This is a genomic window from Nocardiopsis sp. NPDC006198, assembly GCF_040613895.1.
Lineage (GTDB): Bacteria > Actinomycetota > Actinomycetes > Streptosporangiales > Streptosporangiaceae > Nocardiopsis > Nocardiopsis tropica.
Window position 1 is genome coordinate 1 of record NZ_JBEXSY010000045.1, and the last position, 56198, is coordinate 56198.

Sequence of the window (56198 nt, forward strand, 5' to 3'; positions counted from 1 at the left end):
CCGAAGGCTTCGCTTGTCTGTGGAGGCGGCACGCCTGGTGTTACCGGATCGGTGTTTTTGCCCCTGATCACACCGGTTACCAAACAGGCCCTAGCCGACTCCGCACGACGACGGCCTCCGCTCCCCCCGGGGAACGGGGGCCGTTCTGCGTTCAACACCCCAAGAGACCCATTCGCCACTTTCGCGAGAAATGCTCTTTCACCCACCCCACCTGGAATAACAGTCCCCCCGCCAACTTCCCCCACCTTTCTTCCCCGAAAAGCCCCCACCCCCACCCCGCCCCCCTCTAATCTGACCTCGAACACACAACTCAACAGCCAAATGGCCCCGCGACGGATAGAACCGCCCGGGGCCGTGGCCAGCAACTTCCACCCTTTTCAAGACAAGGATTGCCAGCATGCGCCAGTTTAGCGCCGCCCTTCTGAGCCGTGCCCTCGGCCCGCTCACGGCCCTCCTCACACCCCCGCGCGGACGCCACTCCGCTGCCGCCGCGCGCCGTCGCCGCCGCTCCACCCGCGTCCGCCGCTACGCGCCCGTCCCCGCGACGGTCGGGGCCGCCGCACCTCCGCAGGCCCTCCCGGCCGCCGGACCCTCGGAGCCGCTCCTCCCCGCACCCCGCCTGACGCCTCCGCCCGAGCGGCTCCCCGCCGACGAGCTCGCCCCCGTCCGGACCTACTTCGAGGCCCACGAGCGCGAACTCGACCGTGTCCAGGAGGAGGCCGCCGCGCGTCTGCGCCGCTGGACCGCCGGGGCCGTGCCCCCGCCCGGTGACCTGCTCGCCACGGCCCCCTTCACGACCCCGCCGGTCCCGGTCGCGGTCCCCGCACCGCGCGCACCCATGGCCGCCTGCGAGGACCCCGACGACTGGCGCGCCTTCGCCCGCCTGACCCGCGTCTGGCTCGCCCAGCAGGCCCGCAAGGACGTGGCCGCATGAGGCCCCTCGTCCACTGGGAGCACCGCATGTACTCCGGCGACTTCCGCGAACTCCCCCTGGTCCGGGCGCACCTCGCCCACGACCTCGCCGGGTTCGACCCGGACCTGGTCGCGACCCTCCAGCTGTGCCTGTCGGAGCTGTTCGCGAACACCCTCAAGTACACCGACTCCGGCACCGCGCACGGGGAGGTCCTGCGCGCCCTGTCCATGCCCGACCGCGCCACGCTGCGCCTCTCCGTCAGCGACTCGGGCGGCGGTGGCGGCGTCCCGCGTATCCCGGCCGGGCGCAGCGACGACGAGTGGGGCCAGGCCGAGGGGCAGCGGGGCCTGCTGCTCGTGGAGAACCTGTCGCGGAGGTGGGGACACCACCCGCTCGGGCCGTGGGGCGACCTGGGCACCGGCGTGTGGGCCGAGTTCGACGCGGACCCGGACGCCGTCCCGTCCGGCCTGCGCCCCTACGTCTTCACCCGCGACTGACGTGCCCCGGGCCGGGCGGGAGCGCGCCCCCGCCCGGCCCGGTCGCGGTCAGCGGCCCGCGCTAGAAGGGGCTCTCGGCCCCGGTGAGCTCCAGGCTCGCCTTCCACAGGTCCCGGACGGCCTGCTCGTCGTACGCCTGGCCGTTGGCGCGCATCTCCTCGGTCCCGTTGAAGAAGAGTCCCGTGGTCCCGGACAGCTCCGGGTCGGTGACGAGCCGGCGGGTGGCGGCCACCCCCTGCTCCAGGGTGTCGACGCTGTGGTCGGTCATGTCCCGGACGATCTTGGTCGGCATGAAGGTCGCGGGGTGCAGGCTGTTGACCGTGACCTCGTCGGCGGGCAGCCCCGCGGCCAGCGCGAAGCCGGACATGATCTGGGCGAGCTTGCTCTGGCGGTACGCCCGGGTGCCGGAGTAGTCGTGCTCCAGCATCAGGTCGTCGAAGTCGAGCGGGGTCTGGCCGAGGGAGGCGACGTTGACGACGCGGGCCGGGGCCGAGTCGCGCAGCAGCGGCAGGAGTTCGAGCGTGAGCAGGAAACCGGAGAGGTAGTTGACGGCGAAGCGCAGTTCGTGGCCGTCGGCGCTGGTGCGGCGGTCGCGCCCGTCCGGCTCCCCGGACCCGATACCGGCGTTGCTCACCAGGACGTCGAGGCGGCTCTCGGAGGCGCGGATCTCGGCGGCCATGGCGCGGACCTGGCCGAGGTCGGCCATGTCCGCGACCACCGTGCGCGGCCTGGCCGCGCCGCCCTCCTCGATCCGGTCCGCGATCCGGTCGAGTTTCTCCCGGCTGCGCCCGTGGAGGACGAGGTCGACGCCGTCGGCCGCCAGGTCTTCGGCCAGGCCGAGGCCGAGGCCGTCGGTGGCGCCGGTGATGAGGACGGTGCTGGAACGGGTCACTGCGGACCTCCTGGGTCGCTGGCTGTGCCGACTGGGGTCACGGCGTCTGCACGGGGCGGCCGTGCGTTCGTCGACCGGGGCCGTCTCCCGGGCCGCCGTGTGCCCACCACGCGCCACCATAAGGCATCGAACCCGACATCGAGAGCTGTCGCCCCCGCGCGGGGCCTCCGCACTTCTCCGCCCGGCCCGTACCTCCCTGCACCTTCAACCGCAAAAGAGGTGGCTCCTCCCGAAACAGAAAGTCCCTGTTCCACCGAGGTGGAACAGGGACCGCGATCACTTCCCGTAATGGTACCGACAGGCGGCGATGCGAACCTCGTCACCGCTGATCTTGTACACAAGACGGTGCTCGTCGGTGATGCGGCGCGACCAGTAGCCCTGGAAGCCGTGCCTCAGGGGCTCCGGCTTACCCATGCCGTCGTTCCCGTTGCGTTCGACGTCCTTGAGCAGAGCATTGATGCGTTTCAGAATCTTGCGGTCCTGCCCCTGCCACCAGACGTAGTCCTCCCACGCGCTCTGGGCCCAGACCAGCGTCACTCGGCCAGCTCCCTCTCTATGCCCCTGTCGGACTCCAGCTCCTCGATCGCATCGACCAGGCGACGCGCGTTCTCCGGGCTGCGAAGCAGGTAGGCGGTCTCCCTGAGGGTTTCGTACTCCGACAGCGCCATCATCACCACAGGCTCGTGCCCCGCACGGGTGATGACCACCTCTTCACGGTCGTCCACGACGGAGTCGAGCGTTGCCGCGTAGTTGGCACGGGACTCCGAATAGCTCATCGTTCTCATCGTTTGAACCTCCCGGCGCTGCAACGTACTCGAAAGCTCATTGTACAGAATCACGTACGCAATGGCGGGGAGACGGAGAACCTCTCCTGGAGCTCAGCGCATGCGTGGGGGCGGGGCGCGTGTGCGCCCCGCCCCTCACATGCGCTCGGATACGCGCCCGGCCGCCTACATCGCCAGCGGGGACTCCACCGGCAGGGACGTGTCCGTGGCCAGGTCGAGCGCCGACGGCGGCAGCCCGGCGGCCACCACCTCCGCGCCCAGTGCGGCGATCATCGCGCCGTTGTCCGTGCACAGGCGGGGGCGCGGGACGCGCAGCTCGATCCCGGCGTCCCGGCAGCGCTGCTCCGCGAGCGTGCGCAGGGCCGAGTTGGCCGCCACGCCGCCGCTGATGACCAGGGTGCTCACCCCGTGCTCGACGCAGGCGTCCACGGCCTTGCGGGTCAGCACGTCCACCACCGACTCCTGGAAGGCCGCGGCGATGTCCGCGACCACCAGGGGCAGGCCCTGGCGGTCGGCGTCCTCGACGTGGCGGGCCACGGCGGTCTTGAGGCCGGAGAACGAGAAGTCGTAGGTGCCGTCGCCCCACTTGCCGCGCGGGAACCGCATGGCCTTCGCGTTGCCCTTCTGGGCGGCCTTGTCGATGGGCGGGCCGCCGGGGTAGGGCAGTTCGAGGAGCCGCGCGACCTTGTCGTAGGCCTCGCCCGCGGCGTCGTCGACGGTGTCCCCGAGGGACACCACGTCGGTGGCCAGGTCGTTGACCAGCAGCAGCGAGGTGTGGCCGCCGGAGACGAGCAGGGCGATGGCGGGCTTGGGCAGCGGCCCGTGCTCCAGCTGGTCCACGGCCACGTGGCCCACCAGGTGGTTGACGCCGTAGAGCGGCTTGCCGAGCGCCATCGAGTAGGCCTTGGCGGCGGACACGCCCACGAGCAGGGCTCCGGCCAGGCCGGGGCCCGCGGTGACCGCGATCGCGTCCACGTCGGAGAGCTTGGCCCCGGCGCTGTCCAGCGCCCGCCGGACGGTCGGGGTCATCGCCTCCAGGTGCGCGCGGCTGGCCACCTCGGGCACGACCCCGCCGAAGCGGACGTGCTGGTCCACGCTGGAGGCGACCGAGTCGCCGAGCAGTTCGCAGCCGCGGACGAGGGCCACGCCCGTCTCGTCGCAGGACGACTCGATCCCCAGGATCAGCGGCAGGTCACTCATGGGTCCCCTTCTCCGCGACGCGTCGCATGACGAACGCGTCGGCCCCGTTGTAGTAGCCCCGGCGGACACCGATCTGCACGAAGCCGAACCTCTTGTACAGGTCCTGGGCGCGCGGGTTGTCCGAGCGGACCTCCAGGAACATGTGGGTGACGCCGCGGGCGGCGGCCCGGTCGAGGAGTTCGGTGAGCAGAGCGCTCCCGATCCCCCGGCCCCAGACCTGCTCGGACACGGCCATGGTCTGCACGTCGCCCTCGGGCGGGACGAACCTCAGCCCCGCGTAGCCCACCACGGTGTCGCCGCTCTCGGCGACCACGTAGTGGCGGGTGGGCTCGGCCAGCTCGTCGCGGAGCATGTCCTCGCTCCAGGCGTCGAGCGGGAACAGGGCGCGCTCCAGCGTGATGACCGCCGGGACGTCGTCGGCGGTCATGGCGCGCAGGCGCACGGCGGACGGGCCCACGGCGTCCGGGGCCCGGCCGGCGGCGTCGTTCACTTCACCCACTGGCGCACCTTCTTCGGGGCTCCGGGCACGACCGCGTCCGGACGGCGCAGGTAGAGGGGGTTGGGCGCGGGGAGCTCGACGCCCCGGGACAGGCGCAGCAGGGCCAGTTCGGCCATGGCGGCGGCGTCCGGGTGGAGCGGCGCGGGGTCGGCCGTGCCCGCGCCGAGGACCTCCGCGTACATCCGGGCCCCGTCGCCGACCAGCGGGAGGCCGCCGGTGTCCAGTTCGGCGGGCCTGGCGACCCCGACCTCTCCCACGCGGGTGAGGCGGTCGTCGTAGCGCGCCCAGAACACCTCCTTGCGGCGGGCGTCGGTCATCGCGAGGAACGGCTCGGTGCGCCCGGTCGCGAACGCGAGCGCGTCCAGCGTGGTGACGCCGTGGCAGGGGACGCCGAGGGCGTCGGCCAGGGCGTGCGCGGTGGCCAGCCCGACCCGCAACCCCGTGTAGGGGCCGGGGCCGATGCCGACCGCGATGGCGTCGAGGTCGGCCAGGGTGATCCCGGCCTCCTCGGTCAGCCGCTGGACGGTGGGGCTGAGGAGTTCGCCGTGGCGGCGGGCGTCCACGGAGGAGGCGCCGGCGCGCAGGGTGAACGCCCCGTCGGGGGCGCTCTCCCCGATCGCGGCGGTGACCGCCGGGGTGGCGGTGTCGAAGGCCAGGAGCAGCACGGGTTTTTCCGCCTATCCGAGCCCGGCGTCGGAGCCGGGCAGGTCGATGGGAGCGTCGGCCGGGGTGTCCTCCCCGGAGCCGGCGCCGTCGGCAGCCGCGGCTCCGGGGGACCCGTCGTGGGCGGGGGTCGGACCGGAGCCCTCCCCGCGGGGCAGTTCGACCCCGGCCCACCGGTGGCCGACGGCGCGCAGGTGCACGGTGCGGGAGTCGTCGCGGTGCCGCTCGATCCGGATCTCCAGCCGGTCCTCGGACAGCTCCTCGGCGACGCCCTCGCCCCACTCGACCACGGTGACGGAGTCGGGCAGGGTCATGTCGAGGTCGATGTCGTCGATCTCGTCCGGCCCGCCGAGCCGGTAGGCGTCCACGTGCACGAGGGCGGGACCGCCGACCAGGGACGGGTGGACGCGGGAGATGACGAAGGTCGGGGAGGTGACCGACCCGCGCACGCCGAGGCCCGCGCCGAGGCCCTGGGTGAGGGTGGTCTTCCCCGCTCCGAGCGGCCCGGACAGGATCAGCAGGTCGCCGGGGCGTGTGAGGGCCGCGAGGTCGCGGCCCAGGGCGCGCATGGCGTCGTCCGTGGCGGCGGTGACCTCGCGGACGGTGGACACGGTGGTTGCTGTCACGTCTGTCATCGGGCTCGCTGCTCGTCGTGGGATGTGGTCGGTCGGTGGCCGGGCGCGCCGGGCCGGGGCGTCCGCCGGGGACGTGTCGGCCCGCGGGCGCCGCCCGCACGGGTTCGGGACCGCCGGGGCGCCCCTGCGTCGGGGCGTGCCGGAAGTGACCTCTTCACCCAGGTTAGGCGGGGTGGGGGGCGTCTGTGACCGGTTCTCGGCGACCGGTCAGGATCCCGCGCCGACGTACTCGCGCGGAACCCGGGCGCCCACCCTGGTGACGATCTCGTACGGGATCGTGTCCAGGACCGCGGCCCAGTCCTGGGCCGTCGGGACCCCCGGGGTCTCCCCCGGGTCGCCGAACAGTACCGCGTACTCGCCGGCCTCCACCCTGTCGTCCCCCACATCGAGAACGAACTGGTCCATGCAGACTGTTCCCGCGATGGTGCGGACGCGGTCCCCGAGGAGCACGGGGCCCTTGTTGGTGGCGGCCCGGGGGACCCCGTCGGCGTAGCCGAGCGGCACCAGGGCCAGGGTGGTCTCGCGGTCGGTGACGTAGCGGTGGCCGTAGGAGACCCCGCTCCCCGCCCCCACGCGCTTGGTGAGGGCGACGCGGGAGCGCAGGGTCATGGCGGGCCGCAATCCGGGCAAGGAGAAATCGGGGATTGGGGACAGGCCGTAACTCGCGATCCCGCCGCGCACGAGATCGAAGCGCGTCTCGGGCAGGGTGAGCAGCGCGGCCGAGTTCGCGATGTGCCGGACCTCGGGGGCCAGGCCGACCTTGTCGGCGATCTCCAGCGCCTCGTGGAAGTTGGAGAGCTGGAGGCCGATCGACGGGTGGCCGGGCTCGTCCGCGCAGGCGAAGTGCGACCAGATCCCGGAGACGCGCAGGTGTCCGTCGTCCTCGGCGCGGGCCGCGGCCTCGGTCAGCTCCGCCCAGTCCGCCGCGCTCACGCCGCCCCGGTTGAGACCGGTGTCGATCTTGAGCTGGACGCGGGCGGTGCGGCCGAGGCGGCGGGCCTCGGAGACGATCTCGTCCAGGACCGCGCGGTCGCTCACCCCGAGGTCGATGTCGGCACCGACGGCCTCTCCGACGGGTTCGCCCGGGGGGATGATCCAGGCCAGGACCGGGACGGTGATCCCGGCCCGACGGAGCTGGAGGGCCTCGCCGATGAGGGCCGTGCCCAGCCAGGACGCGCCGCCCGCGATCAGGGCCCGCGCGGCGGGGAGCATCCCGTGCCCGTAGCCGTCGGCCTTGACCACACCCATCAACGGGGTGCCGCCCGCGTGCTCGCGGAGCAGGCGGGCGTTGGAGGTGAGCGCGTCCAGGTCGACGCGAGCGTGCGCGAAGTGAGCCATGTCCCCAGTGTTCCACGTGTGGGAGACCCGTGTGGAGCTGCGGGTATGTGGTCCGCGCCCGGGGCCGGGCGCCTCGGCCGCAGGCTGATTCATGCCGGTTGACCAGGTAACTTGCCGTTTTTCATGGTCACTCGTAGTAAACGGGGGAATGCGGGGTATGACCGGCCTCGAAGCCGTATCAGGGGGTACCGGCATGACCGAGTTCGGAAGAGAACGACCCGTCAACACCACGCGTCTCTGGTCGGGTGGCCTCGCCACCGCGGTCGTCGCGGCTCTGGTGATCTTCGCGGGCGCCTTGGTTTTCCGCGGGGTGTTCGACGTACCGGTGCTCGCACCGGAGGAGGCGGGGAACCTGGGCGACGCGAGCACCGTCGCATACGCGCTCATGGCCGCTGTCGCGGCCCTGCTCGCCACCGCTCTGATGCACCTGCTGCTGCTCTCGGCCCCGAAGGCGGGGACCTTCTTCGGCTGGATCGTCGGTCTGGCGACCGCGATCGCGGCCGTGGCCCCGTTCAGCCAGGGCGACGAGACCGCCAGCCAGGGCGGGACGGCGGTGATCAACCTGGTCACCGGCGTCGTGATCATCACCCTGCTGCGGAGCGTGGGGCGCACCTCCACGCTCAACAGGCGGCGGCCCGGCGCGCCCACGACGGCCCAGAGCATGCAGGCCGCGCAGACGCCCGGGGCGACCGTCAGCCCCATCGGGGAGACCCCGCCGCGACCCCGCGAGGACCAGGAACACGTGGTTCCCGCCCACCCCGAGGAGCCTGCCCTGAAGCACGAGGGCATCCTGCCCTCCGTGAGCCAGGAGGAGTACCACCGCACCCAGGTGCGTGCTCAGGACCAGGACGCGGAGGAGGAGCAGGCCAGGGTGGAGCAGATCAGGGAGGAACGGGCCCGCCAGGACCCGAGGACCCTGTAGGCGCCTCCTCCCGAGAGGGACGTGTGGCACGCAGGTGACGAGCAGTGCGCGAGGGGCGGAGCCGACCGGCTCCGCCCCTTCCGCGTGGCCGCTCCCGGCCACACCGGCGTGGCCCGGGACACAGTCCCAGGAGGGTCTCGGGCCGGTTCTTGCCGGTCGGCCCCCGCCTGACCTGAGCCGATGCCGGTCGGGTTCCCTCAACCCCGTACCCATGGGCGAATCGTCCCCTCCCGTCCGCTCCCCCGGGTGTCGGTGGAGCACGCTAAAAAGGAACTATGCCTACATTCCGTACGTCGCATCTGTCGAACGGTGAAGGCTCACCGCAGTGGCCGGACCGGTCCGCGAGGAGGCTGTCCCACACCTGGAGAGAGGCGACCGCCCCGTGAGACGCACGACGTTCCCGACGCCCCGGACCCCGCGCACCCCGCCCGTGTCCGTCGTCGCGGCGCCTCCGGGAGGGGGACTCCGGTGAAGTTCGCCCATGTGTCCCCCGACCACGACGGCGGGACGCCGTCCCCGGGCGCACGGGGACGGGAAGGGGACGAGGATCCGGCCGCGGAACCCTCCGCACCGCTCCACGTCCTCGGGCTCCAACGGACCTCCGAGTACATGCGCCTGCGCGCCCGCACCGACCTCGCGCGGACCCGCCCGGCGCTGAACCGGCTGCTCCACGCCGTCGAGGCCGCCCGGGCCCAGGCCGCCCCTCCGCCCGGCCCCGGCGACGCCGCCGACGCGGAGGTGTTCCGTCCCGAGAGCTTCCGTCCCCGCCCGCAGACCCCGCCCCCGTGACCAGTGACCGGAGGACACCGTGACCGCTTGGAACATTCAGCCGGCAGAGGTCGGCGCCGTGCTCACCACCACCATGTCCTACCTCGGCGAGGAGGGAGGGGGCGAGGGCCTGTTCGGTGACATGGAGACGATCGAGCAGCGCGTCACCTCCCTCAGCACACACATCAACAGCGCCCCCATCGGGATCGCCCTGGGCGAGTTCGCCGGACACTACTTCGGCCTCATGGGCGACATGCTCGCCCTGACCTCCAACGCCGTCCGGCAGACCAGCGAAGCCACCACCGCCTACGTCGAGGGGAACCGGACGATGGCGCTGGAGGCCCAGCAGAACGCGGGCGTCGTCCCCGACCCGCCGCCGCCCCCGCCCGGCCCGGGGAACGCCCAGCTCGTCTGACCCCGCCCCGCCCTCCCCCGGAACCCCCTCCCCCGGAGTACACCTGTGCCCCCAGCACCAGACGTGCCGACCTCGACCACGCCCCTGACCACCGATGAGCAGGTCAACATGCTCACGGACGGGGACGACAAGATCAGCCCCGCGACCTTCCCCGTCCCCACCGCCTCCCCCGGCTACATCGAGACCCTCGCCGCCGCCCTCCGCACCGCCGGCCAGTCGGTGGCCGACACCGGGAACGACATCGACTCGTCCTGGGGCGCGCTCACCTCCAGCTACAAGGCCCCCGAGGCGGACGAGCTCTACACGGTCCTGGGCCCCGTGGCCCGTGACGGCGACGATGTCCTGACCGGTCTGAACAACGCCGCGAACGCGCTGGAGAACTTCGCCGAGGACCTGCGCGGCATCAAGAGGCGCTGGAACTCCCTGCGCACCGAGGCCTACACGTTCCGGGCCCGCATCGACGCCAAGGGCGACGACTGGCGCGACGCCGAGGGCGTGGCCGGTTTCTTCGGCATCGGCGAGAGCCCCGACGTGGAGGAGAACAGCCGCCTCATCAGCGAGGGCACCGGCATCATCGAGGACTACGAGGCGGCCGAGCGCGACTGCGCCAACCAGATCAACCACTACGTCCCCGACCGCACCGGGTTCGAGGCGATGCCCTCCGGCGGGGGCGAGCTGGACCCCGACGTGTTCTACCACGGGTACGAGGACAGCCTGTCGGACCTGGCCACCGAGTGGGACATGGGCGGGGCCACCACCGACGAGCACTGGTGGGTCGACGCCGGGGCAGCGGTGTGGGACTTCGGGGTCGGAGCGGTCGAGGGCACCGGGGCGATGCTGGGCATGCACAGCTCCGAGGGGTGGTTCCAGGCGTCCTGGGGCGACGCCCTGTGGGAGTACCACGAGGGCAACGTCCAGTCCGTGGCCTCCCTGGTGGGCATGTACGACGGCGAGTCCGACAGCTGGGGCTGGGCCGGCGGGGACGCGCTCGGCTCGGCGTGGAAGGACCTGGCCCACTCGGTGGTGCCCTGGGAGGAGTGGGGCGAGCGCCCCGGGTACGTCATCGGCACCGCCGCGCTCAACATCGTCGCGATGGTCGGCGGCGCCGCCCTGACCGCGACGGGCGTGGGCGCGGTCGTGGGCGTGCCGCTGATGGCCTGGCGCGGGATGGCCATCGTCGACGGGATGGGCGGACGCGGCGGCGGCTCGGGCTCCGGTTCGGGCACGAACGTGGACGTGGACCTGCCCGCCGGGATCCCGAACTACGGAGGACTGAACTCCCCGATCGCGAGCCTGGACGCGAGCTCCTTCGACCGGGGCGACTACAGTCCGGCGCAGTGGACGGAGCTCCAGACCCACCTGGACCGGTGGGCGTCCGCCTCCGACAGCGGCGGGGGGTCCTCGGACCCCGGCGGCCGTCCCGGGGCGCCGGGCCGTCCCGCGCAGCCGCGGAACGACCGCGACGAGCAGGACCCCGCCCGGCAGGTCGACCCCACCGCCCAGCAGCTGGCCGACGGCGAGGCGTTCTGGGACATCGTGGAGCAGCCGGACCTCGCCGAGGTCGATCGCGCGGCCGATCGGGACAACCAGCCGCGGATCCAGGAGGTCGCGCGGGAGTCCCAGACCGACCCGAACGGTCCCAGGGGCTCCGCGGAGGGCCGCTGGACCGCGGCCGAGCTCCTCGACGGCCCCGAGGGCGCCGGCGACCGGGTCCCCGCCGGTGTGGGCGGACGGGGCGACGACACCCTGACCGCCGAGCGCGACGTCCCCGTGTCGCCCCCCGACCGGACGGTGAATCTCACCGACGGCACCGGACGCGGATCCGACGGTGACCGGGTGGGGGAACGGGACCCGCGTACCGACACGGATGCGCGGAACCGGCCCGGGGACGGCCCCGAGAACCGGCGCGACGTGCCGAACGACCGGCACGGGGCCGACATGCGGGACCGGAACCCGGACGTCCGCAACAGCGCCGACGGCGGCGACCCGCCCAAGCGCACCCCTTCCGGCGAGGACCGTGTCGACGCCCGTATCGATGCCCGGACGTCCCCCCTGGACCCGAGCGGCAGGAGCGACACGGACGGGGCGTCCTCGGGTTCCAGGACGCACAACGACGGGCACGACGGTGTGTCCGCCCGCCCGGCCTCCGGTCCCGACTCTCCCGATCTCCAACGCGACGGCAGCGACGGCAGCGGTGATGCCGATTCACGCTCGTCCTCCGCTGATAATGGGCCGGATGGTCGGCAGGAAGAGCCGCTTCCCGTACCCAAGACACGGGAGGAGGCACAGGCGAGGGCCCGCGACATCCTCGGCACCATGGACCTCGGCACCGGTACCGACTTCAGGGACAACTTCGTCGACCTCGTCAACGACAAGAAGTACGGAGCGCTTCTGGAAAGGGCCTTCTACAACACCCTCGGCCACAGGTACAGGGAGGGTCTCAGCATCAATGGGCAGCCCATCCCCAGTCTCACAAGGGCCGACACAGGTGATCCATGGATCGCCAGGGACGCCCTTCCTCCGCCCGAGGCTCCCTTCTATCTCCCTGGAGAGATTAAGGGCACCCGAGCAGGAATAACGATCCAAGTCCTTCGAAATCTGGACAGGTTTGCCAATCTCCGTCAAATTTCCCTGGATGCTTACAACCCTCTGAACAGGATCGTCCAGGGACTCAAGGCGAAGTATGCGAACACCCCTTCAAGTTCCGTCAACCAGGACCTCGCAAGGGCTCGTGAAATCCGGAAGCCCATGGGGAGGATGAGAACCCGCCTCACTGAGAGGTTCGGCGACAAGTCCGCCGAACAGGCGGTGAGAGACACCTTCAACGGATCCGAGGTAACTTTTGAAGAACCCTTGAGGAACCCAGACGGGAAACCTGTCAAGGACTCCGAGGGCAAGGTGGTCACCACCACGTGGCGGGGCACTCTTCCGGAACTAGCAGAAAGCGAGCCCGGAAGGCCGAACCCCATTCCGGTCAGCGATAACGCCCCCAAGAACGGCAACCACCAGTTCGACCAGATCTGGCGAACCGCCGACGGCGGGCTTGTTATCGTGGAGGCCAAGAGCAGCCTCGACACCGGTCTCAACGAACGAACCATCAAAACTGCCGACGGACCCAAGCGGGTCCAACAGGGGACGCGGGAGTACTTCAACGATATCCTGAAGAGAATGATCAAACGAGGAGGCGAGGAGCTAGAGCTCGCCCTGGAGATCCAGGACATGATGATCGAGAGCCCGGAAAAACTCCACTATGTAGAAGCGAAGGGCGATCCAGATAAATCCGGGAAATACAGGGGGAACTCTATGAAATTCTTTGACATCCGAGAGGAAGAAGAATGACCGTACACATCCCCAGCCACGATCTCTCCCAGAGAACAGATCCAGGCCATCGGGAAAGAAGCCGGGCAACACGTGAGAAGTATGCTTTGTTCCTCGAGTCGAAACCATCAGGTGTCGACGTCATGGTGGGAACCTTGCACATCGACGTGATGTTCGGTACCGCGGTCGACCCCGAGGTCTCACTCCTGGAGACCTGGGAAGCCTGGACCGCCGACATGCAGATGCACCACGCCCTGTTCGCAGTGCAGACCAACCCTAGAGACACCGAACTCGAGCTGATGGTCAACCACAGGCTTCGGCGGACCAAGGCGACCGGCCCCAAGACCTCTACAAATGCAAGCAATTGGACGACTGCCTTCTTCCTCGCCGTGGTGTGCCGCGACCAGAAGCGCTACCGGGAACTATGCGAGATACCCGTCGACCTGCTTCGTGAAGCAGGCGAGAGAAAGGGCACCCGGTACAACCCCTTCACCTACCACTGGATCTCCGCTCTCCAGAATTTCGTCCTTAACCGGCCCGGCCTGGGAGAAGAACTCCTGGCCGCCATGGAACTGTCCACCCCCGAACGGGTCGACTTCGGCGACACGGAGAGCCTCGACAAACTTGTCTTCCCCCCCATGAACGCCTTCCTCCGCCTGGTGGAGCGTGACAGCGCCAAGTTCAACGAAGCCCTGGCCCAAGGTCTGGCACTGCACGGTGATTACTACACGGCCGACGCAGAACGGGCCGAGGACATCGAGGGCGTGGTCCCCCTCGGCCTCCTGGCCATGGCGTGCCTGGCCTACGACACCGCGGAACAGGACCCCGACTTCCGGCTCGAGGTCGAGTCCGGGTACCTGCCCAAGCACCTCGTCCAGCGCAGCTGGTACGGCGAGTTCCCCACCTGAAAGTCAATTGTTCAAGCGAGCCCTAAATTATGTACGGCATCAAAAAAGGCCACATGGGGCCACTCGAAGAGCAGCATGCGATAAATGATATCGCATCCGCCCTCCCCGCTTTTTTTCCCGAGGAGTGGAGGGCCGCCATCTACCATGTGAGTATCATGGGTCGCTACGCCAACGAGCTCATCGAAGTCGAAAAAGGGAGCGGAGAGATAGTCCGAACAGGACTTCCACTCGACTCGGGAATGAAATGCATGAAACTACGAGCAGGAATGTACAAGGAGAACGAGGGGACATGGTTCTCCTTGAAGTTGAAACTGTGGAACACGGGAAGGTACAGGTCAGAATTAGACTACGACAACCCTCCTGATTTCCTTTTCGATGCAGATCTCCGCGAATACCTCCGAGAGGTGAAACTTTTTCCGCGCAGTGAGGAATTCATGCCGACCTGGCTACGCGAAAAGGTTGACGAGGCAAATTCTGACCGCAGGAACTGAGGGCTTCGGCAAGTCTCTTTCCGCGAACACCGTTCTCAGCTCGGCTCACCCAGCAAGATCGCGCGGCACAGCCGCCCCACCGCTGACCTCCGGCCAGGCTCTTGGCCGGACCTGGACAGATTTCCTCCCGACCGTCCGAACGATCCCCCGTACCGGCTGCGGGCGTCTCCGGACCGACCCCGGTCCCGGAGCCGGGCGCCCCGTCAGCCGTTGACGAGGGTGTCGGCGTGGCGGGGGCTCAGGCAGTGCTCGATGACCATGACGGCCGCGCCGACCACGCCCGCACCCTCCCCTGCGCGGGAGGAGACGATGCTCAGGTGCTCGGTGGCCAGGGGCAGTGAGCGCTGGTAGATGATCTCGCGGACCCCGGCGAGGAGGTGGTCGCCCGCGAGGGCGAGCGCGCCGCCGATCACGATGACCGACGGGTTGAACATGTTGACGGAGGCGGCGAGGACCTCCCCGATGTCGCGCCCGGCCTGGCGCAGGGCGCGCAGTGCGGGGACCGACCCGTTGCGGGAGAGCTCCACGACGTCGCGGGCCCCCGACGCCGGGACGCCCGCCCCGGTGAGCGCGGCGGCCAGGGCCGCGCCGCTGGCGACGGCCTCCAGGCAGCCGGTGTTGCCGCAGCGGCAGGGCTTGTCGCCGCCGCTGGGCACGTGGATGTGCCCCATGTCCCCGGCGGCCCCCTGGGCGCCACGGTAGACGCTGCCCTCGCTGACGATGCCGCAGCCGATGCCGGTGGCGACCTTGACGAACATGAGGTGGCTGGCGTCCGGCCAGGCGGTGTGGTGCTCGCCGATCGCCATGATGTTGACGTCGTTGTCCACCAGGACCGGCACGTCGAGCCGGCCGCGCACGTGGCCGGGCACGTCGAAGTTGTCCCAGCCGGGCATGATCGGCGGGTTGACGGCGCGCCCGGTGGAGTGCTGGACGGGGCCGGGCAGGCCGATCCCCAGGCCGAGGAGTTCGCCGACCCCGCGGCCCGCCCCCTCGAGCAGGTCCCTGCCGTTGCCGACGACCCAGTCCAGGACGGTCTCGGGCCCCAGCGCGATGTCCAGGTCGGCGCGCTCCTCGGCCAGCACGGTCCCCGACATGTCCGTGAGCGCGAGGCGGGCGTGGGTGGCGCCGAGGTCGGCGGCGAGGACGACGCGGGCCCCGGGTCGGAACGAGAAGGTCGTCGGGGGCCGGCCGCCGGTCGAGACGGCCTCGCCCGCGGGGCCGATGAGCCCGCTGGCGAGCAGGGCGTCCACGCGCTGGGTGACGGTCGAGCGGGCCAGGCCGGTCACCGACGCCAGTTCCGAGCGGGTGCGCGGCCGGCCGTCCCGCAGGAGCCGGAGCAGGGTTCCCGCACCGGGTGCGGCGGTCGGGGCGGCAGCGGCGAGCAGGTCCGTCACGCCTCGACTCCCCGGGTCAGTGAGCGCGTCTTCCGTCATGCGAACAGTGAAGCACAGGACTCCGGGCCACCCGGACCGACTCTAATGTTCCCACGTCAGTCAACTTCTGCTTGACGATCGACATAAGTCGGGCGTACTGTTCGCCGCATGTCAGTGAGAAAGGTCACAAGCCTGGGTGAAGTGGTCGGACCCGGTCCGACCACGCCCAACGCCTACCGCGCCGCGGTGATCGGCACCGGCTTCATGGGACGGGTCCACTCCCACGCCGTCCGTGCCGCCGGCGGCGAGGTCGTCGGGGTCGCGGGCTCCTCGCCGGCCAAGGCGGAGGGGTTCCGGCTCGCCAACGGCATCGCCCACGCGCACGCCGACGCCCTCGAACTCATCCACCGCGAGGACGTGGACGTCGTCCACGTCTGCACCCCCAACCACCTCCACGCCCCGCTGAGCCTGGCGGCCCTCGCCGCCGGGAAGCACGTCGTCTGCGAGAAGCCCCTCGCCACCGACGCCGACACCGCGAGGAGCCTCGTGTCCGCCGCGCGGGAGGCCGACCGGGTCGCCGTGGTGCCCTTCACCTACCGCTTCCACCCCATGGCCCGCGAGGCCCGCGCCCTGGTCGCCTCCGGGTCGATCGGCCGCGTCAGCCTCGCCCACGGCGGCTACCTCCAGGACTGGCTCCTCTACCCGGAGGAGGACAACTGGCGGGTCGACCCGGAGATCGGCGGTCCCACCAGGGCCTTCGGCGACATCGGCTCGCACTGGTGCGACATGCTGGAGTTCGTCACCGGCGACCGCATCGCGACCGTGTGCGCCCAGACCTCCCGCGTCAACGACACCCGGGACGGCCGCCCCGTCGCCACCGAGGACCTGGTGTCCTTCCAGTTCTCCACGGCCGGCGGCACCATCGGCAGCGCGGTGATCAGCCAGGTCTCCCCCGGCCGCAAGAACCAGCTGGTGCTGGAGGTCTCCGGCACCGAGGGCTCCCTGGCCTTCGACCAGGAGCGGCCGGAGACCCTCTGGGCGGGCAGCCGCGGCCGCACGGGGACCATCACCCGCGACGACCCGGCGCTGAGCGCCGACGCCGCCCGCCTGGTCACCGTCCCGGTCGGCCACCCCCAGGGCTACCAGGACTGCTTCAACGCGCTCGTCCGCGACACGGGCGCGGCCATCGCGGGGCAGGCCCCGGAGGGCCTTCCCGTGTTCGCCGACGGCCTGCGCGCCGCCGTCATCGCCGAGGCCGTCATGGCCTCCGCGCGGGAGCGCCGCTGGGTCGACGTCCCGGAGGTGGACGCGGTATGACCGCCTCCCCGCCGCCCGGCCCCGCGTCCCCCGCTCCACCTCCCCCGGCCCCCGCGGAACCCCTCCTGCGGATGCGGGGGATCACCAAGTCCTTCCTCGGCGTGCGCGTGCTGCACGGCATCGACCTGGACCTGTACCCGGGGGAGGTGCACGCCCTCGTCGGGGAGAACGGCGCCGGCAAGTCCACCCTGATGAAGGTGCTGGCCGGGGTGCACCGGGCGGACTCGGGCACCGTCGAGCTGGCCGGGTCGCGCGTCTCCTTCGAGCACCCCGTGCAGGCCCAGCGCGCCGGGGTGGCCACGGTCTTCCAGGAGTTCAACCTCCTCCCCGAGCGCACCGTCGCCGAGAACGTGTTCCTCGGCCGCGAGCCGCGCCGCAGGGGCCTCGTGGACGGCCGCGCCATGGAGCGGGCCACCGCCGCGCTGCTCGCCGACCTCGACCTGGAGGGCATCGCCCCCTGGACCAGGGTCCGGTCCCTGTCGGTGGCCGAGCAGCAGATCGTGGAGATCGTCAAGGCGCTGTCGCACGACGCGCGCATCATCTCGATGGACGAGCCGACGGCGGCGCTGGCCGACCACGAGGTGGAGGTCCTGTACCGGATCATCGGCCGCCTGCGCGAGCGCGGCGTGGCGGTCCTCTACGTGTCGCACCGCATGAAGGAGATCTTCGACCTGGCCGCCACCATCACCGTCCTCAAGGACGGCGACCTGGTGGAGACGGTCCCGGCGGAGGGGATCGGGCCCGCGGAGCTGGTGCGCCGGATGGTCGGCCGACCGGTGTCGTCGGTCTTCCCCGAGCGCCTGGAGCCCCGCGGCGACCGCGTCGGCGAGGTCAGGCTCTCGGTCAGGGGCGGGGGCAACAGCCAGCTGGACGGGATCGGGTTCGAGGTGCGCGGCGGGGAGATCCTGGGGCTCGGGGGCCTCCAGGGCAGCGGCCGCACCGAGGTCGCCCACGCCCTGTTCGGCATCGCCCGCTTCACCCGCGGCGAGGTCGCCGTGGACGGCAGGCGGATCGATCCCCGCTCCCCGCGCCGGGCGGTGCGCGCCGGGCTGGTCCTGGTGACCGAGGACCGCAAGGCGCAGGGACTGGCGCTGAACCAGTCCGTCACCGCCAACGGCCGCCTCGTCCTGGACGCGGTCCTGCCGTTCGGGTCGGCCCGCCGGGTCCGGCGGCTGCCCGGCATCCTCTCCTCCCTGGAGCTGGTGACGCGCGGCGGCAACGACCAGGAGGTCCGATACCTGTCGGGGGGCAACCAGCAGAAGGTGGTCCTGGCCAAGTGGCTGGCCACCGAACCCGGCGTGATCGTCCTCGACGAGCCCACCCGCGGCATCGACGTGGGCGCCAAGCAGGCCGTCTACCGGCTGATGCGCGAGCTCGCGGCGTCCGGGGCGGCGATCGTGCTGATCTCCTCCGAACTCCCCGAGCTGATCGGGATGGCCGATCGGCTGGTCGTCCTCGCGGACGGGCGGATCGCGGGCGAGCTCCCCGGGGGGTCGACCGAGGAGGCCGTGATGGCCATGGCCACCGGTTCCCACGGCGACCCGCGGGCGGACGCCCCGGCCGCCGGGGACCCCCGCGCCGCGGCCCCGCTCTCCGGCGGCTCCGCGGCCGATCCCCGCTCCGGCGACGGTGCCGGCCGGGCCGCCAACCCCGGACCCGGCCGCCGCCCCGACAACGACCGCGGCTCCGGCCCTCCCCCCGGCGCCGTGCGCCACACCGACAGCGGCAGCGGTCCCGGCCCCGACAGCGGCGGCGGCTCCCCCGCACGGCACGAGGAGGCCGCACCGTGACACGCGCCACCACCTCCGTCCGGGGCCTGTGGTCCCGGCTCGGCACCACGGGGCCGGTCTACCTGGCCCTGGTGCTGCTGCTCGCGGCGAGCGCCGTCTACGTCGCCACGCGCGGCGGCAACCTGTTCACCACCGCCAACACGGTCGACCTGTTCACCCGCAGCAGCCTGCTCGGGTTCCTGGCCATCGGCCAGACCCTCGTCATCCTGTGCCGGTCCCTCGACCTGTCGGTCGGCTACGTCGCCGCGCTCTCCACGGTGGTCGCGGCGACCACCATGGCGGGCGACCCCTCCCGGATCCTGCTCGGCGTCGGGGCGGCCCTGGGCCTGGCCGCGCTGATCGGCCTGGCCAACGGCCTCGTGGTGACCCGGCTGCGGGTCAACCCGTTCATCACCACGCTGGGGATGGGGTTGATCATCAAGGGCTACCTGGACACCAACTTCCAGGGCCCCGCCGGGGCGATCCCCGCCGCCTTCCAGACCTTCGGCTACACGCGGATCGGCGTCCTGCCGGTCTCCACCCTCGTCATGCTGGGCCTCGCCGCGGCCGCCGTGCTGTTCCTGCACCGCACCCGCACGGGCTACCACATGTACGCGGTCGGCGGCGACGCCGAGGTCGCGCGGCTCTCCGGCGTCCGCGCCGGGATCCCCACCGTCACCGCGCACGTGCTGTGCTCCGTCACCGCCGGGGTGGCGGGCCTGCTGCTGGCCGCCAGGTTCGGCACAGGCAGCGCCACCGTCTACGGCAACGGCTACGAGCTGGAGGCCATCGCCGCCGTCGTCCTGGGCGGCACCTACCTGCTCGGCGGGCGGGGAGGCGTGGCCGGGACGATCGCCGGGGTGTTCATCCTCGCCACGCTCGACACGGTGTTCAACGTCCTGGGCGTCGACCCGTTCGTCAAGGACGTGATGCGCGGCGTGATCGTCATCGCCGCCGTCGCCGTCTACGCCCGGGGCAGGCACTCGCGTGCCGCCGTCCGGGTCCGCTTCCCCTCCGGCGGCGCCCCGCCGCCGCCCGCCCCCGATCCCGGGCCCCGACCCGAGCCGGAACCCCTGGGAGGCCGCCGATGACCTCGCCCACGACCGCTCCCCCCGCACCCCGCGGACGCGTCCCGGGCGCGCTCGCGGCGCTGGGCCGGGGAGGCGCCCCGACCGTCGCCCTGCTGCTGGCGCTGATCTTCGCGGTCATCGCCACCCAGAACCCGTCGTTCTTCGAGGGCCCGCCGCTGATGGCGTTCGCCAAGAAGGCCGCACCGCTGGTGATCCTCGCGATCGGCCAGTACCTCGTGATCGTCTCCGGCGAGTTCGACCTCTCGGTCGGCTCGCTGGTCGGGGCCCAGGTGGTGATCGCGGCCCGCCTCATCGACGGGGAGGAGGCCATGACCCTGCCGGTGATCGGCGTGATGCTGGCCTTCGGCCTGCTGATCGGCCTGGTCAACGGCCTCGTCACGACCCTGCTGAGGGTGCCCTCGATCATCACCACCCTGGGCACGATGCTCATCCTGTTCGGGGCCGTCCGGTACTGGACCGGGGGCGCGCCCACCGGCGCCCTGTCGGAGGCCTTCCGCGTCCCCGGCCGGGGCGGCGTCGAGGACCTGCCCTTCCTCGGCCAGCTCCCGTGGGCGCTGGTGATCGCGGCCGTCATCGCCGTCGCCGGGGTGCTCCTGATGCGCTCGCCCTACGGCCGCTCCCTCATCGCGACCGGCGACAACGACGTCGCCGCGGCGTTCTCCGGGGTGCGGGTGTGGCGGGTGCGCACGCTGGCCTTCGTCGGCTCCTCCCTCCTGGCCACCGTCGCCGCGGTCCTCATCGGCGGATACGCCGGGGTCACGGCGCAGGTCGGGCAGGGCCTGGAGTTCACCGCCATCACCGCCGTCGTCCTGGGCGGGGTGGTCCTGGGCGGAGGACGCGGCACGGTGGTCGCCGCCGTCCTGGGCGCCGTCACCGTGGAGGCGCTGTTCACCCTGTTCAACCAGCTCTACCTGCCCTCGACCATCCAGCCGACGGTGCAGGGAGTCATCATCATCGCCGCGGTGGCCTATGCGTCCCGCCGGGGCGACCTTCGACTGCCGGAGCGCCTGCGACGGCGACCGGACCATCCGACCGAGCGGCCGCTCGGCACTTCCAGGAGGTAACCATGCGCGTCCCCCGCGTGCTGCTCGCCGGCGCCGCCGGCCTGACACTGATGCTCACGGCGTGTACGACCGACGCGCCGGAGGACGGCGCCGCCGGCGAGGAGGGCGGCAGCGAGCTCGCCCCCAGCGAGGAGTGGTTCGACCAGGCCGAGTACGACGCCCAGCTCGCCCAGCGCGAGATCACCCCGGAGGGTCCCGAGGACGAGCCGTGGATGCAGGCGATCGAGCCGGAGTGGATCGACACCTCCGAGTTCGCCCACGACTCCCCCGAGGACGCCACCCTGTGCTTCTCCAACGCCTCGGTGTCCAACCCGTGGCGGGTCACCGGCTTCATCACCATGGAACAGCAGGTGGAGGCCCTCCAGGAGGAGGGCGCCATCGGTGACTTCCGGGTGTCCGACGCCGCGGACGACGACAACCAGCAGATCTCCGACATCCAGGCGTTCGTGGACTCCGGGGACTGCGACGCCATCATCATCTCGCCGTCCACCACCGCCACCCTGACCCCGGCGGTGGAGACCGCGTGCGAGAGCGGTGTCCCGGTAGTGGTCTTCGACCGCGGGGTGAACTCCGACTGCATGGTCACGTTCATCCACCCGATCGGCGGCTACGCCTACGGGGCGGACGCCGCGGAGTTCCTGGTCGACAACCTGGAGCCCGGCTCGAACGTGCTGGCGCTGCGCATCCTGCCCGGCGTCGACGTCCTCGAGCACCGCTGGGCCGCCGCCCAGGAGATCTTCGGCGCCAGCGAGCTCAACGTGGTCGCCGACGAGTTCACCGAGGGCGACGGGGCCAGGATCAAGGACCTGGTCTCCCAGCACCTCCAGCGCGGCGAGATCGACGGCATCTGGATGGACGCGGGCGACGGGGCCGTCGCCGGCCTGGAGGCCTTCGAGGACGCGGGTCAGCCCTACCCGGTGATCGCGGGCGAGGACGAGCTGAGCTTCATGCGCAAGTGGGACGAGGAGGGCCTCACCGCCATCGCCCCGGTCTACTCCAACTTCCAGTGGCGTACGCCGGTCCTCGCCGCGAGCATGATCCTCGCCGGCGAGGAGGTCCCCTCGGAGTGGATCCTCCCGCAGGCGCCCATCACCCAGGACGAGCTGCCCGAGTACCTGGAGCGCAACGCCGACATGCCGTCGCTGCACTACGCGAAGTTCGGCGGCGAGGACCTGCCGGGCTTCCCCGAGGCCTGGACGGACCGGTAGATGCGCGCGCTGGGGGTCAACACCTGGGTGTGGACGTCGCCCCTGACCGACGCCGGGCTGGAGCGGATCGCCCCCCGCGTGGCGGAGTGGGGGTTCGACGTGATCGAGCTCCCGGTCGAACAGGTCGGCGACTGGGACCCCCGGCGCGCACGGGCGCTGCTGGACGGGCTGGGGCTCGGCGCCACCGTCGTGCTGGTCATGGGACCGGGGCGGGAGCTCGTCGCGACCGACCCGGCCACCCGCTCGGCCACGCAGGACTACCTCAAGCGGGTCGTGGACGCGGCGGCGACGGTCGGCTCCCCCGTCGTCGCCGGCCCGGCCTACGCCTCGGTCGGCCGCACGTGGAGGCTGTCCCCGGACGAGCGCAGGCGGGCCGGTGCGGAGCTGGTCGAGGGGCTCGCCCCCGTGGTCGGGCACGCCTCGGCCACGGGGGTCTGTGTGGCGGTCGAGCCGCTCAACCGGTACGAGACGAGCCTGGTCAACACGGTCGACCAGGGCATGGCGATGCTCGCGGACCTGCCGGCCGAGCACTGCGGGCTGGCCCTGGACGTCTACCACATGAACATCGAGGAGCAGGACGTGGCGGCGGCGATCGGCCGGGCCGCCGGGCGGATCAAGCACGTGCAGGTGTGCGCGAACGACCGGGGCGCGCCGGGGGCCGACCACCTGGACTGGCGCGGCATCCTGGCCTCGCTGGACGCGGCGGGTTACGACGGCCCCCTGGTCATCGAATCGTTCACGGCGGACAATGCCAGCATCGCCACGGCGGCCTCCGTCTGGCGACCCCTGGCGGCGTCGCAGGACGCGATCGCCGTCGACGGCCTGGCCCACCTGCGTTCACTGACCTCCTGAAGGGAGACGCCGTGCGTCGGAGCGAACCGCTCGCGGCCGTGACCGCACCACGGACCGCGGCGCCCGGGCCGGGCCGCAAGCCCTCACCCCCGCTCGGTGCCGCGCTCACCGGAAAGCGCCATCTGAAGTCGGGCGGCTCCACTCTTCCCGAGGAGACGTCACGATGTCCACACGCAAACCCCCCTCCGACACGGTGCCCGAGACGCAGGACGGGGCAGCCCCCGCCACGGCCGCCACATGGTGGCTGACGGCCTGCTCGCTCGTCCTGGTCGGCGCGCTCGTCGCCGCCTCCGTGGTCTTCCTCGGCCGTGACGGCGCCGGCTCCGCCGCCGCCCCCGCCGGGGAGGCCGCCGCCTCACCGGTCGACGACCTCGTCGAGCACACCCGCATGGCCGTGGAGGGCCTGACACCGATCGTGGAGGACATGGAGGAGTTCCTGCCCACCGACGGATCGCACCCGCCGCTGGACACGACCGACGCCGCGACCGTCAACTCCTGGCGGACCGGCGTCCAGGAGGCCGCCGGGCACTTCGGCGACCCGCCGTCCGACGCGTCCTCCCACAGCGTCGCCCACACCGGGCTGACCTCGTCCGTCCGCCTCCTGTCCATGGCGGTGGAGACCTACGCCAAGGCGGCGCAGGCCGAGGACGAGGAGCTGCGCATGGACGTGCTGCACATCGCCATGGACCTGCGCAACGAGGCGGTCGTCTCCTGGTCGGCCGCCGCCACCCAGCTCGACCTGCTGAGCCTGGAGGCCGGCGGGGAGCACGTCCACCTGTACCTGCCCGCCGTCCCCGGCGCGCTCCGGCCCGACGGAGCGGAGGAGGGCGGCGGGGACCCCGCGCCCGCGGACGGGCACGGCGACGACCACTGATCCGCAACCCACCGACGACCCCCCGACCACGGAGACAGCGAACATGCCGCGACCAGTCACCCTTTTCACCGGCCAGTGGGCCGACCTGCCCTTCGAGGAGGTGTGCTCCCTGGCCTCCTCGTGGGGCTACGACGGCCTGGAGGTCGCCTGCTGGGGCGACCACCTCGACGTCACGCGGGCCGCCGTGGACGACGACTACGTGCGCGACAGGCTCGACGTCCTCGAGCGCCACGGCCTGGGCCTGTGGGCGATCTCCAACCACCTGCTCGGACAGGCGGTCTGCGACGACCCCATCGACCACCGGCACCGGGACATCCTGCCCTCCCGCGTGTGGGGCGACGGGGACCCGGAGGGCGTGCGGCGAAGGGCCGCCGAGGAGATGAAGACGACCGCCCGCGCCGCCGCGAGGCTCGGCGTGTCCACGGTCGTGGGCTTCACCGGTTCGGCGATCTGGAAGTACGTGGCGATGTTCCCGCCGGTGGGCGAGGACGTCATCGAGGCCGGCTACCGGGACTTCGCCGACCGGTGGAACCCCGTCCTGGACGTGTTCGACGAGGTGGGGGTGCGGTTCGCGCTCGAGGTGCACCCCTCCGAGATCGCCTACGACTACTGGTCCGCCCACAAGGCCCTGGAGGCCGTCGGCCACCGGCCCGCGTTCGGCCTGAACTGGGACCCCAGCCACATGGTGTGGCAGGACATCGACCCGGCCGGGTTCCTCTGGGACTTCCGCGACCGGATCTACCACGTGGACTGCAAGGACACCCGCAGGCGCACGGGCAACGGCCGCAACGGCCGGCTCGGCTCCCACCTGCCGTGGGGCGACCCCCGCCGGGGCTGGGACTTCGTGTCGACCGGGCACGGGGACGTCCCCTGGGAGGACTGCTTCCGCACGCTGAACGCGATCGGCTACGAGGGGCCGATCTCGGTGGAGTGGGAGGACGCGGGCATGGACCGCCTGGTCGGGGCGGCGGAGGCGGTCGACTTCGTCCGCTCCCACGCCTACGACCCGCCGGAGTCGTCCTTCGACTCGGCCTTCGGCTCGGACTGACGGGACCGCCCGGCCGCGCCCGCGCCGGGCCCGGGGCCGTCCCTCCCCGCATCCTCCCGGGGAGGGGCGGCCCCGCCGCCGTAGGGGGACGCGGCGGGCCCGGTCACATCATGGGGGCGATCACCACGCGGAAGCGGTCGCCGTCACCGGTGCGGACGTCGCGCCGGAAGTCGTTGACCCGGTTGACGGAGGTCTGCACCGCGTCGCTGCGCAGGGCCCCGGTGTCGGCGGTGGGCAGGTGCTGCCGTACGGCCAGGACCGCCTCGTCGACGGACATGGCCGTCCTGTGCTGCTCTGGGGTGACGTGCAGTCCGTCGTGGGTGAGGCGGCTGATCACGATCCGGAACATACCGGGCTCCCTGCGGCGTCGGGGGGGTTGACACCGGCATTCTCCCCCATCGCCTCGACCCCTGGGAATGCTCAGACCTCCAGATCCCCCTCGATGCCCTTGAGCCTGTGTCTGGCCAGGGCGAGGTTGCCACGGGCGCGGTCCAGCGCCAGGTACAGGAAGAGGCCCTGCCCCTTGCGGCTGGTGAGCGGCCGGATGACGTGGTACTGGCCGGACAGGGTGATGAGGATGTCCTCGATCGCGTCGTTGAGGCCCAGCTGGTCCATGGTCCGCATCTTCGCGCGGACCACCTCGGTGTTGCCCGCCGCGGCGACGGTGAGGTCGAGGGTGTTCGTGGACGAGAGGGTGCCCAGCGCCATTCCGCTGCTGTAGTCGACGACGGCGGCGCCGATGGCCCCCTCGATCTGCATCATGTCCTTGAGACCGGATTCGATGTTCGGCATGTCCTTCTCTCTCCTGGGTGTAGGTCGGCGCCGGGCCTTCAGGTCGGCCATCCAACGGCGGGGCCCCTGTACGCCCCGCCGGGGCGAGGCTCCCGAGGTCATGCGACCCCCACGTCCGGCCGGGGACGGTCGGCGGACAGGGTGCGGAGCGCGGTGAGGACCCGTTCCAGGACCCGGCGGTCCACGGACGCGGCGGCCCGGGCGGGGGGACGGGCGGGGTCGCCGCCGCGGCGGGGAGGCAGGTCGCCGTCCTGCCGGGGGCGGGGCGGCGAAGGCACCGCGACCGTGCGGGCGAGCCGCCTCAGGCGCCGCAGGGCGTAGCCGAGGTTGCCCTCGTCCCGTGCCATCCACACCTGGAGGCACAGGTCGGGGTCGTCGAGCACGGCGAGCAGCAGGCAGCGGTCGGTCCCGGTGACGACCATGTCCTCCAGGTCCCCGACGGCCCACAGCGGACCGCCGTGGACGGCTTTCAGGATCGCCTCGGCGTCGTCCGAGCGGTCGTCCGCGCCGACGCGTGCCAGGGTGCGGCCGCCCCGCCAGTCGACGAGGCCGACACTGTGCACTCCCGGGGTCTGGAGCATCTCCCGCATCTGCTGGTCGAAGGCGCGCACGGCGGTCCTTTGCGAGAAAGGGGCCGTTCGGCGACCGGCCCGCTGTGAATCAGGCAGTCCTTTGCGGACACCACGAGAATAAGGCTATTCTCGCGAATCTGCAGGTTTTTGCGTCATGTGTTTTGTTTTGCCTGATAGGAGGCCCTGCACGTCATTTACTGCCGAAAATCCCTTGAGGGGAACGTACCTCCCAGACCCGAGAACGACAGTGATCGACCGGAAGAATCCGGTCGATCACCTTTTTTGTCCTGTGCGGCTTTCAGGCCCTACGCCCCGGAACGGACGCCCGCGGCGTCAGAGCCAGGACACCGCCGAGGTCTCCAGGTCGTACCGGGCGGGGACGATGTCCAGGCGGCCCGTGTCGACCAGGTCGCGCAGGTCGGCGTCCTGGCGGAGCAGGCCGGTGATGTGCTCGGCGTTGGCCCGCACGCAGGCGTCAACGAAGTCGCCCCCGTCGTCCGGCGTGGCGTCGACGACCGGCAGGATCTGCTCCACGAGGTAGCCGACGTGGCCGTGCGGGACCTGCCCGGTGCGGTGCGCCTCCACGGCCGCGCCGACCGCTCCGCAGGAGGCGTGGCCGAGGACGACGATGAGCGGGACCGCCAGGTGCTCGGCCGCGTAGCTGATGCTGCCGAGGACGGAGGAGTCCAGGACCTGGCCGGCGGACCGGATGGTGAAGAGGTCGCCGAGCCCCCGGTCGAAGACCAGTTCCGGGGCGACCCTGGAGTCCGCGCATCCGAGGACGACGGCGAACGGGTTCTGCCCGAGGGCCATCTCCGCCCTGCGGGCCGCCCCCTCGTTGGGGTGGCGGGAGGCGATGCGCTTCCAGCGGCGGTTGCCCTCCTTGAGGAGCCGGAGGGCCGAGGCCGCGTCCTGGGGGCCGGGGGAGGGCGAGGGCATGGGGACCGCCCAGGCGGAGGCGGGGGCTGCGGTGGCGACCGCTGCCCCGACTCCGCCGATGAGGGATGCGCGTAAGGCGCCGCGACGGGTGATGGCCATGGGGGTTTTCCCTTCTCGACTAGCGACATTAGAGACCAATGCCGCCAAACGAGGACCAAATTACCCTTAAGCCGCTAACCTCTCCAAGTTTTTTAATGGATCCCTAGCGCCACAGAACACCACTCAGGGAACGACAATCACAACCGTCCCCATTCGGACAGGAGAACGGCCGCCCGGAATTCTCCGTGCGGCCGTTCGCCCGTCCTGGTCCACCTGCGCCTTCACCCGGTCCGGGCTCTCGGCGCCGGGATCCCCCCTTCGCCCCCGGACGCGTCGTCCAGCCACTCCACGCGGGAGCGCCTGAGGTCGTAGCGCGCGGGTTCGACCTTCATGCGCCCGGCCGCGACCGCCTCCCGGAGGCCGGGCTCGTGCCGCAGCTGCTCGGCGACGGCGCGGGCGTTGGCCCGCACGCAGGCGTCGAGGAAGGCCTTCTCCGTCTCCTGCTCCGGCACCGTCTCCACGACCTCCAGGACCTGCCCCACGAGGTAGCCGAGGTTGCCCGGCGGCAGTTCACCCGTCCGGAGGGCCTCGACGGCCGCCTTCACGGCCCCGCACGAGTCGTGGCCCAGCACGACCAGGAGCTCCGTGTCGAACGCGTCCACCCCGTAGACGAGCGTGCCGAGCACCGACGAGTCCAGCACCTGGCCCGCCGACCGGGTCGTGAACATGTCGCCGAGCCCCTGGTCGAAGACCATCTCGGGCGGCACGCGGGAATCGGCGCAGGACAGGACGGACACCCGGGGCGCCTGGTGTTCGAGCAGTTCGCGCCTGCGGCCGGAGCCCTGGCGCGGATGGACGGAGCCGAAGGTGCGCCACCGGGTGTTTCCCCGGTCGAGCCTCTGCCGCCTGCGGTCCGCGTCGTGGCCCTCGGTGATCGTCGCCCTCCGTGGGGCGGCTTTCTGGACGATCGCCATGCTGCCTCGCTCAGGGTCGGGTGGGCGCGGGCGCGGTACCGCCCGTACCTGTGACGATGAGGCCGAAGCTACGCCTGGTCGGAGCGGCGGACAATCCCGCCGGGGCAATCCTTGGACCAAGCGTGTCTCCCCCGGGCGGCGGGCGGGACCCGTCGGCGGAGGCCCGGGGCGGTGCGGGCCTCCGCGGGCGCGGGCCTCCGCGGGCGCGGGCGGCGTCCGCCCGCCATGACCGACCGTCCGGCGGGTCACCGCGTCCTCGCGCGGACCGCCGGACACGGGGGCGCTCCCGGCCGGACCCGCGCACCGGCGCCCTCCACCAGGTAGATTCGACAACCGTGTCCCGAACTTCCCCTCCCGAACCAGCGTCCTCCCGCCGCGGGGCGGGCCGGCGGCGCTCCGGCCGCCCCGGCCACGACGCCGACTCCGTCCTGCGCGTCGCCGCGCGCGTGTTCAACGAGCGCGGGTACGACGGCACGAGCATGGAGGACCTGGCGCGCGCCCTGGGCGTGACCAAGTCGGCGATCTACCACCACGTCACCGGCAAGACCGAACTGCTGCGCCGCTCCCTGGACCTGGCGATGGACGCCCTGTTCGCGGTCACCCGCGAGGAGGGCTCGACGACCGGCCCGGCCATCGACCGGCTCGACCACGTGCTGCGCGGCAGCGTCCGCGTCCTGGTGGAGGAGCTGCCCCACGTGACCCTCCTGCTGCGCGTGCGCGGAAACACGGAGGTGGAGAAGCGCGCGCTGGAGCGGCGCCGCGAGTTCGACCACCTGATCGCCGACCTGGTGCGCGAGGGGATCGTCGACGGCGACATCCGCAGCGACGTCGACCCGGCGGTCGCCGCCCGCCTGCTGTTCGGCATGGTCAACTCGCTGGTGGAGTGGTACAAGCCGGACCGGGGCCTGGCCTCGGAGGAGGTCGCCGACACCCTCGCCCGGATCGCCTTCGGCGGCCTGCGCGCCTAGCGCGCGCGACGCGGGACCGTCCCCGGCGGCCCCGCCCCCGTGAACGGTCCCCGCGCCCGCACCCGCACGGGACGGTGGGGCGGGGAGGCGGCAAGGCGGGACGACGGCCGGGACGGGGAGGCGGCCGGCGCGCCCGGAACGGCCTCCCCGGTGTGTTTGGCGTCACACAGACCGCGGCTACCGTCCGCCACATGCCCTCAGGACCAAGGACCCTTGCGCCGCGACCGCCCACCGTGATCGCACGATGCGGCCCGAACCCGTCCCCGACCGGCACCGGCCTCCCTAGGATTGGCCTGAACAGGACTCCCTCCCCACACCCCCGGAGCCGCAGGCCATGGTCGAGCACTTCACCCACGGGGCCCTGACCCCCGCGGTCGCCTACGCGGTGTCGGTCATCGGCTCCTTCGTCGGCCTCATGTTCGCCGCCCGCGCCCGGAACGCCCGCGGGGCCGGCCGCGCCACCTGGCTGGTGTTCAGCGCCCTCTGCCTCGGCGGCACCGCCGTGTGGTCGATGCACTTCATCGCCATGCTCGGGTTCCACGTCCCGGGCCTGGCCATCCGCTACGACGCGACCCTCACCGTCGCCAGCGGCCTCCTCGCGGTGCTGGCCATGGGGCTGGCCCAGTACCTGACGGTCATCCGCCGCGGGACGGGGTGGCTCCTGGCGGGCGGCGCCATCGCCGGGAGCGGGATCGTCGCCATGCACTACCTGGGCATGGCGTCCATCAACATGCACGGCCACCTCGGGCACGACCCGCTGTTCGTGGGACTGGCCGGCGCCGTCGCCCTGCTCGCCGCGACCGCGGCCCTGTGGTTCACCCAGCGGCTCAGGGGCGTCGTGTCGATCCTGCTCGCCTCCCTGGTGATGGGCATCGCGGTGACCTCCATGCACTACACCGGCATGTTCGGCGTGCACGTCACCGTGGACGAGGCCCGGAACCCGGGCGCGGTGCCGGGCTCGACCGCTCCGGAACTGCTCCTGCCCCTGGTCGTGGGCCTGTTCGTCTTCCTCCTGGTGTGCAGCCTCCTGCTGATGCTCGGCGTCGACGACTCCGAGCCGCGCCGCGGGGCGCGGACCGCCCGGCACGACGGCGAACCCGCGCCCGTCCCGGCGCTCCCGGGCGGGGAGAGGGGCCGCTACACCGCGCGCCACAGCACCGGCAGCGCCTGGGACCGCCCCGCCTGAGGCCTTCGGCCGCCGCCGGGTGATGAATGGCCACATCAGGCCACTCGGGTTTTCTCAAACCCCTGGTGTCCCATCCTGAGCATCCCTACTATCCATAACCTGGGTCGATTTGTGACTCAGGTCATAGAAAGTAGCGAGTTGTGGTCGATCTCCCCACCCAGGACTGGCTCACCCCCATCATCGCCTTCACGGTCTCGGCCATCGGTTCGTTCCTCGGTCTGGCTTTCGCCGCCCGTGCCCGCCGGTCGAAGACCTTCACGCGGTGGCAGTGGCTGGCCCTGGCATCCCTCTCCCTCGGCGGCATGGCCCTCTGGTCCATGCACTTCATCGCCATGATGGGGTTCTCCCCCGTCGGCACCTCGATCCGCTACGACGCCCTGCTCACCGTCGTCAGCGGCGTCACCGCCGTCCTGGTCATGGGCGTCGCCCTCACCATCACGATCTCGCGGCAGAGGACGTCCACCCTGCTGCTCGGCGGGCTCGTCGCCGGGGCCGGCATCGTCGCCATGCACTACACCGGCATGGCGTCGATGAGCGTCCACGGCGAACTCCACCACGACCCCGTCTACGTCGCGCTGGCGAGTGCGATCGCCCTGGTCGCGGCCACCAGCGCCCTGTGGTGCGCGTCCCGGCTGCGCGGCATGACCGCCATCCTCCTGGCCTCGCCGGTGATGGCCGTCGCGGTGACCTCCATGCACTACACCGGCATGCTGGGGGTCCACATCGAGCCCTCGCGCCTGAACCGCTACGGCCCCCCGCCCGGGGCGAGCACCACGGACCTGCTGCTGCCCATGATGACGGGCCTGTTCGTCTTCCTGCTGGTCTGCAGCCTCTTCCTCCTCCTCGGGGTGGACGAGGAGCGACCCGACTACGCGCGGCGCCCGGTCCACGCGACCCCCGCCCCGCCCGACAGCGAGCGCGTGCCCGACGCCGGGTACCGGCCGCGCCACGGCGCGGCCCCCGCGCCCGCGCCCCCGGCCCCGCCGGCGCGGGCCCCGGAGGACGACGTGTGGACCAGGCGGCGCTGAGCCGCCGCACACCCCGGAAAACCACTGGAGCCCGCGGGCCCGCCGGTCCTAGACTCGGCGGGCCCGCGGGCGTCGTGCACCGAACGGCGACCGACGACGGAAGGAAGAGCGATGACCGACTCTGCGAGTACCACCCTCCCCGCCTCCCCGTTCGTCCGCGAGCCCTGAGGGAACCCCCTCCGGACGGCTCGCCTCCCAGAGAGACCGCCGTGAGCACATCCCGTACCGACACGCCCACCGCCCACCCGCTGACCGGGCTGGGCTGGAACCCGCGTGTCGAACACGCCTTCGACACCCTTTCCCACGCGAGCGGGCACGCCCTGTACCCGGCACGCGTGTCCTCCTCCCGCCGGGGCGGCGCGCTGGTCCGCCTGCCGGGCGAGGCCCACGCCGACTACGCCCCCGCCCTGACCAGGGCCGCGCGGGAGGACCCCTCCACGGCCCCGTGCGCCGGCGACTGGGTCGCCGTACGCCGGTCCGGTGACACCTGGCTCGTGGAGGCCGTCCTCGAACGCTCCACCAGCCTCGTCCGCCAGGGCGTGGCCAAGGACTCCCACGACCAGGTGCTGGCCGCCAACGTCGACGCGGTCCTGGTCTGCGAGGCCGCCGACCAGGGGCCCAACGTGGGCCGCCTGGAGCGCTTCCTCAGCCTCGCCTGGGCCTGCGGCGCGACCCCGGTCGTCGCCGTCACCAAGTCGGAGCTGGCCGGGGACCGGCTCCCCGAGGTCCTCGAACTCGTCCGGACGGTGGCCGCCGGCGCCGACGTGTACGGCGTCAGCGCCCACACCGGCGACGGGCTGGCGGAGCTGGCCCCCCGGTTCCTGCCCGGCACCTCGTGGGTGCTGCTGGGAACCTCCGGGGCGGGCAAGTCCAGCCTGGTCAACTCCCTCGCCGGACAGTCCCTGATGGACACCGGGGAGATCCGCCAGGACAAGCGGGGGCGCCACACCACCACCCACCGCCAGCTCCTGGAGCTGCCCGGCGGAGCACTGGTCCTGGACATCCCCGGCGTGCGGCGCATCGACGTGCCGGGCGACCCCGAAGGCGTCGACCGGACCTTCGCCGACGTCGGCGAACTCGCCGGGCGGTGCCGTTTCCGGGACTGCTCCCACGGGTCCGAGCCCGGTTGCGCGATCACCGCCGCCGTCGACGAGGGCGAACTGGACTCCGAACGGCTGGCCCGCTGGAACCGGCTCCGCCGCGAGGCCGAGTGGAACAGCGCCCGGGGCGACCAGCGCGTGCGCGCCGAGCGCAAGCAGCGGTGGAAGGCCGCCGAGCGGGAGGCCCGCGCGAACGCCCGGCTCAAGCGCGGCCGCTGACCCGCCCCGCGGGCGCGCCGGGCCCTGCGCCCGGCCTCCGAGGCCCCGTCGGACGCGACGGGTCCCTTCCCGCCCGGGAAGGGACCCGTCGCCGCCCGGCGGGGTCCGCCCGCCGGGGCCGCACGGGGCGCGCGCCGGACCCCGGCCGCCCCCTCAGAACCCGAAGGCGCGGCGGGCGTTGCCCGCGACGATCCCGGCGAGCTCGTCCTCGTCCATCCCCTTGACCTCGGCCAGCAGGCGCAGGGTGTGCGGGATCAGGTACGGGGCGTTGGGGCGCCCCCGGTAGGGCTTGGGCGTGAGGAACGGGGCGTCGGTCTCGACCAGCACCAGCTCCGGCGGCGCCGCCGCGGCGGCCTCGCGCAGCGACTCGGCGCTGGCGAAGGTGACGTTGCCGGCGAAGCTCATGAAGTACCCGTGCTCGGCGCACACCCGGGCCATGCCGGCGTCGCCGGAGAAGCAGTGGAAGACGACGCGCTCCGGCGCGCCCTCGTCGGCCAGGATCCGGAACACGTCGTCGTGCGCGTCGCGGTCGTGGATCATCACGGCCTTGCCGTGGGCCTTGGCGATGGCGATGTGGCGGCGGAACGACTCCTCCTGCGCCCGCGCCCCCTCGGGCCCCGTGCGGAAGGTGTCCATGCCGGTCTCGCCGACCGCCACCACCTGCGGCAGTGCGGCCAGCTCGTCGATCCCGGCGAGCGCCTCCTCCAGCCCCGCGCGGCCCGCCGGCTCCCGGGCCTTGCCGGCCCAGTCGGTGTCGTCGGGCTCCACGCCGGAGGCTCCGTCGCCGTGCACGATGCGCGGCGCCTCGTTGGGGTGCAGGGCCACCGCGGCCCACACCTTCCCCGGGTGCGCCGCGGCGACCTCGGCCGCCCACCGCGACGACGGCAGGTCGACGCCCACCTGGACGAGCGGGGTCACCCCGACGCCCTCGGCGGCCGCGATGATGTCCTCCACCGCCGGGGTCTGCATGTCCATGTGGGTGTGGCTGTCGGCCACCGGGACGCGCAGGGGCTCCGGTACCGGCGGAGGGGTCTGGTCGTTGCGCTCCCTGACCGCTCTGCCGCTGCGCTTGCCCATGGTGTTCACGTTCCTTCGCGAAGGCGCGCCGACGGGCGTGGCCCGTCGGCGCGGTCGTCCTGCTTCCCGGCCGTCGTCCGGGACTACTCTGCGGGGTTCTCCAGGCGCGCCAGCTCCTCGTCCACGACGGACGGGTCGAGCTTGGCGAACAGCGGCTCGGGGCGGCCCAGCGGCGTGCCCGGCACGATCGGTGTGGACTCCCAGCGCGCGGCGTCCCCGGCGTAGTCGCCGGTGATGACCAGGTAGTCCACCGCCTCCTCCGAGCCGCCGACGGTGTCGTGCCCGGTGTCGAGCCGGGGCATGCCCGTCCAGGTCCCGGTGCCGCCGAGCATCGCGTGCACCTTGTTGGCCGACTCCGGCAGGTACGGCGTCAGCAGGGTGTTGGCGTCGTGGACCAGCTGGAGGGCCACGTGCAGGACGGTGGCCATCCGTGCGGGGTCGGTCTTCTTGAGCGCCCACGGGGCCTGGTCGGAGATGTACTTGTTGGCCTCGGCGACGGTCCGCATGGCCTCCTGGAGGCCCGCCTTGAACTGGGAGCGCTCCAGGCGCTCGCCGACGCGCGCGAACGCGCCCCTCGACGCCTCCAGCACGGCCCGGTCCTCGTCGGTGAGCTCACCGGCCGCGGGGATCTCCCCGAGGTTCTTGGCGGCCATGGAGATGGAGCGGTTGACCAGGTTGCCCCAGGCCGCGACCAGCTCGTCGTTGTTGCGGCGCACGAACTCGGCCCAGGTGAAGTCGGTGTCCTGGGTCTCGGGCCCGGCGGCCATGATGTAGTAGCGCAGCGCGTCGGCCGAGTAGCGCTCCAGGAAGTCGCGCACGTAGATGACGACGCGGCGCGAGGAGGAGAACTTGCGCCCCTCCATGGTGAGGAACTCGCTGGAGACCACCTCGGTGGGGACGTCCAGCCCGCCGAGCGGTCCGGGCTCGCCGCCCCGGTCGCCCCGGCCCGACGCCCCCAGCAGGATCGCCGGCCAGATCACCGAGTGGAAGACGATGTTGTCCTTGCCCATGAAGTAGTAGGACCGGGCCTCGTCGCTCTGCCACCAGCGCTTCCACGCGTCGGGCTCACCGATCCGCTTCGCCCACTCGATGGACGCCGACAGGTAGCCGATCACCGCGTCGAACCACACGTACAGGCGCTTGTTGGCGTTGTCGCTCCAGCCGTCCAGCGGGATCGGCACGCCCCAGTCGAGGTCGCGGGTGACCGCGCGCGGCTGGAGGTCGTCCACCAGGTTCAGGGAGAACTTGAGGACGTTGGGCCGCCACTCGCCCTCCTTGCCCGTGAGCCAGGCGGTGAGCACCTCCGCGAACGCGGGCAGGTCGAGCATGAAGTGCTCGCTGTCCACGAACTCGGGGGTCTCGCCGTTGATCCGCGAGCGGGGGGAGATGAGGTCGATCGGGTCGAGCTGGTTGCCGCAGTTGTCGCACTGGTCGCCGCGCGCGCCGTCGAAGCCGCAGATCGGGCAGACGCCCTCGATGTAGCGGTCGGGCAGCGTACGGCCGGTGGACGGGGACACCGCGCCCTTGGTGGTGCGGGTGAACACGTACCCGTTGTCGTACAGCGTGGTGAACAGCTGCTGGGCGACCGCGTAGTGGTTGCCCGTGGTGGTGCGGGTGAAGAGGTCGTAGGACAGGCCGAGGGCGACGAGGTCCTCGGAGATGATCCGGTTGTAGCGGTCGGCCAGCTCGCGCGGGGTGACGCCCTCCTGGTCGGCCTGCACCTGGACCGGGGTGCCGTGCTCGTCCGTGCCGCTGACCATCAGCACGTGGTTGCCCGACATTCGCTGGAAGCGGGAGAAGACGTCGGAGGGGACCCCGAAGCCGGACACGTGGCCGATGTGGCGCGGTCCGTTGGCGTAGGGCCAGGCGACCGCGGTCAGGATGTGGCGATTCGACGACATGCCCCAAGCCTAAAGCCGCCGGGGGCCTGCCCCGCACCTCATTTCTCCCGCTCGCGCGCCCCCGGCCCCCCGTGTCGCCGCCGATCCGCGCGGCGGCCCGCACCTCTCCCCGCCGAGGACGATTCCCCGGGGAGGACCCGTACCCGTATGCTCTGCTGGACGATCCGCGTGCCGCCGGGGCGCGCGGTGACGGAGACGCCCTCTCCCCGGTCCTTCACCTGAGGCGGTGGTCACCACGGATACCCGTGCCCTACCCCGCCCTGCCCGGCACACCACCGCGCTCCTCACGAGCATGGTGCTGCTGGTCATCCTGTCGTTCCCCGTCGCCTCCGGCACGGGCGGCGGAACGGCCTCCGCCCACCTGCCGCCGCACGGCCTGGCCAGCGCCCCCGACGGCGCCCCGGGCCGCGCCGCCGCCCAGGAGTCGGTGACCCCGCGCGAGCGCGCGAACCTCGCCGAGAACCCCGTGCTCACGGTCGGCCCTCCCGCCACCACCTGCGACCAGCGCTCCGTCCTGCGCGACCTGCCCGACACGGTGCCCGGTCGCGCACTGCGCCTGGCCGTGTGGGACCAGCCCTGGTGGCCGCTGCCGCCCCCGGCCTCCGACCCCGTTCCCGAACAGTTCGCCTCCGGGGAGCTGCCGCCGACGCGGGCCCCGCCTCTCGCAGCGAACACCGCCATCTGACCGTCCCCGGCCACACCCCCCGCCCGGTTCCTTCCGGGCGTGCGTTCGGCTACCCGTCTTCGCAGTGAGAGGTACCTACCCCTTGTCCAGTCAAACGGGAGCGGGAGCGCGCTGGACACGCGCGCTCATCTCCCTCCTCGTCATCCTCGTCGCGTTCGGCGCGGCGTGGTTCATCCCACCCCGCCTGGGGCTCGACCTCAGCGGCGGCACGCAGATCGTGCTGGAGACCCAGGACGGAGCCGACGGCACCCCCGCCGACTCCGACAACACCGACCAGGTCGTCGAGGTGCTGCGCCAGCGCATCGACCGCCTCGGCGTGGCCGAGGCGACCATGTCCCGGTCCGGTGAGAACCGGATCATCGTCGAGCTCCCCGGCGTGCAGGACCCGGCGGAGGCGGCCCAGATCGTGGGCCGGACCGCGCAGCTGTCCTTCCACCCGGTGCTGGGCGTCGGCGAGCAGGGCGGCCAGGGCGTGCAGGCCCCCCCTGCCGGCGACTTCGCGAACGCGCCGGGCACCGCGGCCGACGAGGCCCGCGCACCCTCCGACGCCGAGGGCGCCGAGGGCGGCGAGGACGCCGGCGGCGGCGGGGAGGAGATGACCCCCGAGCAGCTGGAAGAGCTCATGGGCAGCATGGGCGGCGACCCCACCGGGGGTCAGCAGGCCCCGGCGGGTCCCAGCGCGGAGAACCCGGAGGACGTCGCCATGACGCTCCCGGACGCCGACGGCACCTACCTCCAGCTCGGTGAGACCGCCATCCGCGGCGACCGGGTGTCCAGCGCCGACGCGGCGCTCGACAGCGTCAACCGCACCCAGTGGACGGTCAACGTCAACTTCCGCGGCGAGGGCCGCGACCAGTGGGCGGAGCTGACCGGCGCCGCGGCCTGCTACGAGCAGGGCGACCCGCGGCGCCGTGTGGCGATCGTGCTGGACGACCAGATCATCTCCGCCCCGGAGGTGAACCCGGAGATCGGCTGCGAGGTCGGTATGCCGGGCGGTTCCACCAGCATCACCAGCCCCACTTTCACCAGTGAGACCGCGGACGAGCTGGCCGTGCTGATCGAGGGCGGCTCCCTGCCGCTGCCGGTCACCGAGGTCCAGCGCCAGACGGTCGGCCCGACCCTGGGCGCCGCCGCCATCGAGGCCAGCGCGATCGCCGCCCTCCTGGGCATCGCGTTCACCGCGCTGTACATCACGCTGGTGTACCGCCTGGTCGGCTTCCTCGCCTCGGTCGCCCTGGCGTTCTACACGCTCATCGCGTACGGAGCGCTGGTCGCGCTGGGGGCCACGCTGACCCTGCCGGGCCTGGCCGGCTTCGTGCTGGCCATCGGCATGGCCATCGACGCCAACGTGCTCATCTTCGAGCGGGCTCGCGAGGAGTACCAGCGCCAGCAGAAGGTGTACGAGTCCAACAAGTCCGCGGGCATGCGGGACGCGACCGAGGACGAGGCCGCCAAGGCCGAGACGGGCGCGCTCGCCCGCCGTCGCCGCAGGGCGATCCCGCCGAACCTGGAGAAGGCGTTCGTCGAGGGCTCCCGGAAGGCGTGGAGCGCCGTCCTGGACACCAACGTCACGACGCTCATCGCGGCGGCCCTGCTGTTCTTCTTCGCCTCCGGCACCGTCCAGGGCTTCGGCGTGACCCTGAGCATCGGCACCGTCGTCTCGATGTTCTCGGCGCTGGTCATCGCGCGCGTGTTCGTCGAGTGGGCGGTCCGCAGGGCGGTCATCCGCAAGCACCCGGCCGTCACCGGACTGAACCAGATCGGCCCGATCCGCACCTGGCTGGTCGAGAAGAACCCCGACCTCATGAAGCACCGGGGCAAGGCCCTCGTCGTCGCCGCGCTGATCGTGGCGGCCGCGATCGCCGCACCGCTGATCCGCGACACCAACCTCGGTGTCGAGTTCACCGGCGGCCGCGTGATGGAGTACGAGGTCACCGGCGACCCGATCTCGGTGGACGAGGCGCGCGACATCATCTCGGGCCTGAACTTCCCCGGCTCGGACACCGCCGTCGTGCAGGAGTCCGGCGACAGCGACATCGCCGTGCGCACCGGCGACATCTCCGACCCGGAGGCGGAGAGCATCACCGACGCCCTGTCGGAGGCGACCGGCGGCGTGGAGAGGGTCAGCGACGAGCTGATCGGCCCGAGCATGGGCGACGAGCTGCGCAACCGGGCCCTGATCGCCCTGGGCGCCGCGCTGGCGCTCCAGATGATCTACCTGGCCTGGCGCTTCCGCTGGTCGTTCGGCGTCTCCACGATGCTGTCCCTGGCGTTCAACATGCTGCTGGTGGTCGGCCTGTTCATCTGGCTCGGCAAGCCGATCGACGGCGTCTTCCTGGCGTCGATCCTGAGTGTCATCGGCTTCACCGTCAACGACACGGTGGTGGTGTTCGACCGGGTGCGCGACGAGTGGGCGAGGGACGAGAAGTCCTCGTTCAAGGAGATCGCCAACCGGGCGGTCCTCAACACCCTGCCGCGTACGGTCAACACCACCGTCGGCGCGTGGATCATCCTGGGCTTCCTCGTCTTCCTCGGCGGGTCCTCGCTCCAGGACTTCTCGATCGCGATGCTGGTCGGTCTGACCACGGGCGTGGTGTCCACGGTGTTCGTCGCCGTGCCGCTCGCCATCTGGCTGCAGAAGTGGGACCGCACGGCCCCGCCCCACGTGATCAAGGACCGCAAGGCCAAGCAGAAGGTGGCGGCCAAGGCCGCCCGCGAGGCCGACGACGGCGCCGTGGTCTAGCCGTGTTCGGCGCCGGGGCCTCCTCGCGGAGGTCCCGGCCGAACGGACGAGGGCCCCGGGAACGTGTGGTGACACGTTCCCGGGGCCCTCGCCGTCCCCCGCCCGGACGGGCGGCGGATCAGCCGGCGGCGACGGGCGCCGGCGGCCCCTCGGAGGCCTGCACGAGGACGAAGCCCTGCCCCTCGAAGGACAGCTGGACCGCCTCGCCGCTGCCGCGGCCGATCAGCGCCCCGGCCTTCATCGTGCGGCGCACGCCGGTGCGCAGAGTGCTGGACCAGGCCACGGCGGAGTCGGTGTCGACGAAGGTGGGCTGGTCGACGTTGATCAGCACGGGAGCGCCGTGGCAGGCGACGGCCACGCGGCCACGCCCGCCGAAGACCGTGTTGAACAGGCCGCCGGCCGCCATCCCGGCCCCCTCGACCCGGCGGATGTCCCAGCTCAGACCCCCCTCGAAGGCCAGCACGTTCTGACCGTTCACGGTGAGCTGCTCGTCCTCCAGGTCGATCAGGTGGACGTCCCAGGCGTCGCGGGCGAGGAACACGTCCCCGCGGCCGGAGACCTTCATCAGCGGCAGGCCCTCGCCCGTGAAGGCCTTCTTGAAGAACTTGCCGACGCCCCCCGCCCCCTCGTAGGAGAAGTCGACCTGCCCCTGGTAGGCGACCATGGCGCCCTGGCGGGCGTAGAACTCGCCGTTGAGGCCCACCCGGAGCATCTTGTGGTTCTGGAGGTGCATGCCAGGCTGGGTGTTCTCCTGGGCCTGCTGGAAGAGCTGACTTCTCATGAACGATCCTCGATCGACGGTCACGTGTGCTCCTGGTGAGACGCCCCGGACGCGGAAAGGTTCCGCGTGCCGCCCCTGTTCTCCCGGGCTCCGTCCACCTGTCCCCCCGCTTCCCCCGGGGCCGGGGGAGGAACGGGGCGGGGCTCGGGGTCAGTCGGCAGCGACGATCCCGTGCACGAGGTCGTAGACCCGGCGCTTGGGCACGCCCGTCTCCTTGGCCACGCGGGTGATCGCCTCCTTGCGGCGCACGCCCTCCTCCTCCAGGGCGGCGACGGCGCCGACCAGCTCCTCGTCCGTCGCCTCCCCCGCGCGCCCGCGGGCCCCCTCCACCACGACGGAGACCTCGCCCCGCACCCCGTCGGCCGCCCAGGCCGCCAGCTCCCCGAGCCCGCCCCGGCGCACCTCCTCGTAGGTCTTGGTCAGCTCCCGGCAGACGGCGGCCCTGCGGTCGGCGCCGAACGCGTCCGCCATCGCCCCCAGGGTCGCGGCGACGCGGTGCGGGCTCTCGAAGAACACCATGGTGCGGCGCTCCGCCGCCAGGTCGGCCAGGTACCCGCGGAGCCCCTTGCGGGGCGGGAAGCCCTCGAAGCAGAAGCGGTCGGTCGGCAGCCCGGACACGACGAGCGCGGTGGTGACGGCGGAGGGCCCGGGGATGGCCGTGACGGGGATGTCCTCCTCGGCGCAGGCGGCGGCGAGCCGGTAGCCGGGATCGGAGACCCCCGGCATCCCCGCGTCGGTCACGACGATGACGTCGCGGCCCTCCCTCAGGTCGGTCATCAGCTCGTCGGTGCGCCTCGCCTCGTTGGCGTCGTAGTACGACACCACGCGGGCCCCCTCGGCCCCGCCCAGGCGCACATCCGCACGCGAGGCGAACTGGCGTAGCCTGCGGGTGTCCTCGGCCGCGATGACACGTGCCTCCCCCAGGGCCCGGAGCAGCCGGGGCGGCGCGTCCTCCACGTTCCCGATGGGCAACCCGGCGAGAGTCAGGGTCCCGACCCCCCGCGTCGCAGCTCCGCCCTCAACCACTGTGATCCCCGTCCTGTCACGCTACGGTTGGCTCTATCACGCCACCCGAAACCTGGTTTCGTGGTACGTCCGCAATGGACAACCATCTCCGACCCCAACCTACGAGCCGAGATGACCTCCACCGCACTTTCCTCCGAGGCAGAGCCCTCGACGCCGCCCTCTCCGCCCCGCAGGGTCCCGCTGCGCGCACGGTTCCTGCCCGCCGATCCCTCCCCCTGGTGGCTGGCCTGGCTGGGGGCCTCCCTCGTCGCGCTGTTCGCCGGGGCGCTCAGGCTCTTCAACCTGGGGCAGCCCGAGCGGATCTACTTCGACGAGACCTACTACGCCAAGGACGCCTACGGGCTCTGGCGGTACGGCTACGAGCACGAGACCCGCGAGGAGCCGATCGAGGCCGACGACCTCCTCAACAGCGGCAGCCAGGACATCTTCGCGGGAGGCGGCGACTTCATCGTCCACCCCCCGGTCGGCAAGTGGATGATCGCCCTGGGCGACTGGGTCTGGTCGCTGTTCCCGTTCGGCGCCACGATGACCCCGGAGGGGTGGCGGTTCGCCGCGGCCCTGGCCGGCACGGTCTCGGTCCTCATCCTGGTGCGCCTGGCCACCCGCATGACCCGGTCGCTGCTGCTGGGCTGCACGGCGGGCCTGATCATGGCGCTGGACGGCCTGCACTTCACGCTGAGCCGCATCGCCATGGTGGACATCTTCCTCACCCTGTGGATCCTCGCCGGGTTCACCTGCCTGGTCATCGACCGGGACAGGACGCGGGAGCGGCTCGTCCGGCTGTCGGAGGCGGGGGCGGACCTGGCGGCGGTGGGCTGGCTGGGGATGCGCTGGTGGCGGCTCGCGGCGGGGCTGTGCTTCGGGCTGGCGATCGGCACCAAGTGGTCGGCGCTGTTCTTCGTGGCGGCGTTCGGACTGCTCACGGTGGCGTGGGACTACGGGGCGCGGTCCAGCGTCGGCCAGGTGCGCCCGTTCTGGCGCTGGCTCGGGACCGACGCCGTGCCGGCGTTCCTCCAGACCGTGGTGGTGGCGGGGGTCGTCTACCTGGTCTCGTGGTCGGGCTGGCTGTTCACGCGGGGCGGCTACAACCGCGACTACGCGGACGGGATGCTGCCGGACGTGGTCCCCGGGTTCCTGCACGCCCCGGTGGAGGCGCTGTGGAGCCTGTGGGACTACCACCGGCGGATGATGGGGTTCCACACCGAGCTCACCAGCGACCACTCCTACATCTCCGCTCCGTGGGAGTGGCTCGTCATGCGCACACCGGTGATGTTCCACTACAACGGCGAGGCCGTCGGCTGCGGGACCGGCAACTGCGTGACCTCGGTCGTGTCGATCGGCACGCCGATCATCTGGTGGGTCAGCCTGCTCGCCCTGGTCGTCATGTTCGCCTGGTGGGTGACCTTCCGCGATTGGCGCGCGGGCGCGGTGCTGCTGGCCGTCGCCGCGGGGTGGCTGCCGTGGTTCGCCTACCCGGACCGCCCCATGTTCCTCTTCTACGCGCTCCCGCTCCTGCCCTTCCTCGTCCTGGCGATCGTGCTCGCGCTCGGCCTGGTGATGGGGGCAGGGGACGACAGCCCGCGTTTCGCCCCCTATCTGAGGGCGGGCGGAGGCATCGTCTACGGCGTCGTCCTGTTGTTGATCGTCGCCTACTTCGCGTACTTCTATCCGGTGTTGGCCGCCTATCCGATCGAGGAGTCGGTCTGGCGGGAACGCCTCTGGTTCGACGTGTGGATCTACGGCAACGACGCTTCCTGAACCACCGGTGGAGAACACGCATTCCGCCGATCTCCATTAGTGGCAGAGAGAGCGGAAAGCAACAGTTTCCAGTAGCCGAAACAGGACACCGGGGAAGGGCGGATTCCTGCCGCGAAAGGCTCGGCACGGCACCACCCTCCCTGGTACTGTCTGCAACTGGTTGCTGTTGTAGTTTCCATGGATGCCCGAGGCGCCTCGCGGAACTTCACGTGGGCGCTCGTCGATACGGGGATTACTCGTCGGTTCGGCGCCCGGCGACCCGGGGCCAGCAGGGTGCGGCCCCGCCGTAGTCCCCAAGGGAGAGCACATGGCTCAGGGCACCGTGAAGTGGTTCAACTCTGAGAAGGGTTTCGGGTTCATCGCCGTCGAGGGTGGTCAGCCCGACGTGTTCGTGCACTATTCGGCGATCACGGGCACCGGCTTCCGGAACCTGGAAGAGGACCAGAAGGTCGAGTTCGACATCATCCAGGGCCCGAAGGGCCCGCAGGCGGCGGACGTTCGAGCGATCTAGACCGCCGCACGTGCGTTTCCCCAGCCCTCCGCTCTCCGAGTGGGGGGCTGGTCCGCGTTCCGTCTCCCAGGTGTGACCGGGGCAGGGTTACCGCACCCGGCTGATACCGGTTAACCTGCATGGGGCCGGTAGGTACACCGAGGGACGAGGGTCGCGCATGTTCAACATCAGCGGGGTGGAGTTCGTCATCCTCCTCCTTCTCGCGCTGCTGATCTTCGGGCCCGACCAGCTGCCGAAGGCCGCCCAGCAGGTCGGGCGGGTCCTGAGACAACTGCGGACCATGGCCAACTCGGCGTCCAACGACATCAAGGAGGGGCTGGGCCCGGAGTTCAAGGACTTCGACGTCCAGGACCTCAACCCCAAGCGCTTCGTGCAGAAGCACTTCTGGGAGGAAGAGGAGCAGGAGAGGAAGCCCGCGGCGCGCCTCAACGGCAAGCGCCCGCCCTTCGACGACGAGGCCACCTGACCCCGTCCGCTCCGCGGCCGGCCCTCCCCGCGCCCTCATCCCACGAGCATGAGCACGAACAGGCCCAGGCCGAGCAGGATCACCGAGCCGGTGATGATCGCCGGTGAGCCGAACGCCAGGATGAGCACCTCCACCGCGAGCGCACCCCCGACGGCGCCCGCCGCCCACGGCCAGCGCGGCGCGGGGTCCCACCCGTGGCGGCGCTCACGCACGACGGTGACCGCGAACGCGACCGCGATGAGCAGCCAGAACACCAGGTGGGCGAAGGCGCGGGTCTCCGGCTCGACGTAGTCTGCCATCCCCCCGACCACCATCACGTAGGTGAGCGTCCCGGCGAGCAGCCGCCAGTGGCCCCCGCTCCTGTGCGCCGGGATCGTCCTGAGGCGGGCCGGCGTGGTGCGCCGGAAGCGCTCCGCCGCGGCCAACGGCCCGCCCTCCTCGTCCCCGGCCGGTCGGACCGTGGTCTCCGGAGGCGGCTGCGGGGGTTCGGGCCGGGGGCCGGGCGGCTCGTACCCTCCGGCCGGAGCCGGTTCCTCCGGGTACTCGTAGCCGCCGGGGGGCTGGGGGGAATCGGGCACGGTCCGCCCCTTCACGGTTGGCGGGACCCGGCCCTGGCCGGACCGGGGGGTCGTGTCCGTGTCCCTACCCGGTGCGGTCCGCCGTCAAATCAGCGCGCCGCGAACCGTCGGCCGACGGAGCGGGGCCGACCGGGCGCCGGAAGGACGAAGGGCCCACCCGATCATGGATCGGACAGGCCCGGGCTTCGGGGTTCAGTGAAACCCGTTCGGCGGACTGGTTACAGCCAGGACCACCCGTTGTTACGGACGGTCATCGCGTGCGTGGTCATGGCATCTACCTTTCGTTTGGCTTCCAGCCCATCCCACGACCACGATGTCGTGGGGTGCTCTGTTCACGCAAGACCCGGAGTGAAACATTCATCGTTTTACGACACGGGGACCGGAAAAATCACCGTGCTCACCTTCCACATAAACGACCTCGACGCGTCTTCGCAGTTCAGAGGGGCTGCTATTCATGTACATGACACTCACCCTGCCCCACGACCTGCCAAAACAAGCCCACCCAGCCGCAAAATACATTCCACACGGATAACGGAGAGCGACAGTGGCGAGCGTGAACTCCGAGTGAAGACCGGAGCTATTCTTCGACCGACTCCCCCCGAAATCCGCAGGGTGACGGGCGGACACCATCCAGGATCTCACGGACAGAGTGCCAGAAAACGGAGGTATCCACATCTTTTCACCGCGAACTCGTCACCCCTCGTGGTGACGGTGCGTCATGGACTCCCTGATGCGTCAGGTGACGGCCGTCCGACGATCGGATCTCGGTGCCGTGTTTCGGTCACCCACTAAGGCTCATAACCATCAGCCCCTTCTGGTCCGCCGCCCCGGGGCGGCCTCCCCCGGGGAGCACCGGGGTCCCCACCCCGGGGGTCGGGAGCGGAGGGGTCGGGAGGACCGCGGGTCCCCCGCCGGGGGCTCCCGCACGCGGGCCCGGCGCCCGCGGCCCGCGCGGTCCCGCCGGACGCCGGGCGCCGGGCGCCCCGGAGGAGCCGCCTCCGGAGCCCGCGGTCGGCGTCCTCGTCCCGGGGCCCCAGCGCTTCCCCGATGCCCCTCAGGACCCCTCCGGCGCCCCCGCAGGGGCGCCGGGGCGTCCGCCTCCCGTCACCCGGCCGCGGAGCCCGCCCGCGGCCGCCGGGGCGCCGTTCCGCCGGTGCCGGGACCGGGCCCGGCGCGGTCGCCGCAGCAGGGGTCGGCAGCGGCCGCGGAACCGCGTCCGGCGGGATCAGCCGGACCCGGTTCCCGGCACTCCCCCCGAGGGGCCGGGCGCCGGGCCGAACAGGAGCCCCGCGCTCCGGCGTGTGATGGTGAGCAGGTCGGTGTCCTCGAACAGCCGCCGGACGCCGGACCTGTCGAGGTTGCCGGTGAGGGCGAGGGTCGCGATGCCGTGCACGATCGCCCAGCCGGCGACCACGGCCGCGGCGCCGTCCTCGACGGGGCGCCCCTCCTCGGCCAGTGACCTCACACCGCCCTGGAGCTCGGCGAACGCCGCCTCGCGCGCGGCCTCCAGCTCCTCGTCGTCCTCGCCCAGCAGGGTGGGCGCGAACATCACCTGGAAGTGGGCCGGACGGTCCGTGGCGAACCGCACGTACTCGACCCCCGCCTCCAGGAACCCTCCACCGGCTTCCCGGTCGGCCCTCAGCCGCGCGGCGAGGTCCCGGAACCCCTCGACGGCCAGGGCGTTGAGCACGCCCTCGCGGCTCCCGAAGTGGTGTCGCGGGGCCGTGTGGCTCACCCCGAGGTCGGCCGCGAGCGAGCGCAGGCTGAAGGAGTAGGGCCCCTCCCTCTCGATGACCTCCGCGGCCCGTTCCAGGACGGCGGCCCGCAGGTTTCCGTGGTGGTATCCGTCTGCCATGACTCGAACTGTACGCCGGTAAGTTTCCGGCGTGAAGATGACGGGCGGCTCCTGCCGAGACCCCCGGGAGCCCGGGGGTAGTCTGTGGGGCACCGGCCCGCCCCGTCTCAGGGGATGGACACTTCGCCGGTGACACTCGGGGCTCCGGTCCGGAAACGACCGCCCGCCGCAGGGAAGAGCAGTGCCCCTCGGTCCGGGGCCGCACGGCAAGGGGTCCGCGTCCGACCGGGCGCGGGCCCCTTCCGCCCCTCCCGTCCAGCGGCGGCCGCGGGCGCCCCGGACACACCGGAGGGGCCGCGGCGGCGGCCCCTCGATGCGCCCTCGGTCGGGCCGCGAAAAAAATCCAGGCGGGCCCGTCCCGAAGGACGTGACCCGCCTGGTCTTCTGGTGGAGCTATGGGGATTTGAACCCCAGACCCCCTCGATGCGAACGAGGTGCGCTACCGGACTGCGCCATAGCCCCGAAGACGAGTTAAACGATAGCAGGAATCCCGGGGTGGTCCGAACCGACCGTTCCACCCCGGGCCGGGGTCAGTCCCCGGCGGCTCGCAGACGCGCGTCCGCGTACTGGTCGTACACCTGGCTGCGCCGCTCCTGGAGGGCGATGACCTTGGCCTCGCGCTCGGCGTCGACGCGCTGCTCCTCCTCGGCCCTGCGGGCGCGGAGCACGGCCCTGCGGCGGGCCCGCGCGGCCGCCTCCCGCTGCTCGGCGTCGGCCTTGGCCGCCTCCCGGAGGAGGATCAGGTGCCCGGAGAGCAGGAGCACCGGCGGGGCGATCACCCACCACGGCCCCAGCCCCAGCGAAACGGCGGCGGCCGTGGCGACGGTCACCAGCGTGAGCACGCTGGTGCGGCGCCGGCGGCGGGCGATCACCCGCGCACGCGGCTCGCGGCCGGCCCGGTACTGCTCCCGGGCCCGGTCGATCTCCTGCGCGCCGCGCACCCCGGGATCGGGCTCCAGGTCGTCCCGGTGGATGACCTGGGTCTCGGTGAGGTCGGGGTCTTCGTCGTCGGCCCGGCCGTCGACGTCCTCCCCGGGCCCGTCGGCGCCGGGCTCGCCGGGACCCTCGTCGTCCCCGCGCTGCTCGTCGTAGACGACCTCCGCAGAGTCCTTGCGCAACAACATCGGCACAAGGACTATGAGCCACACCACCACGATGGCCAGGTACAGAGGAGAGCTGCTCATCACCCCTCCTCACGATGACGGCCACTGGACGTTGATCGACACGTCGTCGACACCGCGTCGCGTGGTACCCCCGGTCCTCCCGGATGTAGAGACGTCTCCCGCTGGGACATCGTTCCGGACCCGCCTCGGGTCCGGGGTGATTCCCGGGAGCCATATCCACGCGTTGGCCGCATCGTCAATGCGTCTATGTTCCGCACGGTACGACCCCGTGTCCATAAATGCGCCACATTCCGACCGGAGTGTCGCAAGATTGTGGACCCCCAGTTTCGGCCGCCCGACGCCCGGGGGTAAAAACGCAGGTCAGTAGTTGACTGCGGAGCGCAGTCCCAATTCAACGCAAAGTAATGAGTCAATGTCGCTAAAGCGAGGTTTAGACGCCGAGCGCAACCGTGATCGTGCCACGTTCAGTTCGCCCCGGACTGCGGACTCGCCGGGTCCCGCGGATCTCCGCCGCCGTTCGGGCCCTGTGGCCCCAAAGCGGAACCGGGGCCGGAACCGGACCCCGAGGACGACCCGTCGCGCCAGCGGCGCAGCATTCCCTGGGGAACCTCCTCCGACGTGATCGCGTAGCAGATGTGGTCGCGCCATGCCCCGTCGATGTGCAGCTGGCGCCTGCGCACCCCCTCGTCCCGGAACCCCAGCTTGGCGACCACCCGCCTGCTCGCCCGGTTCTCCGGGCGGATGTTGGCCTCGATCCGGTGGAGGCCGACCCCGAAGAACGCGTGGTCGACCGCGAGCGCGACCGCCGTCGGGGTGACGCCCCGGCCCGCGTAGGCGCTGTCGATCCAGTAGCCGACCTGGGCCGAACGCGCCGAGCCCCACACGATGGCGCCCACCGTGAGCTGGCCGACGAACCGACCGTCGTAGGTCACCGACCACGGCATGGACAGGCCCTGTCTGGCCTCTCTCCGGATGGACTGGAGCATCGCGACGTAGGGCGCCAGCCCCGTGGTGCGCAGCGGCATCTCGGGATACGTGGGCTCCCACGGACGCAGCCACTCCTCGTTGCGCGAGCGGGTGTCACGCAGTGCGACGGCGTCGCGGAGCCGCAGGGGTCTGAGCGCGACCGGCCCCTCCTCCAGAGTGACGGGCCACCCTTGTCTGCGATTCACGACCGTCCCTTCGATCCCCCCGGCGCCACCGCCCGGGGGCGCGCCACCGGGGACGGAGGCGCCGGACCCCCCGCGTCGGTGACGGGTTCCAGTATTCCACTCCGCACGGGTGACGTGGCGGGCGTCACTCTCACAACGCGGGAATCGGCTGATTCCTAACTCCAATACTCACGCACCGAAAAGCGATCCAAGGTCAAAGAATGATCGAGGGACGGAATGCCCGGCCTGTGATTCCGGTCATTGTTCGGCGTCATTCGGGGCGGGCGTGATCTCCGCCACGCAGTTGGTCCAAGGCATGGCCGAGCACCGGCTCCAGCACGTCCATCCCGTCGTTCGCGCCTCCCCGGGAACCGGGCAGGTTGACCACGAGCATCCGGTGGCCTCCCCTCTCCGCCACCCCGGCCAGCCCCCGCGACAGGATCGCGGTGGGCACGCCCTTGTCACGGCCCGCCGCGCGCAGCGCCTCGGCGATCCCCGGGATCTCGTACGACAGCAGGGGCCGGGTCGCCTGGGGCGTGAGGTCCTGCGGCGTGAGCCCCGTGCCTCCGGTCGTGACGACCGCGTCGGCCCCCTCGTCCAGGGCCCGGGAGATCGCCTCCGCCACCGGGGCCCCGTCCGGAACCACCCACGGACCGACGACCGCGAAGCCCGCGGCGCGCAGCCGGTCGGCGACCACGGGCCCCGACCGGTCCGGGTAGACCCCGGCCGCCGCCCGGTTGGACGCCGTCACCACCGCGACGCGGCGCGTACGGCCCCCCGGCTCACTCACCGCCGCCACCGCGCCTCCAGTGGCCCTTGCGCCCGCCGGTCTTCTCCTCGACCCGCACCCGGGTGACCTCGGCCCCGGGGTCGATGGCCTTGACCATGTCGACCAGGCCGAGGGCCGCGGTCATGACGCAGGTGAGCGCCTCCATCTCCACGCCGGTGCGGTCGGCCGTGCGCACCGTGGCGCTGATGTCGACCCCCTCGTCCACGACGGCGAGGTCCACCTCCACGCCGTGCACGGCGATGGGGTGGCACAGCGGCACCAGGTCGGGGGTGCGCTTGGCCCCCTGGATGCCCGCGATCCGCGCGACGGCCAGCGCGTCGCCCTTGGGCACCGTCCCCCCGCGCAGGGCGGCGACCGCCTCCGCGCCGAGCAGGACGCGGCCGGTGGCCGTGGCCGTGCGCGTGCTCACGCGCTTCTCCGAGACGTCGACCATGCGCGCCGCGCCGGAGGCGTCCAGGTGGGTGAAGCCGGAGGGGTGGTCTGCCCCCTCCGTCCGTGGGGTGTCGCTCATCGGTCCGCCAGCTTCTGCGCTCGTACGCGGAACACGGCCGGGACGGCGGTGTCCGGGCGCGCCGCGGCGCGCCATCCACGACCGTACGGCACCCCGGCGACGGTCCGCCCACCGATCCGCGAACTCCCGGACCGCCGCACCCGGGGGAGGCCGGACGCGCGGGCCGCCCCTCAGGCGGGATCGGGGAGGCGCACCACGTCGACGGCTCCGCCCGCGGCCAGCTCCGTGGTCTCCTCCGGCACGACGATCAGCGCGTTGGCCCCGGCGAGCGCGGAGAGCTGGTGGGAGTCCTGGCGCAGGGCCGGGGACACCGTGGGGGCGGCCTCACGCCCGTGCGGCGACTCCTCCAGGACGCCGCGCAGGTAGGAGCGGCGGCCCTTCGGCGAGGTCACAGGGGCGGTGAGGACCGCGCGCGCGGTCGGCAGCCCCCGGGGGTCGAGCCCGCGCAGGCGGCGCAGCGCGGGGAGGACGAAGATCTGGAACGACACGAAGGCGCTCACGGGGTTGCCCGGGAGGGTGACGATCGGGGTCCGGTCCGGGCCGATCGCCCCGAAGCCCTGGGGCTTGCCCGGCTGCATCGCCACCTGTGTGAACTCCACGGTGCCCTCCCGCGTGAGCACCTCCTTGACGACGTCGTACGCGCCCATGCTCACACCGCCGGTCGTGATCACGATGTCGGCCCGCACCAGCAGTCCCTCCAGCGTGTCCAGCACCGTCCGGGGGTCGTCCCCGACGAAACCGTGGCGGTGGACCTCGCACCCGGCGTCGCGGGCGGCCGCCGCGATCATGAAGCTGTTGGACTCCCAGATCTGGCCGGGCCCGAGCGGGCGCCCCGGCTCGACCAGCTCCTCACCGGTGGAGAGCACGACGACGCGCGGCCGGGGGTACACGGACACCGAGCGGCGGCCGACGGCCGCCAGCACGCCCATCTCCCCCGCGCCGATGCGCCCGCCCGGCCGGAGCACGACCGCGCCCTCGACCACGTCGCCCCCGGCCGGGCGCACCGCGTTGCCGACGCGGACCGGGCGGTCGACGGCCACCGTGGCCACGCCGCCGTCGGTCCACTCGACCGGCACGACCGCGTCCGCCCCGGAGGGCATCGGAGCACCGGTCATGATGCGCGCGCACAGGCCCGGGCGGACCGCCGCGGGGGAGGGGTCGCCGGCGGGGATGTCGCCGACCACCGGCAGGCGGACCGGGGAGTCGGCCGTGGCCGACTCCAGGTCGGCGGCGCACACGGCGTACCCGTCCATGGCCGAGTTGTCGAAGCCCGGCAGCGACACCGGCGAGGTGACGGTCTCGGCGAGCACCGAGCCGTGTGCCCGGAGCAGGTCCAGCTCGGTGGGCTGCGGGTCGGCGATCAGTGCCAGGACGTCGGCGACGTGCTGTTCGACGCTCTTCACGGGGGTTCCTCCGTTGTCGCGGTTCCTGGGGCGGAGCGTCTCCCCTCCCTCAGGAGTTGATGCGCATCCCATTGTCACCACGTCCGGCCCCGTGTGTGCGGCCTCCCGGCGCCGCCGGGCCGTGCCGGGCCCGCGGGCGGGCGCCCCCGGTGCGGGTCAGGGGCGTCCGGCGTCCTGGCGCTCGACGAAGTCGCGCAGCCACGGCAGGAGCTCGTCCGCGAGGTCGGGCCGGCGGCAGGCGAAGTCCACCACCGTGCGGATGTAGTCGGCCTTGTTCCCCGTGTCGTAGCGGCGGCCGCGGAACAGGACGCCGTGCACGGTCCCGCCGTCCTCGGGCTTGCGCCGGGCGAGCTCGCGCAGGGCGTCGGTGAGCTGGATCTCCCCCCCGCGGCCGGGCGGGGTCTCGTGCAGGACGGGGAAGACCGCCGGATCGCAGACGTAGCGGCCGATGATGGCCCAGCGGCTCGGGGCGTGCTCCGGCGCGGGCTTCTCGACCAGGTCGGTGACGGCGACGACGTCCTCCTCGTCGGTGGGCTCGATGCCCGCGCACCCGTACAGGGAGACCTGCTCGGGCTCCACCTCCATGAGGGCGACGACGCTGCCCCCGCGCCTCTCCCGCACCTCGATCATGCGGCGCAGCAGGTCGGCCGACTCGATGAGGTCGTCACCGAGCAGCACGGCGAACGGGTTGTCGCCCACGTGCGCCTCCGCGCACAGGACCGCGTGGCCGAGCCCCCTGGGCTCCCCCTGGCGGACGTAGTGGACCTGGGCGAGGTCGCTGGACTCGCGCACCGAGCGCAGCCGTGCGTCGTCGCCCTTGGCCTCCAGGGCCTCCTCCAGCTCGTAGGCCCTGTCGAAGTGGTCCTCGATGGAGCGCTTGCTGCGTCCCGTGATCATCAGGACGTCCTTGAGGTCGGCGGCGACCGCCTCCTCCACGACGTACTGGATCGCGGGCTTGTCCACGATCGGCAGCATCTCCTTGGGCGTGGCCTTGGTCGCGGGGAGGAACCGCGTGCCCAGGCCGGCCGCGGGCACGACCGCCTTGGTGACGGGCGCGGACGCGGAGGGTCGCTTCTGCTCGGTGGCGTCGTTCATGTCGGCACTTTAGGACAGTCCCCGGCCGTCTCGGCGCCCCGACGCCCGGCCGGGCGCCAAGAAGTCCCCGCTCTTTCGGGCGGCGGAGCGCAAACCGCCACCGGGCGTTCACCGCCCGGGGCAGGCTCCGCCGGACGCGCCCGGACCGCCCCGGCGGGAGCGGCCCCCTCGCCGCCCGGTCCGTCCCGCTGCCACACTGGCCCCATGAGCGGGAGCAGCGGTGACGGCGGTCCGTCGGAGAAGGCCCGGCTGCGCGGGGACGTCCTCGCCCGGCGGCGGGCCCGGGGCGCGGAGGAGCGCGCGCGGGTCGGGTCGGCGGTCCGGGACGCCCTGATGGGCGTCCCGTGGCTCGCCATGGGCGGGACGGTCGCGTGCTACTACTCCGTCGGAGGGGAGCCCGGCACCCGCAAGCTGGTGACGGCCCTGTGGAAGCGCGGCACGTACGTGCTGCTGCCCGTGTTCCTGCCCGGCGGCGACCTGGACTGGGCGGCCTTCGACGGGCCCGAGGGCCTGGCCCCGGCCGGGCACGGCCTGGTGGAGCCCACCGGGCACCGCTACGGCCCCGGGGCGCTCGCCCGGGCGGACGCCGTGGTCTGCCCCGCCCTCGCCGTGGACCGGAGCGGGAACCGGCTCGGCCGGGGCGCCGGCTGCTACGACCGCGCACTCGCGCACAAGGGCCCGCACACCCCGGCGATCGCCCTGGTACACGACGACGAGCTCGTGGACTCCCTTCCCGCCGAGCCGCACGACCGGCCGGTGGACGCCGTCCTCACACCCGGCGGCGGCCTGCGCGTGTTCGCGGGCGGGGTGTGGCCCGGGGGGCACGACACCGTGTGACGCGGGCGGGGGTGGTCCCGTCGAAGGACGGCCCGAGGACGTACGTCGGCCCGCGGACGCGCGGACGGGGTCCCGGCCCCTCCGTCCCGACCTGTGTCCGCGACCGGCGGCCAGCGGGCCGGGTTCGGACCGCCCGCCGGGGGCGCCCTCACGGGGAGGACCGGTCCGGGAGCGGGGCCCGGGCGGTCGGCCGGGGCGTCCTCCCCGGCCCGTGACGGCGGGGATTATCCCGTCCGGGCCGGGCGTTGTCCCTGGCGGTCGCGCCCCGGCGACGCCACCGTTCCGGCACCTGGGCCGCTGCCGCGCGCGCTCGGCGCGAGCTGCTGTCGCGGCTCCGGTCGGCGAGCGCGTACTATTTAGCAGTCAACGGGCGAGAGTGCCAGCAAGGAGGACCCGGAACAGTGCCTACGTACCAGTACGCGTGCACCGAGTGCGGCGCCCAGATGGAGGTCGTGCAGAGCTTCAGCGACGACGCGCTGACCGTCTGCCCCGAGTGCGAGGGACGCCTGCGCAAGGTGTACTCCGCCGTGGGGATCGTCTTCAAGGGCTCCGGCTTCTACCGCACCGACAGCGGCAAGACCTCCAACAGCTCCGTCCTGACCGGCTCCAACGCCGGTTCCGGCGACGGCAAGGACTCCGGCTCCTCCGAGTCCGGCGGCACCGCCTCCTCCGGCACGGACGCCAAGAGCTCCTCCGGCGACTCGGGCTCCAAGGCGAGCACCGGCGCCGGCACGAGCACCAGCACCAGCACGACCAGCAGCACCGCCGCCGCGGCAGGTTAGCCGCAGGGCCGTTGACCGACGCAGCGCCGCCGAACACTCGGCGGCGCTCGGCACGTCCGGCCTGTGGACAACGGCCGCACGGCCCCGCCGCGGCCTAGCGTTGGAACATGACCAGCGCACCACCCCCCTACCGGCACCGCCGGGCGCTCACCCGCCTGCTGGACCGGCACCGGCGCGTCGTCGCCGCCCTCCTCGCGGCCGCCGCGCTCCTCAGCGCCGTGCTGGCGGTACGCCCGCCCCCGGAGCCGGCCGGCCTCGTCCTCGTCGCCGCCAGGGACCTCGACGCCACGTCACCGCTCGCCGCGGGCGACCTCGCCCCGCGCCCCCTGCCCTCCGACGCGGTGCCGGACGGCGCGCTCCCGGCCGACACGGAGGCGGCGGGCCTCTCCCTCACGTCCCCGGTACGCCGGGGCGAGGTGATCACCGACGCCCGCCTCTCCGACCCTCCCGCGGGCCCGTACGGGCCCGGCCTGGTGGCCGTCCCCGTACGGGTCTCCGACCCCGGTGCGGTCGGGCTCCTCTCCCCCGGCAGCCGGGTGGACGTCCTCGCCGCGGGGAGCCCCGACGAGTTCGCCCCGGTGCGCGCGGGGCCCGCCGTGGAGGTGGTCAGCGACCGCCCCGTCCTCGCCCTTCCGGCCGAGTCCGACCGGGGCGGCGGGGGAGGCGCGCTGATCCTCATCGCCGCGACGCCCGCGGAGGCCCGGAGCCTGGCGGGCCACGCCACGGCGTCACGCCTGTCCATCACCATTCGCGGTTGACCGATGACGTGTGGTGGTGAAAGCTGGCGGGCGCCGGTGAGCGCCCCTCGGACGCGCCGGCCCTCCCACACACATCGAGTACGTAGGGCTGTTCCATGGAAGGCTTCAAGAAGTTCCTGCTCCAGGGAAACCTGGTGCAGCTGGCGGTCGCGGTCGTGATCGGCACGGTCTTCGCCAACCTCATCACCGCGTTCACCGAGGGGTTCATCACCCCGCTGATCGGGATCTTCGGCGGTATCCCCACGTTCGGCGACCTCTACTTCGAGATCAACGGCAGCCGGTTCATGTACGGCTCGTTCATCGACGCCCTGATCTCGTTCCTGATCACCGCCGCGGTCCTGTACTTCCTGATCGTCCTGCCGCTCGGCAAGCTCATGGAGAGGTTCGTCAAGGCCGAGGAGGCCACCACCCGGGCCTGCCCCTACTGCTGCGTCGACATCGACAAGAAGGCGTCCCGGTGCTCCCACTGCACGAGCGAGGTCGTGCCGGAGACCGTCTGACCGTTCCGGGGCCGCAGACCGTCCGGTCCCCGCGGGCCCCGGGGCCGCCCGGCCGTCGCGGAGCACGGGACCGCCCGGCCGTTCCCGGACCGGGTCACGGCCCCTCCTCCCGGCCGCGCGGGAGGCCGCGGACACCCCGGACACAGGTCGGGGGGGGGGCGGTAGGGGGCGCCCCCCCGGGGGGATCCGCGGTTATCCCAGAGGCCGGGCTCGAAGGGGCTGGACTTCGCCCAGGCGGGATGGTGCCAGCCGAACTCGGCCCCGTTGGCCTCCATCCAGTTCCAGCGCTCGGACCTGAAGTTCTGGATCCCGCAGCCCAGGTCGATCGCCTGGCCCAGGCCGTGGTTGCTCGTGCCCGGGACGGCGGCGAAGCCGGGCGGCTCCTGCGCGTAGACGCGGTGCTGGTTGGGCAGGTCGCGGTAGGCGCTGGTGATGCACATGTTCTCGCCGAACTCCGCCACGTACCTCATGTTGAGTTCGAGGAAGTCGACCGCGGCGTCGGCGCGCAGCTGCTTGTCGTCGTACAGGTCGCACAGGGCGTCGGACGGCAGCAGGCCGTTGGGCGAGCCGTTCGCCCTCGACGCCGCCGAGGGGTCGCAGTCCGCGGCGGCCATGTAGGCGTCCGGGTCGATGCCCCGGTCCTCCAGCTCCTGGACGAGCTCGTTCATGCTCGTCTCGGACTGCTCGCGCAGGTCCTCGACCTCCGCCGCGAGCTCCACCTGTTCCAGCTGGGTGGTGGTCTGGAGCTCCTGCGCCTGGCTCGCCAGCCCGACCTGCTCCTCGCGGAGGTCGGTGGCGTCCTGGATGAGCGCCTGGTTGTTCTCGGAGATCTTCGCCGCGTAGGACTGCGTCTGGAGGTCGTCGTCGAGCGTGCCCGACGTCAGCATGGTGAGCAGGCCGCCGTCGGGCTGCTGGTACAGGGTGCTGGCGAGGGTGGCCAGGGGCTCGCGCATCTCGCCGAGTTCGAGCTCGGTCTGCTGGAGCTCGTGGAGCGTGGAGACCAGCTCCTCCTGGGCGGCCTCCAACTCCTCCTGGCGCTCGACGTGGCGCTCGGTGGCCTCCTCCAGCTCCTGCGAGGACGCCTCCGCCCGCTCGCGGAACTCGTCCAGGTCGGCCGCGGCCGGCGCCAGCGCGGCGGGGTGGACGGGGACGACGAGCAGAGCGGTGACCAGCACGAGCGTCAGCGCCTGGACGCAACGGACACGCTGG

General features: G+C 72.3%; 54 protein-coding genes, 1 tRNA gene and 2 pseudogenes (1 of these 57 running past the window's edge). 29 read left to right on the forward strand and 28 right to left on the reverse strand.

Annotated features, from left to right (window positions below):
* Positions 1-397 precede the first annotated feature (397 nt).
* Positions 398-934, forward strand: coding sequence for a hypothetical protein (locus ABZ234_RS24390; protein ID WP_355013569.1), 537 nt, complete (start codon positions 398-400; stop codon positions 932-934).
* Positions 931-1410, forward strand: coding sequence for an ATP-binding protein (locus ABZ234_RS24395; protein WP_355013570.1), 480 nt, complete (start codon positions 931-933; stop codon positions 1408-1410). The genes ABZ234_RS24390 and ABZ234_RS24395 overlap by 4 nt, the downstream gene beginning before the upstream one ends.
* A 61-nt stretch (positions 1411-1471) precedes the next feature.
* Here ABZ234_RS24395 and ABZ234_RS24400 read toward each other — a convergent pair whose 3' ends face one another.
* From ABZ234_RS24400 to alr, 8 genes and pseudogenes are all read right to left on the reverse strand, one after another.
* Positions 1472-2302, reverse strand: coding sequence for an SDR family NAD(P)-dependent oxidoreductase (locus tag ABZ234_RS24400; protein ID WP_355013571.1), 831 nt, complete (start codon positions 2300-2302; stop codon positions 1472-1474).
* Between the two features lie 276 nt (positions 2303-2578).
* Positions 2579-2839, reverse strand: a complete 261-nt coding sequence (locus ABZ234_RS24405) for a Txe/YoeB family addiction module toxin (protein WP_355013572.1) — start codon at positions 2837-2839, stop codon at positions 2579-2581.
* Positions 2836-3087: a type II toxin-antitoxin system prevent-host-death family antitoxin gene (locus tag ABZ234_RS24410; RefSeq protein ID WP_344180055.1), complete on the reverse strand. Its 252-nt coding sequence runs from the start codon at positions 3085-3087 to the stop codon at positions 2836-2838. The genes ABZ234_RS24405 and ABZ234_RS24410 overlap by 4 nt, the downstream gene beginning before the upstream one ends.
* Positions 3088-3252: 165 nt before the next feature.
* Complete coding sequence (gene tsaD, locus ABZ234_RS24415) at positions 3253-4287, reverse strand: tRNA (adenosine(37)-N6)-threonylcarbamoyltransferase complex transferase subunit TsaD (protein WP_355013573.1); 1035 nt, start codon at positions 4285-4287, stop codon at positions 3253-3255.
* Positions 4280-4714, reverse strand: a complete 435-nt coding sequence (gene rimI, locus ABZ234_RS24420; RefSeq protein WP_355013596.1) for a ribosomal protein S18-alanine N-acetyltransferase — start codon at positions 4712-4714, stop codon at positions 4280-4282. Before rimI ends, tsaD begins: the two co-directional genes overlap by 8 nt.
* A gap of 59 nt (positions 4715-4773) precedes the next feature.
* On the reverse strand, positions 4774-5451 hold the full coding sequence (tsaB, locus tag ABZ234_RS24425; protein WP_355013574.1) for a tRNA (adenosine(37)-N6)-threonylcarbamoyltransferase complex dimerization subunit type 1 TsaB: 678 nt from the start codon (positions 5449-5451) through the stop codon (positions 4774-4776).
* Positions 5452-5601: 150 nt separating this feature from the next.
* Positions 5602-6084, reverse strand: a pseudogene (gene tsaE / locus ABZ234_RS24430) (tRNA (adenosine(37)-N6)-threonylcarbamoyltransferase complex ATPase subunit type 1 TsaE); the annotation flags it as partial.
* Between the two features lie 207 nt (positions 6085-6291).
* Positions 6292-7422 (reverse strand): alanine racemase, encoded by a 1131-nt coding sequence (alr, locus tag ABZ234_RS24435; RefSeq protein WP_355013575.1) that lies wholly within the window; start codon positions 7420-7422, stop codon positions 6292-6294.
* Positions 7423-7615: 193 nt separating this feature from the next.
* Between alr and ABZ234_RS24440 the strand changes: the two genes are divergently transcribed.
* The 6 genes from ABZ234_RS24440 to ABZ234_RS24465 all read left to right on the forward strand — a co-directional run bounded on the left by ABZ234_RS24440 (position 7616) and on the right by ABZ234_RS24465 (position 14244).
* Complete coding sequence (locus tag ABZ234_RS24440) at positions 7616-8344, forward strand: DUF6069 family protein (protein ID WP_355013576.1); 729 nt, start codon at positions 7616-7618, stop codon at positions 8342-8344.
* A gap of 468 nt (positions 8345-8812) precedes the next feature.
* The gene (locus ABZ234_RS24445; RefSeq protein WP_355013577.1) at positions 8813-9133 is read left to right on the forward strand and encodes a hypothetical protein; all 321 of its coding nucleotides are present in this window, start codon (positions 8813-8815) and stop codon (positions 9131-9133) included.
* 19 nt (positions 9134-9152) lie between these two features.
* Positions 9153-9527: a DUF6507 family protein gene (locus ABZ234_RS24450; protein WP_267948061.1), complete on the forward strand. Its 375-nt coding sequence runs from the start codon at positions 9153-9155 to the stop codon at positions 9525-9527.
* 45 nt (positions 9528-9572) lie between these two features.
* On the forward strand, positions 9573-12866 hold the full coding sequence (locus ABZ234_RS24455) for a hypothetical protein (protein WP_355013578.1): 3294 nt from the start codon (positions 9573-9575) through the stop codon (positions 12864-12866).
* A gap of 122 nt (positions 12867-12988) precedes the next feature.
* Positions 12989-13753 (forward strand): immunity 49 family protein, encoded by a 765-nt coding sequence (locus ABZ234_RS24460; protein ID WP_355013579.1) that lies wholly within the window; start codon positions 12989-12991, stop codon positions 13751-13753.
* 53 nt (positions 13754-13806) lie between these two features.
* Positions 13807-14244 (forward strand): hypothetical protein, encoded by a 438-nt coding sequence (locus ABZ234_RS24465; protein ID WP_355013580.1) that lies wholly within the window; start codon positions 13807-13809, stop codon positions 14242-14244.
* 203 nt (positions 14245-14447) lie between these two features.
* Here the strand turns inward: ABZ234_RS24465 and ABZ234_RS24470 are convergent, their stop codons facing one another.
* Positions 14448-15677 (reverse strand): ROK family transcriptional regulator, encoded by a 1230-nt coding sequence (locus ABZ234_RS24470; RefSeq protein ID WP_344180038.1) that lies wholly within the window; start codon positions 15675-15677, stop codon positions 14448-14450.
* Between the two features lie 114 nt (positions 15678-15791).
* Here ABZ234_RS24470 and ABZ234_RS24475 point away from each other — a divergent pair, with 114 nt between their 5' ends.
* The 8 genes from ABZ234_RS24475 to ABZ234_RS24510 all read left to right on the forward strand — a co-directional run bounded on the left by ABZ234_RS24475 (position 15792) and on the right by ABZ234_RS24510 (position 24840).
* The gene (locus ABZ234_RS24475; RefSeq protein ID WP_355013597.1) at positions 15792-16934 is read left to right on the forward strand and encodes a Gfo/Idh/MocA family oxidoreductase; all 1143 of its coding nucleotides are present in this window, start codon (positions 15792-15794) and stop codon (positions 16932-16934) included.
* Positions 16935-17005: 71 nt separating this feature from the next.
* Positions 17006-18724: a sugar ABC transporter ATP-binding protein gene (locus tag ABZ234_RS24480; RefSeq protein WP_355013598.1), complete on the forward strand. Its 1719-nt coding sequence runs from the start codon at positions 17006-17008 to the stop codon at positions 18722-18724.
* Complete coding sequence (locus ABZ234_RS24485) at positions 18721-19794, forward strand: ABC transporter permease (protein ID WP_267948057.1); 1074 nt, start codon at positions 18721-18723, stop codon at positions 19792-19794. The genes ABZ234_RS24480 and ABZ234_RS24485 overlap by 4 nt, the downstream gene beginning before the upstream one ends.
* On the forward strand, positions 19791-20858 hold the full coding sequence (locus ABZ234_RS24490) for an ABC transporter permease (RefSeq protein WP_355013581.1): 1068 nt from the start codon (positions 19791-19793) through the stop codon (positions 20856-20858). The genes ABZ234_RS24485 and ABZ234_RS24490 overlap by 4 nt, the downstream gene beginning before the upstream one ends.
* A 2-nt stretch (positions 20859-20860) precedes the next feature.
* Positions 20861-22066, forward strand: a complete 1206-nt coding sequence (locus ABZ234_RS24495) for a substrate-binding domain-containing protein (RefSeq protein ID WP_267948055.1) — start codon at positions 20861-20863, stop codon at positions 22064-22066.
* Positions 22067-22918: a sugar phosphate isomerase/epimerase gene (locus ABZ234_RS24500; protein WP_267948054.1), complete on the forward strand. Its 852-nt coding sequence runs from the start codon at positions 22067-22069 to the stop codon at positions 22916-22918. It abuts the gene before it with no gap.
* A gap of 163 nt (positions 22919-23081) precedes the next feature.
* Positions 23082-23792: a hypothetical protein gene (locus ABZ234_RS24505; RefSeq protein WP_355013582.1), complete on the forward strand. Its 711-nt coding sequence runs from the start codon at positions 23082-23084 to the stop codon at positions 23790-23792.
* A gap of 43 nt (positions 23793-23835) precedes the next feature.
* Positions 23836-24840, forward strand: a complete 1005-nt coding sequence (locus ABZ234_RS24510) for a sugar phosphate isomerase/epimerase family protein (RefSeq protein WP_344180025.1) — start codon at positions 23836-23838, stop codon at positions 24838-24840.
* A 103-nt stretch (positions 24841-24943) separates the two neighbouring features.
* Here ABZ234_RS24510 and ABZ234_RS24515 read toward each other — a convergent pair whose 3' ends face one another.
* The 5 genes from ABZ234_RS24515 to ABZ234_RS24535 form a co-directional block, all read right to left on the reverse strand.
* Positions 24944-25189, reverse strand: a complete 246-nt coding sequence (locus tag ABZ234_RS24515) for a hypothetical protein (protein ID WP_330156694.1) — start codon at positions 25187-25189, stop codon at positions 24944-24946.
* Between the two features lie 71 nt (positions 25190-25260).
* On the reverse strand, positions 25261-25632 hold the full coding sequence (locus ABZ234_RS24520; protein WP_267948050.1) for a hypothetical protein: 372 nt from the start codon (positions 25630-25632) through the stop codon (positions 25261-25263).
* 98 nt (positions 25633-25730) lie between these two features.
* Positions 25731-26243, reverse strand: a complete 513-nt coding sequence (locus ABZ234_RS24525; RefSeq protein ID WP_355013583.1) for a hypothetical protein — start codon at positions 26241-26243, stop codon at positions 25731-25733.
* Positions 26244-26537: 294 nt separating this feature from the next.
* Entirely contained in the window at positions 26538-27242 is a 705-nt protein-coding gene (locus ABZ234_RS24530) for a carbonic anhydrase (RefSeq protein WP_344180019.1), read from the reverse strand.
* Positions 27243-27463: 221 nt separating this feature from the next.
* Positions 27464-28156, reverse strand: coding sequence for a carbonic anhydrase (locus tag ABZ234_RS24535; protein WP_267948047.1), 693 nt, complete (start codon positions 28154-28156; stop codon positions 27464-27466).
* A gap of 428 nt (positions 28157-28584) precedes the next feature.
* On the opposite strand from ABZ234_RS24535, the gene ABZ234_RS24540 reads away from it, so the two are divergent.
* From ABZ234_RS24540 to rsgA, 4 genes are all read left to right on the forward strand, one after another.
* Positions 28585-29124, forward strand: coding sequence for a TetR/AcrR family transcriptional regulator (locus tag ABZ234_RS24540; RefSeq protein WP_267950238.1), 540 nt, complete (start codon positions 28585-28587; stop codon positions 29122-29124).
* Positions 29125-29458: 334 nt separating this feature from the next.
* Positions 29459-30310, forward strand: a complete 852-nt coding sequence (locus tag ABZ234_RS24545) for an MHYT domain-containing protein (RefSeq protein ID WP_355013584.1) — start codon at positions 29459-29461, stop codon at positions 30308-30310.
* A gap of 140 nt (positions 30311-30450) precedes the next feature.
* Complete coding sequence (locus tag ABZ234_RS24550; RefSeq protein ID WP_355013585.1) at positions 30451-31338, forward strand: MHYT domain-containing protein; 888 nt, start codon at positions 30451-30453, stop codon at positions 31336-31338.
* 209 nt (positions 31339-31547) lie between these two features.
* Positions 31548-32657, forward strand: a complete 1110-nt coding sequence (gene rsgA / locus ABZ234_RS24555; RefSeq protein WP_355013586.1) for a ribosome small subunit-dependent GTPase A — start codon at positions 31548-31550, stop codon at positions 32655-32657.
* Positions 32658-32810: 153 nt separating this feature from the next.
* Here rsgA and ABZ234_RS24560 read toward each other — a convergent pair whose 3' ends face one another.
* Complete coding sequence (locus tag ABZ234_RS24560) at positions 32811-33734, reverse strand: TatD family hydrolase (RefSeq protein ID WP_267948043.1); 924 nt, start codon at positions 33732-33734, stop codon at positions 32811-32813.
* Between the two features lie 83 nt (positions 33735-33817).
* Positions 33818-35635 (reverse strand): methionine--tRNA ligase, encoded by a 1818-nt coding sequence (gene metG, locus ABZ234_RS24565; RefSeq protein ID WP_355013587.1) that lies wholly within the window; start codon positions 35633-35635, stop codon positions 33818-33820.
* A 226-nt stretch (positions 35636-35861) separates the two neighbouring features.
* On the opposite strand from metG, the gene ABZ234_RS24570 reads away from it, so the two are divergent.
* Positions 35862-36320, forward strand: coding sequence for a hypothetical protein (locus ABZ234_RS24570; protein ID WP_355013588.1), 459 nt, complete (start codon positions 35862-35864; stop codon positions 36318-36320).
* 82 nt (positions 36321-36402) lie between these two features.
* Entirely contained in the window at positions 36403-39063 is a 2661-nt protein-coding gene (gene secD / locus ABZ234_RS24575) for a protein translocase subunit SecD (protein ID WP_355013589.1), read from the forward strand.
* 118 nt (positions 39064-39181) lie between these two features.
* On the opposite strand, the gene ABZ234_RS24580 is transcribed toward secD, so the two are convergent.
* Positions 39182-39844, reverse strand: a complete 663-nt coding sequence (locus tag ABZ234_RS24580) for an AIM24 family protein (RefSeq protein WP_344180002.1) — start codon at positions 39842-39844, stop codon at positions 39182-39184.
* 150 nt (positions 39845-39994) lie between these two features.
* Positions 39995-40870, reverse strand: coding sequence for a 16S rRNA (cytidine(1402)-2'-O)-methyltransferase (gene rsmI / locus ABZ234_RS24585; RefSeq protein ID WP_355013590.1), 876 nt, complete (start codon positions 40868-40870; stop codon positions 39995-39997).
* 111 nt (positions 40871-40981) lie between these two features.
* On the opposite strand from rsmI, the gene ABZ234_RS24590 reads away from it, so the two are divergent.
* The 3 genes from ABZ234_RS24590 (at position 40982) to ABZ234_RS24600 (ending at position 43605) form a co-directional block, all read left to right on the forward strand.
* Positions 40982-42628, forward strand: a complete 1647-nt coding sequence (locus ABZ234_RS24590; protein ID WP_267948037.1) for a phospholipid carrier-dependent glycosyltransferase — start codon at positions 40982-40984, stop codon at positions 42626-42628.
* 307 nt (positions 42629-42935) lie between these two features.
* On the forward strand, positions 42936-43139 hold the full coding sequence (locus tag ABZ234_RS24595) for a cold-shock protein (protein WP_267948036.1): 204 nt from the start codon (positions 42936-42938) through the stop codon (positions 43137-43139).
* Between the two features lie 157 nt (positions 43140-43296).
* Complete coding sequence (locus ABZ234_RS24600) at positions 43297-43605, forward strand: sec-independent translocase (RefSeq protein ID WP_267948035.1); 309 nt, start codon at positions 43297-43299, stop codon at positions 43603-43605.
* 35 nt (positions 43606-43640) lie between these two features.
* Here ABZ234_RS24600 and ABZ234_RS24605 read toward each other — a convergent pair whose 3' ends face one another.
* The 9 genes from ABZ234_RS24605 to galU form a co-directional block, all read right to left on the reverse strand.
* Positions 43641-44183 carry a hypothetical protein gene (locus ABZ234_RS24605; RefSeq protein ID WP_267948034.1) on the reverse strand — a complete coding sequence of 181 codons (543 nt, stop codon included), beginning with the start codon at positions 44181-44183 and terminating at the stop codon, positions 43641-43643.
* A gap of 1225 nt (positions 44184-45408) precedes the next feature.
* Complete coding sequence (locus ABZ234_RS24610) at positions 45409-46038, reverse strand: TetR/AcrR family transcriptional regulator (RefSeq protein WP_355013591.1); 630 nt, start codon at positions 46036-46038, stop codon at positions 45409-45411.
* A gap of 385 nt (positions 46039-46423) precedes the next feature.
* Positions 46424-46500, reverse strand: a tRNA-Ala gene (locus ABZ234_RS24615).
* 68 nt (positions 46501-46568) lie between these two features.
* A complete protein-coding gene (locus ABZ234_RS24620) occupies positions 46569-47222 on the reverse strand; it encodes a hypothetical protein (protein WP_267948032.1) in 654 nt (217 codons plus the stop codon).
* A 404-nt stretch (positions 47223-47626) separates the two neighbouring features.
* On the reverse strand, positions 47627-48334 hold the full coding sequence (locus ABZ234_RS24625; protein WP_267948031.1) for a GNAT family protein: 708 nt from the start codon (positions 48332-48334) through the stop codon (positions 47627-47629).
* Positions 48335-48584: 250 nt separating this feature from the next.
* Positions 48585-49103, reverse strand: a complete 519-nt coding sequence (locus ABZ234_RS24630; protein WP_267948030.1) for a MogA/MoaB family molybdenum cofactor biosynthesis protein — start codon at positions 49101-49103, stop codon at positions 48585-48587.
* Entirely contained in the window at positions 49096-49614 is a 519-nt protein-coding gene (moaC, locus tag ABZ234_RS24635) for a cyclic pyranopterin monophosphate synthase MoaC (protein ID WP_267948029.1), read from the reverse strand. Before moaC ends, ABZ234_RS24630 begins: the two co-directional genes overlap by 8 nt.
* Before the next feature lie 170 nt (positions 49615-49784).
* Positions 49785-51017, reverse strand: a complete 1233-nt coding sequence (gene glp, locus ABZ234_RS24640; protein ID WP_355013592.1) for a gephyrin-like molybdotransferase Glp — start codon at positions 51015-51017, stop codon at positions 49785-49787.
* A 156-nt stretch (positions 51018-51173) separates the two neighbouring features.
* Positions 51174-52112 carry a UTP--glucose-1-phosphate uridylyltransferase GalU gene (galU, locus tag ABZ234_RS24645; protein ID WP_267948027.1) on the reverse strand — a complete coding sequence of 313 codons (939 nt, stop codon included), beginning with the start codon at positions 52110-52112 and terminating at the stop codon, positions 51174-51176.
* A 204-nt stretch (positions 52113-52316) separates the two neighbouring features.
* Between galU and ABZ234_RS24650 the strand changes: the two genes are divergently transcribed.
* The 4 genes from ABZ234_RS24650 to ABZ234_RS24665 all read left to right on the forward strand — a co-directional run bounded on the left by ABZ234_RS24650 (position 52317) and on the right by ABZ234_RS24665 (position 54989).
* Complete coding sequence (locus tag ABZ234_RS24650) at positions 52317-52949, forward strand: 5-formyltetrahydrofolate cyclo-ligase (RefSeq protein WP_355013593.1); 633 nt, start codon at positions 52317-52319, stop codon at positions 52947-52949.
* 401 nt (positions 52950-53350) lie between these two features.
* On the forward strand, positions 53351-53731 hold the full coding sequence (locus ABZ234_RS24655) for an FmdB family zinc ribbon protein (protein WP_355013594.1): 381 nt from the start codon (positions 53351-53353) through the stop codon (positions 53729-53731).
* A gap of 107 nt (positions 53732-53838) precedes the next feature.
* On the forward strand, positions 53839-54489 hold the full coding sequence (locus ABZ234_RS24660; protein WP_267948024.1) for an SAF domain-containing protein: 651 nt from the start codon (positions 53839-53841) through the stop codon (positions 54487-54489).
* A 95-nt stretch (positions 54490-54584) separates the two neighbouring features.
* A complete protein-coding gene (locus tag ABZ234_RS24665; protein ID WP_267948023.1) occupies positions 54585-54989 on the forward strand; it encodes an MscL family protein in 405 nt (134 codons plus the stop codon).
* 206 nt (positions 54990-55195) lie between these two features.
* On the opposite strand, the pseudogene ABZ234_RS24670 reads toward ABZ234_RS24665, so the two are convergent.
* Positions 55196-56198: pseudogene (locus ABZ234_RS24670) on the reverse strand (D-alanyl-D-alanine carboxypeptidase family protein); its annotated part runs 80 nt beyond the window's last position; the annotation flags it as partial.

Bases quoted from the DNA above. Each gene is read 5' to 3' on its own strand.
- ABZ234_RS24390 (WP_355013569.1), top strand. From the start codon at position 398: ATGCGCCAGTTTAGCGCCGCCCTTCTGAGCCGTGCCCTCGGCCCGCTC.
- ABZ234_RS24395 (WP_355013570.1), top strand. From the start codon at position 931: ATGAGGCCCCTCGTCCACTGGGAGCACCGCATGTACTCCGGCGACTTC.
- ABZ234_RS24410 (WP_344180055.1), bottom strand. From the start codon at position 3,087: ATGAGAACGATGAGCTATTCGGAGTCCCGTGCCAACTACGCGGCAACG.
- tsaD (WP_355013573.1), bottom strand. From the start codon at position 4,287: ATGAGTGACCTGCCGCTGATCCTGGGGATCGAGTCGTCCTGCGACGAG.
- rimI (WP_355013596.1), bottom strand. From the start codon at position 4,714: ATGACCGCCGACGACGTCCCGGCGGTCATCACGCTGGAGCGCGCCCTG.
- alr (WP_355013575.1), bottom strand. From the start codon at position 7,422: ATGGCTCACTTCGCGCACGCTCGCGTCGACCTGGACGCGCTCACCTCC.
- ABZ234_RS24440 (WP_355013576.1), top strand. From the start codon at position 7,616: ATGACCGAGTTCGGAAGAGAACGACCCGTCAACACCACGCGTCTCTGG.
- ABZ234_RS24460 (WP_355013579.1), top strand. From the start codon at position 12,989: ATGGTGGGAACCTTGCACATCGACGTGATGTTCGGTACCGCGGTCGAC.
- ABZ234_RS24465 (WP_355013580.1), top strand. From the start codon at position 13,807: ATGGGGCCACTCGAAGAGCAGCATGCGATAAATGATATCGCATCCGCC.
- ABZ234_RS24470 (WP_344180038.1), bottom strand. From the start codon at position 15,677: ATGACGGAAGACGCGCTCACTGACCCGGGGAGTCGAGGCGTGACGGAC.
- ABZ234_RS24480 (WP_355013598.1), top strand. From the start codon at position 17,006: ATGCGGGGGATCACCAAGTCCTTCCTCGGCGTGCGCGTGCTGCACGGC.
- ABZ234_RS24490 (WP_355013581.1), top strand. From the start codon at position 19,791: ATGACCTCGCCCACGACCGCTCCCCCCGCACCCCGCGGACGCGTCCCG.
- ABZ234_RS24495 (WP_267948055.1), top strand. From the start codon at position 20,861: ATGCGCGTCCCCCGCGTGCTGCTCGCCGGCGCCGCCGGCCTGACACTG.
- ABZ234_RS24500 (WP_267948054.1), top strand. From the start codon at position 22,067: ATGCGCGCGCTGGGGGTCAACACCTGGGTGTGGACGTCGCCCCTGACC.
- ABZ234_RS24505 (WP_355013582.1), top strand. From the start codon at position 23,082: ATGTCCACACGCAAACCCCCCTCCGACACGGTGCCCGAGACGCAGGAC.
- ABZ234_RS24510 (WP_344180025.1), top strand. From the start codon at position 23,836: ATGCCGCGACCAGTCACCCTTTTCACCGGCCAGTGGGCCGACCTGCCC.
- ABZ234_RS24515 (WP_330156694.1), bottom strand. From the start codon at position 25,189: ATGTTCCGGATCGTGATCAGCCGCCTCACCCACGACGGACTGCACGTC.
- ABZ234_RS24520 (WP_267948050.1), bottom strand. From the start codon at position 25,632: ATGCCGAACATCGAATCCGGTCTCAAGGACATGATGCAGATCGAGGGG.
- ABZ234_RS24530 (WP_344180019.1), bottom strand. From the start codon at position 27,242: ATGGCCATCACCCGTCGCGGCGCCTTACGCGCATCCCTCATCGGCGGA.
- ABZ234_RS24535 (WP_267948047.1), bottom strand. From the start codon at position 28,156: ATGGCGATCGTCCAGAAAGCCGCCCCACGGAGGGCGACGATCACCGAG.
- ABZ234_RS24545 (WP_355013584.1), top strand. From the start codon at position 29,459: ATGGTCGAGCACTTCACCCACGGGGCCCTGACCCCCGCGGTCGCCTAC.
- ABZ234_RS24560 (WP_267948043.1), bottom strand. From the start codon at position 33,734: ATGGGCAAGCGCAGCGGCAGAGCGGTCAGGGAGCGCAACGACCAGACC.
- metG (WP_355013587.1), bottom strand. From the start codon at position 35,635: ATGTCGTCGAATCGCCACATCCTGACCGCGGTCGCCTGGCCCTACGCC.
- ABZ234_RS24580 (WP_344180002.1), bottom strand. From the start codon at position 39,844: ATGAGAAGTCAGCTCTTCCAGCAGGCCCAGGAGAACACCCAGCCTGGC.
- ABZ234_RS24590 (WP_267948037.1), top strand. From the start codon at position 40,982: ATGACCTCCACCGCACTTTCCTCCGAGGCAGAGCCCTCGACGCCGCCC.
- ABZ234_RS24595 (WP_267948036.1), top strand. From the start codon at position 42,936: ATGGCTCAGGGCACCGTGAAGTGGTTCAACTCTGAGAAGGGTTTCGGG.
- ABZ234_RS24600 (WP_267948035.1), top strand. From the start codon at position 43,297: ATGTTCAACATCAGCGGGGTGGAGTTCGTCATCCTCCTCCTTCTCGCG.
- ABZ234_RS24610 (WP_355013591.1), bottom strand. From the start codon at position 46,038: ATGGCAGACGGATACCACCACGGAAACCTGCGGGCCGCCGTCCTGGAA.
- ABZ234_RS24620 (WP_267948032.1), bottom strand. From the start codon at position 47,222: ATGAGCAGCTCTCCTCTGTACCTGGCCATCGTGGTGGTGTGGCTCATA.
- moaC (WP_267948029.1), bottom strand. From the start codon at position 49,614: ATGAGCGACACCCCACGGACGGAGGGGGCAGACCACCCCTCCGGCTTC.
- galU (WP_267948027.1), bottom strand. From the start codon at position 52,112: ATGAACGACGCCACCGAGCAGAAGCGACCCTCCGCGTCCGCGCCCGTC.
- ABZ234_RS24650 (WP_355013593.1), top strand. From the start codon at position 52,317: ATGAGCGGGAGCAGCGGTGACGGCGGTCCGTCGGAGAAGGCCCGGCTG.
- ABZ234_RS24660 (WP_267948024.1), top strand. From the start codon at position 53,839: ATGACCAGCGCACCACCCCCCTACCGGCACCGCCGGGCGCTCACCCGC.
- ABZ234_RS24665 (WP_267948023.1), top strand. From the start codon at position 54,585: ATGGAAGGCTTCAAGAAGTTCCTGCTCCAGGGAAACCTGGTGCAGCTG.